This is a genomic window from Azospirillum sp. UENF 111221 (assembly GCF_058780625.1).
On record NZ_JBSNCH010000005.1, the window covers coordinates 2,560,242 to 2,617,432 of the forward strand.

46 protein-coding genes and 4 pseudogenes (2 of these 50 cut by a window edge) are annotated in these 57,191 nt (G+C 67.6%); 26 read left to right on the top strand and 24 right to left on the bottom strand.

Features of this window, described 5'->3' with window-relative positions; translation table 11 throughout:
- The 5 genes and pseudogenes from ACWPN3_RS26975 to ACWPN3_RS26995 all read left to right on the top strand — a co-directional run.
- Positions 1-208, top strand: the end of a protein-coding gene (locus tag ACWPN3_RS26975; protein WP_492261841.1) for a PAS domain-containing sensor histidine kinase. Its footprint begins 1,397 nt before the window's first position; 208 of the gene's 1,605 nt are visible here — the last part of the coding sequence; the start codon falls outside the window, past its left edge; the stop codon is at positions 206-208.
- Positions 209-492: 284 nt separating this feature from the next.
- Positions 493-1,848: a sn-glycerol-3-phosphate ABC transporter substrate-binding protein UgpB gene (ugpB, locus tag ACWPN3_RS26980; RefSeq protein WP_492240086.1), complete on the top strand. Its 1,356-nt coding sequence runs from the start codon at positions 493-495 to the stop codon at positions 1,846-1,848.
- A gap of 80 nt (positions 1,849-1,928) precedes the next feature.
- A pseudogene (gene ugpA / locus ACWPN3_RS26985) lies at positions 1,929-2,814 on the top strand (sn-glycerol-3-phosphate ABC transporter permease UgpA).
- A complete protein-coding gene (ugpE, locus tag ACWPN3_RS26990; protein WP_109096929.1) occupies positions 2,811-3,659 on the top strand; it encodes a sn-glycerol-3-phosphate ABC transporter permease UgpE in 849 nt (282 codons plus the stop codon). Before ugpA ends, ugpE begins: the two are co-directional and overlap by 4 nt.
- Before the next feature lie 25 nt (positions 3,660-3,684).
- On the top strand, positions 3,685-4,761 hold the full coding sequence (locus ACWPN3_RS26995) for a sn-glycerol-3-phosphate import ATP-binding protein UgpC (protein WP_492240087.1): 1,077 nt from the start codon (positions 3,685-3,687) through the stop codon (positions 4,759-4,761).
- Positions 4,762-4,782: 21 nt separating this feature from the next.
- On the opposite strand, the gene ACWPN3_RS27000 is transcribed toward ACWPN3_RS26995, so the two are convergent.
- Entirely contained in the window at positions 4,783-4,971 is a 189-nt protein-coding gene (locus tag ACWPN3_RS27000) for a DUF1674 domain-containing protein (RefSeq protein ID WP_492240088.1), read from the bottom strand.
- Between the two features lie 104 nt (positions 4,972-5,075).
- Here ACWPN3_RS27000 and htpX point away from each other — a divergent pair, with 104 nt between their 5' ends.
- From htpX to ACWPN3_RS27015, 3 genes are all read left to right on the top strand, one after another.
- Complete coding sequence (gene htpX, locus ACWPN3_RS27005) at positions 5,076-6,074, top strand: zinc metalloprotease HtpX (RefSeq protein WP_492240089.1); 999 nt, start codon at positions 5,076-5,078, stop codon at positions 6,072-6,074.
- A 101-nt stretch (positions 6,075-6,175) separates the two neighbouring features.
- Entirely contained in the window at positions 6,176-7,108 is a 933-nt protein-coding gene (locus tag ACWPN3_RS27010; RefSeq protein WP_109445303.1) for a DHH family phosphoesterase, read from the top strand.
- A gap of 19 nt (positions 7,109-7,127) precedes the next feature.
- Positions 7,128-7,853 (top strand): hypothetical protein, encoded by a 726-nt coding sequence (locus tag ACWPN3_RS27015; RefSeq protein WP_492240090.1) that lies wholly within the window; start codon positions 7,128-7,130, stop codon positions 7,851-7,853.
- A 9-nt stretch (positions 7,854-7,862) separates the two neighbouring features.
- Here ACWPN3_RS27015 and ACWPN3_RS27020 read toward each other — a convergent pair whose 3' ends face one another.
- The 3 genes from ACWPN3_RS27020 to ACWPN3_RS27030 all read right to left on the bottom strand — a co-directional run bounded on the left by ACWPN3_RS27020 (position 7,863) and on the right by ACWPN3_RS27030 (position 10,529).
- A complete protein-coding gene (locus tag ACWPN3_RS27020) occupies positions 7,863-8,807 on the bottom strand; it encodes a DMT family transporter (RefSeq protein ID WP_492240091.1) in 945 nt (314 codons plus the stop codon).
- Between the two features lie 119 nt (positions 8,808-8,926).
- The gene (locus ACWPN3_RS27025; RefSeq protein ID WP_492240092.1) at positions 8,927-9,910 is read right to left on the bottom strand and encodes a cobalamin biosynthesis protein; all 984 of its coding nucleotides are present in this window, start codon (positions 9,908-9,910) and stop codon (positions 8,927-8,929) included.
- A 43-nt stretch (positions 9,911-9,953) separates the two neighbouring features.
- Entirely contained in the window at positions 9,954-10,529 is a 576-nt protein-coding gene (locus tag ACWPN3_RS27030) for an ankyrin repeat domain-containing protein (protein WP_109445307.1), read from the bottom strand.
- Positions 10,530-10,650: 121 nt separating this feature from the next.
- On the opposite strand from ACWPN3_RS27030, the gene ACWPN3_RS27035 reads away from it, so the two are divergent.
- Both ACWPN3_RS27035 and ACWPN3_RS27040 read left to right on the top strand, forming a co-directional pair.
- Complete coding sequence (locus ACWPN3_RS27035) at positions 10,651-10,794, top strand: hypothetical protein (protein WP_199237544.1); 144 nt, start codon at positions 10,651-10,653, stop codon at positions 10,792-10,794.
- 96 nt (positions 10,795-10,890) lie between these two features.
- Positions 10,891-11,538, top strand: a complete 648-nt coding sequence (locus tag ACWPN3_RS27040; protein WP_109445308.1) for a hypothetical protein — start codon at positions 10,891-10,893, stop codon at positions 11,536-11,538.
- Positions 11,539-11,568: 30 nt separating this feature from the next.
- On the opposite strand, the gene ACWPN3_RS27045 is transcribed toward ACWPN3_RS27040, so the two are convergent.
- The 3 genes from ACWPN3_RS27045 to ACWPN3_RS27055 are packed head-to-tail and all read right to left on the bottom strand — an operon-like array spanning position 11,569 to position 18,004.
- Positions 11,569-12,954 (bottom strand): DUF1329 domain-containing protein, encoded by a 1,386-nt coding sequence (locus tag ACWPN3_RS27045; protein ID WP_492240093.1) that lies wholly within the window; start codon positions 12,952-12,954, stop codon positions 11,569-11,571.
- The gene (locus tag ACWPN3_RS27050; protein ID WP_492261842.1) at positions 12,951-15,605 is read right to left on the bottom strand and encodes a response regulator; all 2,655 of its coding nucleotides are present in this window, start codon (positions 15,603-15,605) and stop codon (positions 12,951-12,953) included. Before ACWPN3_RS27050 ends, ACWPN3_RS27045 begins: the two co-directional genes overlap by 4 nt.
- Complete coding sequence (locus ACWPN3_RS27055) at positions 15,602-18,004, bottom strand: ATP-binding protein (protein ID WP_492261843.1); 2,403 nt, start codon at positions 18,002-18,004, stop codon at positions 15,602-15,604. The genes ACWPN3_RS27050 and ACWPN3_RS27055 overlap by 4 nt, the downstream gene beginning before the upstream one ends.
- Positions 18,005-18,309: 305 nt before the next feature.
- On the opposite strand from ACWPN3_RS27055, the gene ACWPN3_RS27060 reads away from it, so the two are divergent.
- From ACWPN3_RS27060 to ACWPN3_RS27070, 3 genes are read left to right on the top strand one after another with little or no spacing between them, the layout of a single operon-like run.
- Complete coding sequence (locus ACWPN3_RS27060) at positions 18,310-18,615, top strand: STAS domain-containing protein (RefSeq protein WP_109445312.1); 306 nt, start codon at positions 18,310-18,312, stop codon at positions 18,613-18,615.
- 48 nt (positions 18,616-18,663) lie between these two features.
- Positions 18,664-19,467 (top strand): ATP-binding protein, encoded by an 804-nt coding sequence (locus ACWPN3_RS27065; protein WP_492240096.1) that lies wholly within the window; start codon positions 18,664-18,666, stop codon positions 19,465-19,467.
- A gap of 10 nt (positions 19,468-19,477) precedes the next feature.
- On the top strand, positions 19,478-20,665 hold the full coding sequence (locus ACWPN3_RS27070) for a PP2C family protein-serine/threonine phosphatase (protein WP_109445314.1): 1,188 nt from the start codon (positions 19,478-19,480) through the stop codon (positions 20,663-20,665).
- A 16-nt stretch (positions 20,666-20,681) separates the two neighbouring features.
- Here ACWPN3_RS27070 and ACWPN3_RS27075 read toward each other — a convergent pair whose 3' ends face one another.
- The 5 genes and pseudogenes from ACWPN3_RS27075 to ACWPN3_RS27095 form a co-directional block, all read right to left on the bottom strand.
- Entirely contained in the window at positions 20,682-21,548 is an 867-nt protein-coding gene (locus tag ACWPN3_RS27075; protein ID WP_492240097.1) for an NAD kinase, read from the bottom strand.
- Positions 21,549-21,719: 171 nt separating this feature from the next.
- A pseudogene (gene clpA / locus ACWPN3_RS27080) lies at positions 21,720-24,036 on the bottom strand (ATP-dependent Clp protease ATP-binding subunit ClpA).
- A gap of 8 nt (positions 24,037-24,044) precedes the next feature.
- On the bottom strand, positions 24,045-24,371 hold the full coding sequence (gene clpS, locus ACWPN3_RS27085) for an ATP-dependent Clp protease adapter ClpS (protein WP_014246998.1): 327 nt from the start codon (positions 24,369-24,371) through the stop codon (positions 24,045-24,047).
- 343 nt (positions 24,372-24,714) lie between these two features.
- On the bottom strand, positions 24,715-25,194 hold the full coding sequence (locus tag ACWPN3_RS27090; protein ID WP_109445316.1) for a phasin family protein: 480 nt from the start codon (positions 25,192-25,194) through the stop codon (positions 24,715-24,717).
- Between the two features lie 329 nt (positions 25,195-25,523).
- Entirely contained in the window at positions 25,524-26,048 is a 525-nt protein-coding gene (locus ACWPN3_RS27095) for a phasin family protein (protein ID WP_109445317.1), read from the bottom strand.
- A gap of 500 nt (positions 26,049-26,548) precedes the next feature.
- Between ACWPN3_RS27095 and ACWPN3_RS27100 the strand changes: the two genes are divergently transcribed.
- Positions 26,549-27,310 carry a proteasome-type protease gene (locus ACWPN3_RS27100; RefSeq protein WP_109445318.1) on the top strand — a complete coding sequence of 254 codons (762 nt, stop codon included), beginning with the start codon at positions 26,549-26,551 and terminating at the stop codon, positions 27,308-27,310.
- 39 nt (positions 27,311-27,349) lie between these two features.
- Here the strand turns inward: ACWPN3_RS27100 and ACWPN3_RS27105 are convergent, their stop codons facing one another.
- Entirely contained in the window at positions 27,350-28,111 is a 762-nt protein-coding gene (locus ACWPN3_RS27105) for a hypothetical protein (protein WP_492240099.1), read from the bottom strand.
- A gap of 476 nt (positions 28,112-28,587) precedes the next feature.
- Between ACWPN3_RS27105 and ACWPN3_RS27110 the strand changes: the two genes are divergently transcribed.
- Positions 28,588-29,856: a D-alanyl-D-alanine carboxypeptidase gene (locus tag ACWPN3_RS27110; protein WP_492240100.1), complete on the top strand. Its 1,269-nt coding sequence runs from the start codon at positions 28,588-28,590 to the stop codon at positions 29,854-29,856.
- 30 nt (positions 29,857-29,886) lie between these two features.
- Here the strand turns inward: ACWPN3_RS27110 and ACWPN3_RS27115 are convergent, their stop codons facing one another.
- The 3 genes from ACWPN3_RS27115 to ACWPN3_RS27125 form a co-directional block, all read right to left on the bottom strand.
- Complete coding sequence (locus tag ACWPN3_RS27115; protein WP_492240101.1) at positions 29,887-30,654, bottom strand: Hpt domain-containing response regulator; 768 nt, start codon at positions 30,652-30,654, stop codon at positions 29,887-29,889.
- Positions 30,655-30,739: 85 nt separating this feature from the next.
- Positions 30,740-31,231, bottom strand: a complete 492-nt coding sequence (locus ACWPN3_RS27120) for an MmcB family DNA repair protein (RefSeq protein ID WP_492240102.1) — start codon at positions 31,229-31,231, stop codon at positions 30,740-30,742.
- A 129-nt stretch (positions 31,232-31,360) separates the two neighbouring features.
- The gene (locus tag ACWPN3_RS27125) at positions 31,361-32,971 is read right to left on the bottom strand and encodes a PAS domain-containing sensor histidine kinase (RefSeq protein ID WP_247872901.1); all 1,611 of its coding nucleotides are present in this window, start codon (positions 32,969-32,971) and stop codon (positions 31,361-31,363) included.
- A 254-nt stretch (positions 32,972-33,225) separates the two neighbouring features.
- Between ACWPN3_RS27125 and ACWPN3_RS27130 the strand changes: the two genes are divergently transcribed.
- The 6 genes and pseudogenes from ACWPN3_RS27130 to ACWPN3_RS27155 all read left to right on the top strand — a co-directional run bounded on the left by ACWPN3_RS27130 (position 33,226) and on the right by ACWPN3_RS27155 (position 41,424).
- Entirely contained in the window at positions 33,226-34,695 is a 1,470-nt protein-coding gene (locus tag ACWPN3_RS27130; RefSeq protein WP_492240103.1) for a hybrid sensor histidine kinase/response regulator, read from the top strand.
- A 518-nt stretch (positions 34,696-35,213) separates the two neighbouring features.
- A pseudogene (locus ACWPN3_RS27135) lies at positions 35,214-35,714 on the top strand (CHASE domain-containing protein); the annotation flags it as partial.
- Between the two features lie 280 nt (positions 35,715-35,994).
- Complete coding sequence (locus ACWPN3_RS27140) at positions 35,995-37,284, top strand: sensor histidine kinase (RefSeq protein WP_492261844.1); 1,290 nt, start codon at positions 35,995-35,997, stop codon at positions 37,282-37,284.
- Between the two features lie 556 nt (positions 37,285-37,840).
- Positions 37,841-39,229 (top strand): bifunctional enoyl-CoA hydratase/phosphate acetyltransferase, encoded by a 1,389-nt coding sequence (locus tag ACWPN3_RS27145; protein WP_109452576.1) that lies wholly within the window; start codon positions 37,841-37,843, stop codon positions 39,227-39,229.
- Positions 39,230-39,243: 14 nt separating this feature from the next.
- Positions 39,244-40,428: an acetate/propionate family kinase gene (locus ACWPN3_RS27150; RefSeq protein ID WP_492240105.1), complete on the top strand. Its 1,185-nt coding sequence runs from the start codon at positions 39,244-39,246 to the stop codon at positions 40,426-40,428.
- Between the two features lie 105 nt (positions 40,429-40,533).
- Positions 40,534-41,424, top strand: a complete 891-nt coding sequence (locus ACWPN3_RS27155; RefSeq protein WP_492240106.1) for a LysR substrate-binding domain-containing protein — start codon at positions 40,534-40,536, stop codon at positions 41,422-41,424.
- 59 nt (positions 41,425-41,483) lie between these two features.
- On the opposite strand, the gene ACWPN3_RS27160 is transcribed toward ACWPN3_RS27155, so the two are convergent.
- On the bottom strand, positions 41,484-42,326 hold the full coding sequence (locus tag ACWPN3_RS27160) for a hypothetical protein (RefSeq protein ID WP_492240107.1): 843 nt from the start codon (positions 42,324-42,326) through the stop codon (positions 41,484-41,486).
- Here ACWPN3_RS27160 and ACWPN3_RS27165 point away from each other — a divergent pair.
- Positions 42,313-43,206 carry a calcium-binding protein gene (locus ACWPN3_RS27165; RefSeq protein ID WP_492240108.1) on the top strand — a complete coding sequence of 298 codons (894 nt, stop codon included), beginning with the start codon at positions 42,313-42,315 and terminating at the stop codon, positions 43,204-43,206. The two genes, ACWPN3_RS27160 and ACWPN3_RS27165, sit on opposite strands and share 14 nt — an antisense overlap.
- 148 nt (positions 43,207-43,354) lie before the next feature.
- Here ACWPN3_RS27165 and ACWPN3_RS27170 read toward each other — a convergent pair whose 3' ends face one another.
- Both ACWPN3_RS27170 and pgi read right to left on the bottom strand, forming a co-directional pair.
- Complete coding sequence (locus ACWPN3_RS27170) at positions 43,355-43,606, bottom strand: hypothetical protein (protein ID WP_109445327.1); 252 nt, start codon at positions 43,604-43,606, stop codon at positions 43,355-43,357.
- A gap of 151 nt (positions 43,607-43,757) precedes the next feature.
- On the bottom strand, positions 43,758-45,410 hold the full coding sequence (pgi, locus tag ACWPN3_RS27175) for a glucose-6-phosphate isomerase (protein ID WP_492240109.1): 1,653 nt from the start codon (positions 45,408-45,410) through the stop codon (positions 43,758-43,760).
- A gap of 206 nt (positions 45,411-45,616) precedes the next feature.
- On the opposite strand from pgi, the gene ACWPN3_RS27180 reads away from it, so the two are divergent.
- Positions 45,617-45,784 carry a hypothetical protein gene (locus ACWPN3_RS27180; RefSeq protein ID WP_199237545.1) on the top strand — a complete coding sequence of 56 codons (168 nt, stop codon included), beginning with the start codon at positions 45,617-45,619 and terminating at the stop codon, positions 45,782-45,784.
- Between the two features lie 57 nt (positions 45,785-45,841).
- Here the strand turns inward: ACWPN3_RS27180 and ACWPN3_RS27185 are convergent, their stop codons facing one another.
- The 5 genes and pseudogenes from ACWPN3_RS27185 to ileS all read right to left on the bottom strand — a co-directional run bounded on the left by ACWPN3_RS27185 (position 45,842) and on the right by ileS (position 52,988).
- A complete protein-coding gene (locus tag ACWPN3_RS27185) occupies positions 45,842-47,113 on the bottom strand; it encodes a M16 family metallopeptidase (protein ID WP_492261845.1) in 1,272 nt (423 codons plus the stop codon).
- A gap of 109 nt (positions 47,114-47,222) precedes the next feature.
- Complete coding sequence (locus ACWPN3_RS27190) at positions 47,223-48,620, bottom strand: M16 family metallopeptidase (protein ID WP_492240111.1); 1,398 nt, start codon at positions 48,618-48,620, stop codon at positions 47,223-47,225.
- A gap of 114 nt (positions 48,621-48,734) precedes the next feature.
- The gene (locus tag ACWPN3_RS27195) at positions 48,735-49,325 is read right to left on the bottom strand and encodes a DUF3035 domain-containing protein (protein WP_109445330.1); all 591 of its coding nucleotides are present in this window, start codon (positions 49,323-49,325) and stop codon (positions 48,735-48,737) included.
- Between the two features lie 107 nt (positions 49,326-49,432).
- A complete protein-coding gene (lspA, locus tag ACWPN3_RS27200) occupies positions 49,433-49,936 on the bottom strand; it encodes a signal peptidase II (protein ID WP_109452580.1) in 504 nt (167 codons plus the stop codon).
- Between the two features lie 207 nt (positions 49,937-50,143).
- Positions 50,144-52,988 (bottom strand): annotated as a pseudogene (gene ileS / locus ACWPN3_RS27205) (isoleucine--tRNA ligase).
- 377 nt (positions 52,989-53,365) lie between these two features.
- Between ileS and ACWPN3_RS27210 the strand changes: the two are divergent.
- The 3 genes from ACWPN3_RS27210 to ACWPN3_RS27220 form a co-directional block, all read left to right on the top strand.
- The gene (locus ACWPN3_RS27210; protein ID WP_492240113.1) at positions 53,366-54,343 is read left to right on the top strand and encodes a glycosyltransferase family 10 domain-containing protein; all 978 of its coding nucleotides are present in this window, start codon (positions 53,366-53,368) and stop codon (positions 54,341-54,343) included.
- Between the two features lie 31 nt (positions 54,344-54,374).
- Positions 54,375-55,097: a hypothetical protein gene (locus ACWPN3_RS27215; protein WP_492240114.1), complete on the top strand. Its 723-nt coding sequence runs from the start codon at positions 54,375-54,377 to the stop codon at positions 55,095-55,097.
- A gap of 67 nt (positions 55,098-55,164) precedes the next feature.
- Positions 55,165-57,191, top strand: partial view of a tetratricopeptide repeat protein gene (locus ACWPN3_RS27220; protein WP_492240115.1) — the 5' portion only. It continues 622 nt past the right edge of the window; the window shows 2,027 of its 2,649 coding nt (coding positions 1-2,027); the start codon lies at positions 55,165-55,167; its stop codon lies beyond the right edge, outside the window.

The window sequence follows — 57,191 nt, forward strand, 5'->3', positions numbered from 1 at the left end:
CCGCTGCGGCCGGCGGGTGCCGGGCGTCATCGTCACCGGCGACACCGACCCCGACCGGCTGCGCAGCGTCGACCGCAGCGGCTTTCCCCTGGTCCACAAGCCCTGCGATCCGGCCGCCCTGCGCCGCCTGTTGAGCCGCAGCCTGATGGCCGGACGGGCGGGGGCTCCGGCACCCATCCGCCGGACGGATGCCGCCTGCCCGCGTTAGCCGTTCCGCACTTGCGCGTTTTCGCTCTGCAACATTCCATCGCCGCGATTTTCACGTCACAAAACTGTAATGCGACGCCTTGACAGACCCTCGTGTGCGTGCGCAGTGTGACGGTTAGAGCAACCAAACAGTTTCGGAAGCGATCATCACGCTGCCGGTCTTTTTCGCAATCGCACACAGCAACGTTGGCGATTGCCACCAAAACTTCACGAAAGCGTCGCGGGACGGCAACCCGTTGCCCTCATGACAACCGCGAACCATACCGGGATAGGGAGACCCACCGCATGTTGACCCGCCGCAAGCTTGCCCTCCTGACGGGCGCCGCCTCCGCTTCCGCCCTGCTGTTCGCCGCGGCATTGCCGGGTTCGGCGCTCGCGCAGCAGAAGACCGTGGTCGATTTCTGGCACGGCCTGCCGCAGCCGCTGGGCGGCCAGCTGGAGCAGATTGCCAAGGACTTCAACGACAGCCAGCAGGCGGTCCAGGTCAACGCCTCCTACAAGGGCAGCTATCCGGAGACGATGCAGGCGGCCATCGCCGCCTTCCGCGCCGGCAACGCGCCGCACATCGTGCAGATGTTCGAGGTCGGGACCGCCACCATGATGGCCGCCGGTCCGGCGGTGAAGCCGGTCTACCAGCTGATGCAGGAGACGGGCGCGTCCTTCGACGCCGACGCCTACATCCCGGCGGTGAAGGGGTATTACTCGTCCAAGGACGGGAAGATGATGGCGTTGCCGTTCAACAGCTCCAGCACCATCATGTTCTACAACAAGGACGCCTTCCAGAAGGCCGGCCTCGATCCCAACAAGCCGCCGGCGACCTGGCCGGAGATGATCGAGGCGACGAAGAAGCTGAAGGCCTCGGGCTCCACCTGTCCGTTCACCACCGCCTGGCCGGTGTGGGCGCAGTTCGAACAGCTGGGCGCCATCCACAACACGCCCTTCGCCAGCCAGGCCAACGGCTTCGGCGGCCTGAACGCCGAGCTGAAGATCGACGCCCCGCTCTACGTCAAGCATGTCCAGACGCTGATCGACATGCAGAAGGACGGCCTGTTCAAGTATGGCGGCCGCGACAACAAGCCCGACGCCCTGTTCCCGTCGGGCGAATGCGCGATGATCCACGCCTCGTCGGGCCTGCGCAGCCGCATCCTGAAGGAGGCGACCTTCGCCTGGGGTGCCGCTCCGCTGCCCTACTGGCCGGAATTTGCCAAGGACGGCCCGAAGAACAGCATCATCGGCGGCGCCGCCTTCTGGGTGATGACCTCGCCCAAGCGCACGCCGGCCGAATACAAGGCGGTGTCGCAGTTCTTCACCTATCTCGCCCGGCCCGAGGTCGATGCCAAGTGGCACATGGACACCGGCTATGTCCCGGTGACGATGAAGGGCTTCGACCTCGCCAAGGCGCAGGGCTATTACGAGAAGAATCCCGGCGCCGACGTGCCGGCCGCCCAGCTGACCCGGACGCCGACCACCGAGAACAGCATGGGCCTGCGGCTGGGCAACCTGCCGGAAATCCGCAACATCATCCAGGAAGAGCTTGAGAAGGCCTTCCAGGGCCAGCAGGACGCCAAGCAGGCCTTGGACGCCTCGATCAAGCGCGGCAACACCGTGCTGCGCAACTTCGAGCGCGCCAACAAGGGCTGAGATCGCCTGCAACACCATCCCTCTCCCGCCCGGTGGCGGGGGAGGGATGGCGCCGTTTACCATTGACGAAAGACCATCCTTTGCAGCGTCGCGTCACCTTCGACAACCGGCTGTTGCCCTACCTGCTGCTGGCGCCGCAGGTGGCCGTGACGCTGGTGTTCTTCATCTGGCCGGCCGCCAACGCGATCTGGCAGTCGGTGCATCTGCAGGACGCCTTCGGCATCCGCAGCGAATTCGTTCTGGTTCGAGAACTTCACCAATGTGCTGGGCGACCCGAACTATCTCGACACGCTGAAGGTCACGGTCGTCTTCAGCCTGGCGGTGACCGTGCTGGCGATGGGGCTGGCGCTGCTGTTGGCGGTGCTGGCCGATTCCAAGATCAAGGGTGCGCGGGCCTACAAGACGCTGCTGATCTGGCCCTATGCGCTGGCCCCGGCCGTCGCGGCGGTGCTGTGGATGTTCATCTTCAACCCCGACATCGGGTCCTTCGGCCGGGCGCTGCGGGCGCTGGGTTATGATTGGGATTACCGGCTGAACGGCGGGCAGGCGCTGACGATGGTGATCATGGCCGCCAGCTGGAAGCAGGTGTCCTACAATTTCATCTTCTTCCTGGCCGGATTGCAGGCGATCCCGCGGTCGGTGATGGAGGCGGCCAGCATCGACGGCGCCGGTCCGGTGCGGCGGTTCTGGACCATCACCTTCCCGCTGCTGTCGCCGACCACCTTCTTCCTGCTGGTGGTCGACATGGTCTACGCCTTCTTCGAAACCTTCGGCACCATCCATGCCCTGACCCAGGGCGGGCCGGGCAAGGCGACGGAGACGCTGATCTTCCGCGTCTATCAGGACGGCGTCGTCAACAACGACCTCGGCGGATCGTCGGCCCAGTCGGTAATCCTGATGGTGATCGTCATCGCGCTGACCGCGGTGCAGTTCCGCTTCGTCGAGCGCAAGGTCCACTACTCATGAAGCCGACCCGTTTCATCGATCTGCTGCCGCACATCGTCCTGATCGTCGGCGTCCTGATCTTCGCCTATCCGATCTATGTGACGCTGATCGGCTCCACCTGGGATTCCGGCACCATCGGCCGCGGCGGCCTGCCGCTGTGGCCGGGCGGGCAGGGGCTGACCAACTACGCCCAGGCCTGGGTGGGCGAGGCCGGCGACCGCGCCATGTACACGCCCGTCCGCACCATGATGCTGAACAGCCTGGTGATGGCGCTGTCCATCGCGCTGGGCAAGATCGCCATCTCAATCCTGTCGGCCTATGCGGTGGCCTTCTTCCGCTTTCCGCTGCGCATGGCCTTCTTCTGGCTGATCTTCATCACGCTGATGCTGCCGGTTGAGGTGCGGATCATCCCGACCTACAAGGTCGTCGCCGATCTGGGCCTGATCAACAGCTATGCCGGGCTCGCAATCCCGCTGATCGCCTCGGCCACCGCGACGCTGCTGTTCCGCCAGTTCTTCCTGACCATTCCGGACGAACTGCTGGAGGCGGCGAAGATCGACGGCGCCGGGCCGGTGCGCTTCTTCATCGACGTGGTGCTGCCGCTGTCGCGCACCAACATCGCCGCACTCTTCGTCATCCTCTTCATCTATGGCTGGAACCAGTATCTCTGGCCGCTCCTGGTCACCAGCAGCGGCGATATGGAGACCATCGTGACCGGCATCACCAAGATGATCGGCACCGGCGAATCGGCCAACGACTGGCACATCATCATGGCGACCACGGTGCTGGCGATGCTGCCGCCGGTGGCGGTGGTGGTGTTCATGCAGCGCTGGTTCGTCAAAGGTCTTGTGGACAGCGAAAAGTAAGCGCGGGCGAAGGGAAAGAAAAACAATGGCAACCGTTGAAATCCGCAACGTCCGCAAGTCCTACGGCCCGGTCGAAGCGATCAAGGGCATCGACATCGCGATCCAGGACGGGGAATTCCTCGTCCTGCTGGGGCCGTCGGGCTGCGGCAAGTCCACCCTGCTGCGCATGGTCGCCGGGCTGGAAGGCATCACCGGCGGCGAGATCGCCATCGGCGGGCGCGTGGTCAACCATCTGGACCCCAAGGACCGCGACATCGCGATGGTGTTCCAGAACTACGCGCTCTATCCGCACATGACGGTCTTCGACAACATGGCCTACGGCCTGAAGATCCGCGGAATTCCGAAGGCGGAAATCCGGGCGCGCGTCGACAAGGCGGCGACCATCCTCGAACTCGGCCGCTTCCTCGACCGCCGGCCGAGCCAACTGTCGGGCGGCCAGCGCCAGCGCGTCGCCATGGGGCGCGCCATCGTGCGCGAACCGGCCGCCTTCCTGTTCGACGAGCCGCTGTCTAACCTCGACGCCAAGCTGCGCACCCAGATGCGGGTGGAGATTAAGCGGCTTCAGGACCGGCTCGGCATCACCAGCCTCTACGTCACCCACGATCAGGTGGAGGCGATGACTCTGGCCGACCGCATCCTGGTGATGAACCATGGTGTCGCCGAACAGATCGGCACGCCGCTGGAGGTCTATCAGCGCCCGGCCAGCCTGTTCGTCGCCGGCTTCATCGGTTCGCCGCCGATGAATGTGCTGGACGGCCGCATCGACGACCGTGGCGAGGCGGTGCTGCTGCCCGGCGGCCAGCGCCTGGCCCTGCCGCAGCCGCGCCCGACCGACGCAGGCCGCCCGGTGAAGCTGGGCATCCGGCCGGAGCACATGGCCGTCGCCGCGGAGGGGCTCTCAGGCGGTTTCTCCATCGAGGTCGAGCTGGTCGAGGCGCTGGGCGCCGACACCGTGGTCTATGGCCGCCTGCCGGACGGCGAGAGCCTGCTGGTCCGCATGGCGGGCATCCCCACCGTGCGCGAGCGCGACCGGCTGACGGTCACCCCGCAGGACGGCGCCCTGCACCTGTTCGACGCGGTGACCGGCCGGCGGGTGGAGTGACCGGGTGCGGTCGCTCTCCGATCAGAAGTCCGAACAGCGTCCCTTGAACTCCCAGTCGCCGTAGCGGGTCGGCTCCGGCCCCTTCGGGCCGCCGATCTCGCCGGGCTTCTGTTCCGGTCCCTTGGTTTCCGTGGTGTCCGGAGTTGTCTGGTCGGACACCGCCTCGGCGGCGTCCTGCTGCGGCTTGGTCGGTTCGGTCATCATGTCCATCGCGATACTGCGGGTATCTTGAACGCGGGCGCGGCCCGGCCCCATATCTTTGCCATGTCCGGGATCGGAGCGGGTTACCCCGCTTCGGCCCATCCTGAACCGATATGGCGATCATGACCAGCTATCTGAAGACCACCATCCTCCTTGCCGGCCTGACGGCGATCTTCATGGCGGTCGGCTTCCTGCTGGGCGGCAAGACCGGCCTGATCATCGCCTTCGTCATGGCGCTGGGCATGAATTTGTTCAGCTACTGGAATTCGGGCGACATGGTGCTGTCGATGTACGGCGCCCGCGAGGTCGACGCCTATTCCGCCCCCGAATTCCATGGCATCGTCGCCCGGCTGGCGGAACGAGCCGGCCTGCCGATGCCGCGCGTCTACATCATCCAGAACGACCAGCCCAACGCCTTCGCCACCGGCCGCGATCCGGACCATGCGGCGGTCGCCGCCACCACCGGCCTGTTGCAGCGCCTGACGCCGGAGGAGATCGCCGGCGTGATGGCGCATGAGTTGGCCCATGTGAAGAACCGCGACACCCTGATCATGACGATCACCGCGACCATCGCCGGTGCGGTGTCGATGCTCGCCAACTTCGGCCTGTTCTTCGGCGGCTCCAGCAACGACGAGCGTGGCGGCAACCCGCTGGGCATGGTGGGCGCGATCCTGGCCGCCATCCTTGCTCCCATCGCCGCGACGCTGGTGCAGATGGCGATCAGCCGCACCCGCGAGTTCGAGGCCGACCGCATCGGCGCGGAGATCTGCGGCCGCCCCAACTGGCTGGCCGATGCCCTGACCAACATCCACAACAGCGCCAACCACATCCCCAATTATCAGGCGGAGGCGCATCCGGCGACCGCCCACCTGTTCATCGCCAATCCGCTCAGCGGCGCCAGCATGGCCAGCCTGTTCTCCACCCACCCCGACATGGGCGAGCGGGTGGCGCGGCTGCGCGCGATGGCCGCCCAGACTGGCGGCTTTACCGGCGGGTTCGGTGGGGGTGGCCGTGCGGCTCCGCCGCGTGACGGGCGCTCGCCCTGGGGCGCGCCGCCGCAAAGCAGCCAAGGCGGCTTCATGCCGCAGAACCGCCGCGGCCCCTGGGGCTGATCTCTCAGGCGGGCCTCTGGTAAAGCATTGCGCGCCGAAGGGGTAGGCGACTACCCTTCCGGCACGCGCTCAACCATGATGGTCGCCAGGGGATTTCTTGCATGTCCGACGCCGCGAAGTACCGCCTTGTCACCCGGTCCGATTTCGACGGGCTCGTCTGCGCCGTCCTGTTGAAGGAGCTGGGCATCCTCGACGAGATCAAGTTCGTCCATCCCAAGGACATGCAGGACGGCAAGATCGAGATCACCGACCGCGACATCACCACCAACCTGCCCTATGTCGACGGCGCCCATCTGGTGTTCGACCATCACCTGTCGGAAACCATGCGCGTCGGCGAGAAGCCCAACCACATCATCGACCCCAAGGCGCCGTCGGCCGCCCGCGTCGTCTATGACTACTATGGCGGGAAGGAGCGCTTTCCCACCATCTCCGACGAGATGATGGAAGCGGTCGATCAGGCCGACTCGGCGCAGTACCAGCGCGAGGACATCCTGAACCCGACCGGCTGGACCCTGCTGAACTTCATCATGGACGCGCGCACCGGCCTCGGCCGCTTCCGCGAGTTCCGGGTGTCGAACTACCAGCTGATGATGGATCTGATCGACTACTGCCGCAGCCACTCCATCGAGCAGATCCTGGACCTGCCCGACGTGAAGGAACGGGTGGAGCTTTACACCCAGCATGCCGAGCTGTTCGTCGATCAGCTGAAGCGCTGCGCCACCGTGCGCGGCAACGTCGTCGTACTCGACCTCCGCAAGGAGGAGACGATCTATGCCGGCAACCGCTTCATGATCTATGCGCTGTTCCCCGACACCAACGTGTCGATCCATGTCCTGTGGGGCCTGAAGCAGCAGAACACCGTGCTGGCCTGCGGCAAGTCGATCCTGGACCGCAGTTCCAAGACCGACATCGGCCCGCTGATGCTGGAGTATGGCGGCGGCGGCCATCAGGCGGCCGGCACCTGCCAGGTCGACAACGACCGGGCGGAAGAGGTACTGGAGGCGGTGGTCGCCCGCATGCGCGCGGACGGCTGAGCGTCACCGACCGGGTTTTGTGCGATTGAGCGCCTTTCTTCCTTTCTCCGACGACACTCTGTTCGATGCCGGCTGGCTGTCTGCCCTGTCCGACGAGGTGCCGAGGGCGGAGGCGCTCGACCGCGCCCGGCCGGTTGTCGCCGATGCCATCGCCCGCACCGGTGCGGCAGGGGCGGCGGCGCTGGCCGGCATCGAGGCGCTGGTGGCGGCAGCGGCGCTCGACGCCATCCCGGCCTTGCTGGCGGCGGAGACGGTGGAGTTGCCGGATGCCGCCGCGGCGAGCGAGCGCTCGATTCATGAGCTGATGAGCCGGGTCGCCTACAAGCGCCGCGAGCTGATGCCGCTGTTCCCCGAGCTGATCGAGCGGGTGGCCGCCGTCCATGCCGCCGCGATCCGGGCCTGTGGCACTGCCCGCTGGCGGCTGATGGCGGCGCGGGCGCGGATGCAGCCCGGCCGTCCGTCCAGCCCGATCCAGGGCGCCGGCACCCGCTATGTGAAGAGCGACCGCTTCGACGCCCGCGCCGCCGAGAGCCTTCCCGGCATCGACCGCACCCGCGCCGACCGCATCCTGAAGCGGCTGGGCGAGACGCCGGTTCCGGACGAGCTGGAGCTTCGCCCGCTGGACGGCGGCGGCGATCTCTGGACCATCAAGGCCGGTGGGGTCAGCCGCTTCATCCTGCGGGTCGAGCGCGACCGGCGGGGGCCGTTCTACATGGTGGAGGATGTCGGGCCGCAAGCGGCCTGACGCGTTTCCTTACGACTGCTGCCGCGACCGCATCTGTTCGCGATAGAAGATGTAGACGCCGCTGCCGACGATGACGGCGGTGCCGAGGATCGTCGACAGGCGCAGCTCCTCGCCGAACAGCATCAGCGAATAGACCGCCGCCCACACCAGCGTGGTGTAGCCGAAGGGCGCCACGGTGGCGGCCGGGGCGGCGCTGTAGGCGCGGATCAGGCAGAAATGGCTGATGCCGCCCAGCGTCCCCAGCAGGATCATCAGCGCCGCCCCCGTCAGGTCGGGCGTCACCCAGTTGAAGGGCAGGGCCAGCGTACAGGCGACCGTCCCGGCCATGCCGGTGTAGAAGATGGTGGTCGTCGGCGAATCCGCGCCCCGCAGCTTGCGGGTGGCGATCTGGTACAGCGCGTTGCTGAAGGCCGCGGCCAGCGGCAGGGCCAGCGCCCATTGGAAGGTGCCGCCCACCGGCCCGACGATGATCAGGGCGCCGGCCATCCCGACCAGCACGCCAACCCAGCGCCGCCAGCCGACCTTCTCGCCCAGCAAGGGCACCGACAGCGCCGTGATCAGGACCGGCACGGCGGCAGCGATTGCCTGCACCTCGGCGAAGGGGATGCTGCGCAAGGCCAGAACGGCGAACAGCGTGGTCGCCAGCAGCAGGCAGGAGCGGACGAGTTGCAGCGGCAGCCGGTGCGACACCATCAGATGCGGGCTGCGCCATGCGACGACCGTACCCACCAGCAGCATGTGCACGGCGAAGCGCGCCCACGCGACCTCCACCACCGGATAGCTTTTGGTCAGGACCCGGATGGTGGCGTCCTGGGTGACGAACAGCAGGGTCGTCAGCATCATCCAGAAAATACCGGCCCGGCCCGACCGCCGTTCCGCCAGGGCACGCTCGGCCAAAATTGCTTCCGCCTGCGCGCCCTCCGCCGCAGCCGGCGCACTCTCTCCCGTACTCATCGCCCCCGCTTTCCCTGCCTCGTCATACTAGTATATGGACAGGGCGCGGGCGATGGCCTGACAAGGGCGGGACATTGCCGTGTCCGGGGCGCAGGGCTGGAGCGCGAGGTTGCGGCAACTCAGATGCCGGCGACGCCCCACAGCAGCAGCGCCACCAGCCCGACCAACAGCAGGGAGGCGACGGCGGACAGAGCGAGTGCCCGCCCGATGTCGGCCGGAGTGACGCGGGCGCGGCCGTCGCCGATCCAGTTCTCGGTGATGACGACGCCGCCGTCGCGGTGCGGGCCGCCCAGCGCCAGCCCCAGCGCGCCGGCCATCGCGGCGATGGGCCAGCCCATGTTCAGCGACGGGTGCTTGCGCGCGTCGCGGCCGAGAGCGCGCAGAGCGCTGCCGGCTTTGGCGGTGCCGATGAAGGGAGCGGCCAGCGCCAGCAGCAGACCGGCCAGACGGGCGGGCAGGGCGTTCAGCGCGTCGTCCAGCGTCGCCGCGGTCGATCCGAATCGGCCATGGCGGACGCCGGGGCTGCCCAGCGCGGCGTCGGCGCCGTCCATCACGGTCCAGACGAACAGGCCCGGCACGCCGAGCAGGGCATAGCCGAAGGCCGGCGCCACCAGCTTGCGGTCGAAGGCGCGGGCGGCGGCCTCCACCGCCGCGCGGGCGATGCCATGCTCGTCCAGCCCATAGACATGGCGGCGGGTCAACGACTGGATCGCCTCCTGCCCGGCAACGACTCCGCCGCTTTCCAGCGCACGCCGCACCGCCCGGACGCGGGTCCAGGCTGCCCGGCCGCGCAGGCCGCAGAGCAGGGCCAGCAGTTCCACCATCCAGCCGCGGCCGATGGAGCCGATCCACTCCACCAGCAGCCCGGCGGCGGCGGCGATCAGCACCAGCGCCAGCACCACCAGCGCCCCGCGGAACACCTGCGCCGACTTGCCCCGTTCCGCCCGGTTCAGCCGGGCATCGGCGGCGTTGCAGAAGCGCCGCGCCAGACCCGCCGGGTCGGGCAGGATGCGATCCAGCCAGTCGCCGAACAGCGCGTCGATCCCCAGCGCCAGCAGCAGGAGCAGCAGCGGGCCGGGACCGCCGAAGGCCGAACCGAACATGGAGTCTCCGGGGCAGAGGATCAGCGGGCGTGGGGCAGGGGGATCAGCGGGCGCCGGCCTGGCGCAGCAAGGTTCCTACGCGGGGGTTGCGGCTTTCCTGCGCCCAGTTCAGCGCGGTCCGTCCGGTGAAGTCGGAACGGTCGACCTTGGCCCCGGCCTTCAGCAGCTTGTCCACCACGTCGGCCCGGCCGTTGCGGGCGGCGACCATCAGCGGGGTCATGCCCTCGCGGTTCTCCATGTCGACCTTGGCGCCCTTCTTCAGCAGCAGGTCGATCAGTTCCGGATTGCCGTTCTCGGCCGCGGCCAGCAGCGGGGTGATGCCTGCCTTGTCGGCGCGGTTCACGTTGGCACCGCTGTCCAGCAGCAGGGCGGCGATGGCCGGGCTGGAGCGGTCGACCGCAGCCAGCAGGGCGGTCTTGCCATGGATGTCCGCCTGGTTGGGGTTCTCGCCCCGCAACAGGGCACCCTTCGTCTTGGTGACGTCGCCGTCATTGACCGCCTGCATCAGACCGGTGTCCTGGAACAGGCTGATCTGGGCGAGGGCAGGGGCGGCGGAGCCGGCGGTCAGGCCGGCCACAAGCAGAGGGGCGAACAGGGTGGCGATCAGGAGCCGCTTCATGGCGGGTATCCTTCCTTGACAGCATGGGTGCCGGATACTAGCCAGAACACCGGTGCTTTTGCCAGATCGGCCTTCATCGCCAGCCCCTCCGCCGGCGGGTCCGCATCGACAGGTTGAACCCATGGTCCGCAATCCGCTCGCCCGCCACATCGCGCTGTTCCTGCTGGTGAAGGCCGTGCTGATCGGGCTGGGCCTGTGGTGGTTCCTGGGGACCATGCCGGAGCCGCGCGGCGCGGTGCCTCCGCCAGCTGCATCGCGGCCCTGATCGAAGTCCGCATCGCGACCCTGAACGGAACCTTGCCTCCGCTTTCCGGTTGGATTCGGATTGTTCGGACTTCCTGTCAAGCGAAGGGGTGGAGGCATGATCGAGAGCCGCGACCAGAACCCGACCACGATCGATTCCAGTGCCTGGACGGGAGACAGCGGAACCGCCGGCACCGATGCCGGCAGCACCGATGCGACGGTGCGCGAGGCCGTGGCGGTCTTCGACAGCCGCGATGCCCTGCAGAACGCCATCGACGACCTGACGCTCGCCGGCTTCCAGCGACATGAGCTGAGCCTGCTGGCCAATGACGAGACGATCCGCGAGCGGCTGGGCGATGTGCCGGGCGACGTCGGCAGCCTCGCCCACGATCCCGACGCGCCGCGGCAGGCCTACATCTCGCCGGAGGATGTCGGCAGCGGCAAGGGGGCCGCGGTCGGCTTCCCCGCCTATGTCGGCGCCATCATCGCCACCGGTGCCGTGCTCGCCACCGGCGGCACCGCACTGGCCGCCGCAGCCGCTGCCGCAGCGGCGGGTGTCGGCAGCGGGGCGGCGGGGTCTTTCCTGTCGCAATGGATCACCGACAAGCGCAACGAGCCGATGCTGCAACACCTCGACAAGGGCGGCATCCTGCTGTGGGTCAATGTCGGCGATGCCGCGCGCGAACGCATCGCGCTGGAGATCCTGAACCGCCATACCACCCGGCCGGCCGAGGTTCACGACGTGCGGCAGACCGGATCGATGTGACGGTCCGCCGCCGCTTCACCCCCGCCCCGGCTACCCCCGCCGTCCGCGGCGGACCAGCGCCTCGGGGGTGAAGTCCTCCGGCTTCAGTGGGGCGTCGTATCGCGGCGGAGGCAGCCCGTTCTCGACGCCGCGGGCGGCATAGCGGTCGGCCGTCAGGTCGAAGGCGAACTCCATCGTCGGCACCAGGGCCGGCACCTGCCAGTCCGGCAGCGGGTGCGCTTCGGCGTAGCGCAGAAGCTCCCCCTTGCCGTTGTAATGCTCCGACGCCAGGATCTGCCAGCTGTCCTCATCCAGGTAAAAGGTGCGGTCGGGCAGCGAATGCTTGAAGTTCGGCTTCAGCCGGGCGTCGACCACCCAGACCCGGTGCATCTCATAGCGCAGGAACTGCGGGTTGGGATGGTGCGGCCACAGGATGTCCCGCATCGTCAGGCTGGGGTTGGTCAGCCGGTGGGCGTTGTACGGCATGTACATCTCGCGCCGAGTCACCAGCGTGTAGTCGAAGCGGTCGAGCGCGCCGCTGAACATGTCCAGCATGTCGGCGGTGCAGATCCCGCCGGTCACCGGGTCGGGCGTGTCATAGGCGAAGTCGGAGGCCGGAACCACGCGCCCGCGCTCGCCCTCCCGCACCCAGGCGCGGGTGCGGGCGGCGATGGGGTCGAGCGTCCCCTGGACGATCAGGCTGCTGCCCGCCTGTTCCTTGGGATCCATGATCGTGCGGCGATAGAGCAGGGGCGGGGCGGCGGCATCCCCGGCGGCATAGGGCGAGGCGATATCCTCGCGCAGCCGGGTCAGCGACCGGGTTCCGTCGCCGGACTGCACCACCGTCAGGCTGGTGCGCGACAGGGTACCGCCACGCCAGCGCAGCTTGTGGTTCCACATCGCCTGCACGCCGTTCGCCGGAATCGGGAAGGGCACGCCGACCGCCGCATCGCGCAAGGCCAGCCCGTTCTCGCCCAGCCTGGCGCGGTCGGCATTGGCGAGCGAGGCGTCATAGATGCGCTGCGGTGCCGCGGCGCTGCGGCGGCTGGGAAACAGCGCCAGTTCAAAGCTGTCCGGAAACTTCTCCAGCAGGGCCTGCTGCCCGGCGGTCAGCCGGACCTTGTAGCGCTCGACATCGGCGGCGCCGACGGTGAACCAGCGCACGTCCTCGATATAGGGATCGGGCGACGGGCGGTCCGGCACATAGCCGCGCGGCGCCTCGGTCAGCCCGCCGGTCCAGGGTGGAATCGCCCGCGTGCGGTTGCCGGCGCGCACCGCCCCGAAGGCCGTCAGTTCCTCGCCCAGCCGCGGCACGCCGACATCGGCCGGGGCGCTTTGAGCGAGAGTGCCGGAAGGGGCGGCGGCAGAAGCGGCGGCCCCCAGCAGCAGGCCAAGGGCTTGGCGCCGGTCGGGGTGGAAATCCGTCGGGTCGTTCATGCCGTCGACCGCTCCACGAGAGCCAGTTCCCGTTCGATGGCGGTGCAGGTCGCGGCGAAGCTGTCGCGCAGCCGGCTGGCCTCCTCCTTGAGCCGGGAGAGGGGCGCGCCTTCGGTGGCCGACTGCTCCAGCATGCGGGCGGCCTCGGCCAGCGGCTTGGCGCCGGCATTGCGGGAGGAGCCCTTCAGATTGTGGGCGCAAGCCCGCATCCGGTCGCGGTCGCCCATGTCGAGAGCCTTGTCCAGATCGGCGATCACCCCGCGGCCGATGGCGATGAAATCGCCCAGCAGTTCCGCCAGCATTGCCGCATCGCCGCCGCACAGCGCGCGCAGGCCGGCGAGTTCAACCCACCCTCCGGGTTGCGCCTCGGGCAGCGCCTGTGCCGGAACCCCCGCTGGCTCGGCGGGGATCGGCGGCAGCCAGCGTGCGAGCGTCGCTCCCAACTGCGACAGTTCCAGCGGCTTGCTCAGTACATCGTCCATGCCGGCGGCGCGGTAGCGTTCGATGTCGGCCGGGGCGGCATTGGCGGTGATGGCGACAATCGGGAGGCGGTCCGCCGACGGTTCGTCGTTGCGGATCCGGCGGGTCAGCTCGAATCCGTCGATCTCCGGCATCTGGACGTCGGTCAGCAGCAGGGCGAAACGCCGCCGGCCCTGCCGCATGGCGTCGAGCGCTTCCAGCGCCTCGGCCCCGCCGGGCGCCATCTCCGCGGCATAGCCCAGCGCCTGCAACTGCATCAGCAGAACCTTGCGGTTCACCGGGTTGTCTTCGGCCACCAGGATCAGGCGCCCCTGGGCTTCCGCCTCCTCCACGCCGGGGACGCCGGCGGTGGGGCCTGCCGCGGTCCTGGCGGTGGCGGGCGAGGGCAGGGCAGAGGACTGGGGCTGGGAATGGGGGGGAACCGGCTGGAGATGCAGCCGCCCGGCGGCGACGGCCACCGCGCGCAGCAGGACCAGCCGGCGCAGCGGGCGGCTCAGCACCACCGTGCCGGCTTCCGCCCCGCGCGTCGCGGGGTGGGAGGCCGGGCCGGGCATGCCGCCCGTCTCATGGCAGAGCAGGACCACCGGTGGCCGGGCCTCGCCGCTGCGGCGGCCAAGCTCCTCCGGCGCGCAGGCGGCGGCGGGCACGTGCAGCGCCTTGTCGATGGTGACGACGCCGACGGCGCAGCCGGCTTCGCGGGCGATGCGGGCCTGCGCCGCCAGTTCGGGCGGGGAGGCGGCGGGCAGCACGCGGGCGCCGGCCTGCTCCAGATAGCGGGCGAGGAAACCGCGCTCCGTGTCGTCGGGCACGCCCAGCAGGACGGTCAGCCCGTCCAGATCGACGGCATCGGGACCGTCCTCCGCCGCATCCGGCGCGGCGGTGCCGGTCAGGGGCAGGCGCAGCCAGAAGGTGGAGCCGAGGCCGGGCTCGCTCTCCACCCCGATCTCGCCGCCCATCAGCGCCGCCAGCCGGCGGCTGATCGACAGGCCGAGCCCGGTGCCGCCGAAGCGCCGGGTGGTGGAGCTTTCCGCCTGGGTGAAGGGCTGGAACAGGCGCTGGCGCGTCGCCTCGGCGATGCCGATGCCGGTGTCGCAGACGGCGATGCGCAGCAGAGTCTCCGTCCCTGCCGGGGGCGATTCCAGCTCGGCGCGCAGCACGACGCGGCCGGCCTCGGTGAATTTGATGGCGTTGCCGGCCAGATTGAACAGGATCTGGCGCAGCCGCACCGGATCGCCCAGCAAAGCCTGCGGGATCGCCGGGTCGACATAGGTCAGCAGCGCCAGCCCCTTGGCCCCGGCGGCGGGGGCCAGCGTTTCCGCCACCCCCTCCACCAGCGCCGGGACCGACAGCGCCACCCGTTCCAAATCCATCTTCCCGGCTTCGATCTTCGAGAAGTCCAGGATGTCGTCGATGATCCGCAGCAGCGCGTTGGCCGACTCGCGCATGGTGCCGACGGTGTCGCGCTGGTGCTCGTCCAGCTCCGTCCGTTCCAGCAGGCCCAGCATGCCCAGCACCCCGTTCATCGGCGTGCGGATCTCGTGGCTCATGGTGGCGAGGAAGGCGGATTTGGCCTTGGTCGCCTCCTCCGCCTGCTCGCGGCTTTCGCGCAGCTCGCGCGTGCGTTCCGCCACTCGGGTTTCGATCGATTGGATCTGGTCGAAGGCGCGCAGCGCCGCGATCACCGCGGTGAACAGGCTTTCCGCCGACAGGTCGGCCTTTGGCTTGTAATCGTTGATGTCGTAATCGACGATCACGTCGCGCTGCGGCGCCTGACCCGGCTGGCCGGTGCGCAGGATGATGCGGACATCGCGGTTGCCCAGCCCGTCCCTGATCCAGCGCACCAGCTTCAGGCCGGAATCATCCTCCTCCATCACCACGTCGAGCAGGACCACGGCGATGTCGTGCCGGCTTTCCAGCACGGTGCGGGCGTCCGCCGCGGTGAAGCAACTGACGAGGTCCAGCCGCCGCCGCTGGAAGGCGACGTCGGCCAGCAGCAGCCCGGTCATGGAATGGACGTCGGATTCGTCGTCAACCACCAGGATCACCCAGGGTGGGGCCGCCGGGTCGACCGGCTCCGCACCGGTGGCCGCCTCGCCGGGATCGGGTGCAGCGCCGTCCGCCTCCTCGTCGGCGAACAGGATTTCGTCGTCGTCGTAGGCGCCGGTGCTCATGCGGGTTCGGTCTCCAGCGGTACGGGCGGCGGCGAAGGCGTGGCGGCGGCAGGACTGCCGGGGGGGATGACGGTCTTCGGAATGCGCAGGGTGAAGGTAGTTCCATCGCCGGGAACGCTGTCAACCGAGATCCGCCCGCCCAGCGACTGGGTGACCAGATTGAACACGATGTGCAGCCCCAGGCCGCTGCCGCCCGACCCGCGCCGGGTGGTGAAGAAGGGCTCGAACACCTTGGGCAGGTTTTCCGCGGCGATGCCGACTCCGTCGTCGGCGAAGCGGATCTCCACCTCGCCCTCGGCCACCTCGTCCACGTCGATGACCATGTGCCCCCTGCTGTCCGCCGGGAAGGCGTGGGTCAGCGCGTTCATCACCAGATTGGTCACCACCTGGCTCAGCGCACCGGGGAAGCTGTCCATCAGGATGCCGGGCGAGCAGGCGATGGCAACCCGGTGGCGGCTCTTGCGCAGGGTGGGGCCGAGCGAGGTCACCACCTCCTCCAGATAGGCCAGCAGGTCGAAGCGGCGGCGCTCCTCGCTGGTCTGGTCGACGGCGACCCGTTTGAAGCTCTGGATCAGCTCCGCGGCACGGGTCAGGTTCTGTTCGATCAGGCGGGAGGATTCGCTGGCGGTGGCGACATAGGCGGCAAGCTCCGACTTCTTCATCGTCCCGCGCTCGAACCCCTCGGCCAGCATGCCGGTCCGGCCCGACAGATGGGTGGCGCAGCCGAAGGCGATGCCGATCGGAGTGTTGATCTCATGCGCGACGCCGGCGACCAGCAGGGCGAGCGAGGCCATCTTCTCGGCCTGGACCAGATTGGCCTGCGTCTCCTTCAAATCGGCATAGGCGCGTTCCAACTCCTGCATTGCATTGAAGATTTCCTCGGCCGACCGGGCTTCCACCGTCACGTCGGTCAGGGTGCGGACGAATCCGCCCTCCGGCAGCGGGTTGGTGCGCACCTCGACGATGCGGCCGTCGGGCCGGCGGCGCTTGAAGGTGAAGGGCTGGTCGATCATCCCCGCCGGCTCGCCCGGCTGCATCCCGAAGCCGCCATCCGTGCCGGTGTCGGAGCCGCGTCCGCTGCCCTCCGTGCCGATGCCGTAGCTGAGATAGAGGTCGGGATCGTCGCCCATCTCGCCGAACTCGCCCTGGCGGCGCTGGAGCGCCACGACGTCGGCGAAGCGCGGGTTGCCGGCCAGCACCTCGGGCGGGATGTTCAGCAGCTCCGCGGCGCGGCGGTTCGCCGTCACCACCCGCCCGTTGCCGTCGACCTTGATGATGCCCTGGTCGGTGTTGTTCAGCGTGACCTGCAGCACGTTGCGCTCATGGGCCAGATCCAGTTCGGCCCGCACCCGTTCGGTGACGTCGGACATGGTTCCGGTCAGGCGGCGGGCGCGGCCGTCGGGATCGCGCTGGGCGGTGGCGCGGTCTTCGATCCAGGCCCACCGGCCGTCACGCCGGCGCATGCGGTAGACGGCGGTGTAGGCCATGGCGCGGTCGCGCACCCGGCGCCGCAACTCCTGCATCACCCGCTCCGCCTCGTCCGGATGCAGCAGCGAGGACCAGGTCGCCGCCGTCATCGGCAGCTCGCTCGGGCCATAGCCGAGCAGGGCGGGGAATTCCTTCGACCACCAATATTGCCCGCTGCGCAGGTCGTAATCCCAGACGGAGGACCGGGTGGCGGTGATGGCCAGCGCCAGCCGCTGCTCGCTCTTGCGCAGGGCGGCCTCCTCCTGTCCCAGCCGGGCGAGCATGGCGTTGTGGGCCTGGATCACCCGCCCAAGCTCGTCGGCGGCGCGCCAGTCCACCGGCTGGTGCCCGCCGCCCCGTTCCGATTCGAGGATGGAGGCGATCAGCCGCCCCAGCGGCCGGCCCACCGTCAGCCGCAGCGCCGCCAGCGCCGCCGCTATGGTGCCGGCCAGCATCAGCAGAAGCAGCACCGCGGTGTTCACCACCTCCTGCCGCAGCTGCTCGCGGACGACGTCGTGGCTGTAATGCAGGGTGATGGTGCCGACCTGGAGGTTCTGGACCCGGACCGGCCGCCGTTCGATGTTGGCGTCGCTGCTCAAGGGACAGCTCGGCCCCGGCCAGGCGAACAGCCCGTCGGCCAGATCGTCGCTCACCTCGACGCAGACAAGCTCCCGGTTGGCGCCGATGGCCTGGATGACGTTGCGGATGGCCTGGACGTCGAAGGTCCACAGATTGTTGGACAGCGCCGCCGCGTTGATGTCGGCGATGGTCGCCACCTTCTCCCGCAACGCCGCCTGCAAATCCTTGTAGCGGTCATAGAAGAACAGGGCCGAGAACAGCGAAACCGCGACCACGAGGCTGGGCACCAGGATCAGCAGGAACTTGGCCGATACGGTCGGTATGCGCCGCCATGCCTCAACGATCCTGGTCATGCCTTGCCGTTCCGGAGGTTCGTCGATAGGGCGGCTGGCGGCGGCGCGGCACGCGGAGCGCGCACCTCCCCAGGGACGTTCTACCCCGTCGTCCGCCGCCCGTCCATGCGGGTTGCGTCCCGGCGGCGGGAAGCGGAGGAAAAGTGTCGCGCCCGGGGAGGGCGTTTATCCGATTACGGTATCGGGACTTGAGGCCGGATGAGTGCTTGCACTACTGTGCATAGGCGGATTGCCTTGGTTTCGCGCGCATTTGTATGGGTGCGGCCAGGGCTGCGGACCGGGTAAAGAGGATTTTGAGAGGACCTATGGATTTCAAGACGACCATTACAGTCGATGCGACCGAGGTCTGGCTGACGGGCCGCCTCGAATTCACCGACCATGACCGGCTCAGGGACATCGTCGAACTGGTGGAGCAGTCCCGTGCACGGCGCTTCGTCATCGACATGTCGAAGCTGGACTTCATCGACTCCGCCGGGCTCGGGATGTTGCTGATCCTCCAGGAGGAGACCGAGAGCCGTAACATCAAGATGATCGTCCGCCATCCGCTGGGTGACGTGAAGCGGTCGATCGATCTGGCGCGGCTGGGCGAGATCATCACCATCGAATCGTAAACCGCCGAGTCCTGGCCCGCCGGTCCTTGTCCCAGGGGAGTTTGCCGCATGGACGCCGCTCATCACGACTGCCCGACCGAACCGGCACTCCGCGGCTTCAGCCTGTTGCGCGACCGGGTGCCTGCCGACATGGCCGCCCGCGTCGCGTCGCGCTTCGCCGGGACGGTTCAGGACCAGCAGGACGACGCCATGGCAACCGGGCGGCGGCTGCCGGACCGGGCGGTCGAAACGCTGCTGATGGAGCGGGCCGACCGCGACCGTCTGCGCGCCGCCTTCGACCGCAGCCCCTTTCTGACGGTCGAGTTGGGAGAGGGCGCCGACGAGGCGGCGGCCCCGCTCGACGACTGGTCGGGGGCACCGGCGGCGGACGATCCCGAGTGTCCCGGATTCTACCTGTCGCTGACCACCGGCACCGCCTATGGCCTGCAATGCCCGGTGCTGGTCTGCGACGAGCTGGTGCGGCGCGGCGTTCTGGATCCGCAGCGCCGGTCCAATGTGGAGCTTTGCCTCCACGAGGCCGTCGCCAACGCCATCGTCCACGGCAATCTGGGCCTGTCCAGCGCGGTGAAGGGAGAGCCGGGCGGCTATCGCCGGTTCAGCGAGATGATGCGCGACCGGCTGGACGATCCCGCCGTGACGCGGCGGCGGTTGGACATCTTCTGCCGCTGGAACGGGCGCTGCATCGCCATTGCGGTGGTGGACCAGGGCGGCGGCTTCGACACCGCGCTGGCCCCGGCGACCACCGGTAACAAGGCGCGGTCGGGCCGCGGCTTCGTCTTCATGCGGACGCTGGCCTCGCGGGTGACGGTGACCGACGGCGGGCGGTGCACCGTCCTGCAGTTCGACCGCTGACGGAGCGTCCATGGCCGCGCCCGCCCTGTCGCTGTCGGACTGCCGCGTCCTGATCGTCGACGACAACGAATTCAACCGCAAATCGCTGGCCCTGGTGATCCGCCGCGCTGGCATCGCCGAGATCGCCTTCGCCGAGAACGGCCGGGAAGGGCTGGCGGCGGTCGACCGCTTCCGCCCCGACCTTGTCCTGCTGGACGTCGACATGCCGGTGATGAACGGCTGGGAGATGTGCGAGGCGCTGCGCCGCAACGCGACGCACGAGCAGCTTCCCGTGCTGTTCCAGACCGCGCTGGACAGCGACGAGGAGCAGGTGCGCTGTTTCGAGGCCGGTGGCAGCGATTTCATCTCCAAGCCGATCAAGCCCGGCGAATGCGTGGCGCGTGTCCGTCACCAGCTGGAAAAGCGCAAGCTGTTCAACGATCTCGCCGCGTTCCACGAACGGGTCCAGCGCGAGCTGTCGCATGCCCGCGCCATGCAGACCTCGCTTCTGCCGGAGACCCGCAAGCTTGCCGAGGTGGCGGACCGCTACGGGCTGACGCTGGACGCCCATTTCGAGACCTCGTCGGAGCTGGGCGGCGATTTCTGGGGCCTCTATCCGCTGGGCGACCGCCGGCTGGGGCTGCTGATGATCGATTTCGCCGGGCACGGCATCACCGCGGCGATCAACACCTTCCGCCTGCACACGCTGATCGACCGCTTTCCGATGCAGCATATGGCGCCGTCGCAATGGCTGACCCAATTGAACGGCGCACTGAAGGACGTGCTGCCGACGGGGCAGTTCGCCACCGCCTTCTTCGGCATCCTCGACCTCGCCATCGACACGCTGACCTTCGCCGCGGCGGGCTCGCCCAACCCGGTGCTGGGGACGCCGGTGGGCGCGAAGGGAAACGGACCCGACATCCGCCTGCTCGACTCGGCCGGGCTGGTGCTCGGCGCCTCGCGCCGGGCGCAGTATGTCGACCAGAGCCACCGCCTGCCGCGCGGCGGCTTCCTGTTCCTGTACAGCGATGCGCTGATCGAATGCGGCGGCGACGGGCATGCCCCGCTGGGGCAGGGCGCCGTGCCCGATTTCGTCCGCGACGCGCTGGCCCGCGACCGCCAGCACCCGCTGCGGCCGATGATGGACAGCTTCTATGCCCGCACCAGCCTGCCGCTGCGCGACGACCTGACCGCCGTGTGGGTTGCGCGGCGGGCGTGACGTAGGGATGCGAGCCTTACGGCGCGAACTGTTCCTTCAGGATGCGCTCTTCAAAGTTCAGTTCCGGGTCGAACAGCAGGGTCAGGCCGACCTCGCGGCATTCCTGGACCTCGACCCGCAGAACCTCGCGCACCTCGGTGAAGTCGGCGACGGCGCTGACCGGGCGCTTGCCTTCCTCCAGCACGTCGAAGGTGATCTTGGCAGTGTGCGGCAGCAGCGCGCCACGCCAGCGCCGCGGGCGGAAGGCGCTGATCGGGGTCAGCGCCAGAACGCCGGCATTCAGCGGCACGATGGGGCCGTGGGCCGACAGGTTGTAAGCGGTGCTGCCCGCCGGCGTCGCCACCAGCGCGCCGTCGCAGATCAGCTCCGGCAGCCGGATGACACCGTCGATGGTGATGCGCAGCTTGGCTGCCTGCCGCGTCTCGCGCAGAAGGGAAACCTCGTTGATGCCGAGCGCCTCGACCCGCTCGCCATTCACCCGCGTCGCCACCATGCGCAGCGGATGCAGTCGGACATGCTGGGACGCCACGATCCGCTCCGCCAGATCCTCCTCGCGGTAGGCGTTCAGCAGGAAGCCGACCGAGCCGCGGTTCATGCCATAGACCGGAGTCGGCCGTTCGCGGTTGCGGGTTAGCGCCCGGTGCAGGGTTTCCAGCAGGAATCCGTCGCCGCCCAGCGCCACGATCACGTCGGCTTCGTCCGCCATGGCATTGCCGTAGCGATGGACCAGCCGGGTGCGGGCGGAGCGCGCCTCGTCCGTGTCGGCGCAGGAAAATGCGATGCGCAGCGCATCGGGGGCCGGCATCAGCGGCGCCTGCGCATCTGCGGACTGGACAAGGCCGGATTGATCGACGGCGGGCGGCGTGGCGGCGGATTCGGTCATGGCGCGACCATACCGCAGTCGGGCCTTCGCGCAAAAGTATCACGCGGTGACGACCCGATGCAAAAGAGCGCATCCGTCGGCCGTACCCATTGGCCGCACAACGAAAAAGGGGACCGCGGACGGTCCCCTTTTTTGCCATGCGGAACGGGTCGGTGGACCGATGGGCCGACCTTACTCGACCATCTCCGACACCATCTCCTCGTCATCGTCACCGGAGGTGCGCTTCGGCCGGTTGCCTTCGGTATAATCGAAGGCCGGCTTGTCGTCCTTGACGGTGACCTTGACCAGACCGCCCTTGCTGAGCTTGCCGAACAGCAGCTCTTCCGCCAGCGGCTTCTTGATGTACTCCTGGATCACGCGGCCGAGCGGGCGGGCGCCGTAGAGCGGGTCGTAGCCCTTCTTGCCCAGCCACTCGCGGGCCTCCTCGTTCAGCTCGATGGACACGCCGCGGTCTTCCAGCTGCGCTTCCATCTGCATGATGAACTTGTCGACGACGCGGTTGATGACCTCCTGCGTCAGCGGCGCGAACGGGATGATCGCGTCGAGACGGTTGCGGAACTCCGGCGTGAACATCTTCTCGACCGCTTCGATGTCCTCGCCGACCCGGCGGTCACGCTCGAAGCCGATGGCGGGCTTCGCCATGTCGGCGGCCCCGGCGTTCGAGGTCATGATCAGGATGACGTTGCGGAAATCGACGATCTTGCCGTTGTGATCGGTCAGCTTGCCGTGGTCCATGATCTGCAACAAGATGTTGAACAGATCCGGATGGGCCTTCTCGATCTCGTCCAGCAGCAGGACGCAGTGCGGGTGCTGGTCGATGGCGTCGGTCAGCATGCCGCCCTGGTCGAAGCCGACATAGCCCGGAGGGGCGCCGATCAGGCGCGACACCGTGTGCCGCTCCATGTACTCGGACATGTCGAAACGGGTCAGCTCGATGCCCAGCGTCATGGCGAGCTGGCGGGCCACCTCGGTCTTGCCGACACCGGTCGGGCCGGTGAACAGGTAGTTGCCGATGGGCTTCTCCGGCTCGCGCAGGCCGGCTCTCGCCAGCTTGATCGCGGAGACCAGCGCGTCGATCGCCTTGTTCTGGCCGAAGACCATGGTCTTCAGGTCGCGTTCAAGGTTCAGCAGCGTTTCCTTGTCGTCGCGGCTGACCGACTTCGGCGGGATGCGGGCGATTTTGGCGACCACCGCCTCCACGTCCTTCACGCCGATCTTCTTGCGGCGCTTGTTCTCCGGCAGCAGCATCTGCGCCGCACCGACCTCGTCGATGATGTCGATGGCCTTGTCGGGCAGCTTGCGGTCGCCGATGTACTTGGCCGACAGCTCCACCGCGACGCGAATGGCGTCGTTGGTGTAGGTGACCTTGTGGTGCTTCTCGTAATAAGGCTTCAGGCCCTGGAGGATCTTGATCGCATCCTCGACCGACGGCTCGTTGACGTCGATCTTCTGGAAGCGGCGGACCAGCGCCCGGTCCTTCTCGAAGTAGCTGCGGTATTCCTTGTAGGTGGTCGAGCCGATGCAGCGCAGCGAACCCGACGCCAGCGCCGGCTTCAGCAGGTTCGAGGCATCCATCGCACCGCCCGAGGTGGCGCCGGCGCCGATCACCGTGTGGATCTCGTCGATGAAGAGGATCGCCCCCTCCGTCGCCTCGAGTTCGGACACGACGGCCTTCAGACGCTCCTCGAAATCGCCGCGGTAGCGCGTGCCGGCCAGCAGCGAGCCCATGTCGAGCGCGAAGATGGTGGCGTTGCGCAGCACCTCCGGCACTTCCTGCTGCACGATGCGGCGGGCGAGGCCCTCTGCGATGGCGGTCTTGCCGACACCGGGGTCGCCGACGTAGAGCGGGTTGTTCTTCGACCGCCGGCACAGGATTCTGGATGGTCCGTTCGACCTCCTGCTCCCGGCCGATCAGCGGATCGATCTTCCCGCCGGACGCCTTCTTGTTCAGGTTGACGCAATATGCGTCTAGCGCTTCGCTGCCTTTTTTCACGACCTTCTCCGCCGCCGCCTCGTCGTCAGCGCCCGAGACACGCTTTGTTTCCGAGCGGCCCGGAGCCTTCGCGATTCCGTGAGAGATGTAGTTGACCGCATCGAACCTGGTCATCTCCTGCTCCTGCAGGAAGTAAACCGCGTGGCTCTCGCGTTCAGAGAACAAGGCAACGAGCACATTTGCTCCCGTCACCTCCTCACGTCCCGACGACTGGACGTGGATGGCCGCACGCTGCAGAACCCGCTGGAAACCAGCCGTCGGCTTGGCATCATCGGGCCTGTTCGTGATAAGGTTCGCCAATTCATTGTCGAGGTAATCCGACAGTTCCGCGCGCAGTCGGTCGAGATCGATCCCGCAAGCGCGCAAGACGGCGGTAGCATCGGAGTCTTCGGTCAACGCGAGAAGCAGATGTTCGAGCGTCGCGTATTCATGCCTGCGCTCGTTCGCGTGGGCCAGGGCTCGGTGCAGCGTCTGTTCCAGGTTACGCGACAGCATGTGTGGGTCTAATCCTTTTCTAACGTGCATTGCAGCGGGTGCTGGTTCTGGCGCGCAAAGTCCATCACCTGCGTGACTTTCGTCTCCGCCACCTCGTAGGTGAACACGCCGCACAACCCCACACCCCGCCGGTGCACATGCAGCATGATCTGTGTCGCTTCCTCCCGCGATTTGCTGAAGAAGCGTTCGAGAACGAGAACGACGAACTCCATGGGAGTGTAATCGTCGTTCAGCATCAACACCTTGTACATCGACGGCTTCTTGGTCTTCGGCTTGGCCTTGACGACCACGCCGCTGTTAGTGCCGTCGTTGCCCTGCTTGTCAGAGTCGGCCATGGTCCCAGTCGAATGTCATCGCGATGCACTTTCACTGGGAATGATATGGTCATTTCGGGCGCGGTGGGAAGGGGCCGTTTTCAGCTGACCTCCATTTGGCAGACCCTCCTTTGGACCACAGGCCCTTCCGCTACTCCGTAATAGGAGACACCGCTTCGGAAATGGCCGCAATCGGCGGAAAACCCTACCCCGATCAAGGGGCCTTCCGACCGTTGGAGGAGGGCCGCGGCCGGAAACGCAAAACGGCCCGGCATCCCAAGGCGGGATGTCGGGCCGCTGCGATGCGGTCCTTCAGGTGGGCATTGCCTGCCCACCGGTCAAGAAAGCAGGAGAGTCGGACCGGTCAGGCGGCGACCGGCTTCTTCGACAGGACCTCGACCGTGGCGTTGACGCGCGCGTTCAGCGGGGCCAGCGCCTCGTTGGCGACCTTGACGGTCAGCTCCTGCAGCTTGGTGCTCTCCGACACGAATGCATCGAGGCTGGCCTTGGTGAAGGCGCTCTGCAGCTCGACCAGTTCCTGGATCGTCTTCACCGCCAGCACGGCCTTGGCGTTCGACACGCTCTTCTCCAGCGAGGACTGGGTAAAGGCGGCGACCTGCTTGCCGGCCTCTTCCGCGCCCTTGGCGACGACGGTGCCGGACTTCACGAGCGCATCGACATTCTCCTTGGTGAGAACGGTCAGCTCGTCATAGCCCTTCAGCACCTTGGCGGAGGCCTTCTCGATCTGCTCCTGCTGGGCCTTCACCAGGCCTTCCAGATTCTGCTTGGCAGTGGCGATGGCGTCTTCGACGGACTTGGTGACGGCGGCGATCTGGTCGGACATGGCTATGCTCCTCGCGCTCTATAAGGGGTCAACCGCGCGGCCCCGACGGTGCGGCGGCCGATTGCGGAATGGGTTGAAACCCTCGGACCCCGACAGGGCGGGCGCCCGAAGTATGCTGCACTGCAACATAAGCTGAAGATAAGGAAAGCGGCGCAGGGAGTCAATGGGCATTGTGCGCTGCACAAAAAACTTCCGCGCGAACATCCGGCGGGAGCGTAGGGGGGCTTAACGCAGAACGGCCCGGCAACCGCGTGGAGGTTGCCGGGCCGTTTGCGATGACGGGATCCATAGCTGGATCCCGGCCGTCACGTGCCATCCGATGGGGCCGCTCAGGCGGCGATCGGCTTGACGATCGGCTTGGAGAAGGTTTCGACCGTCGCGGTGACGCGGGCGTTCAGCGGGGCCAGCGCCTCGTTGGTGACCTTGGTCGACAGCTCCTGCAGGCGGGTGGTCTCGGCCAGCAGCGAGTCGAAGCTGGTCTTCAGGAAATCGTTCTGCAGCTCCACCACCTCCTGGATGGTGCGGGCAGTCAGCAGCGCCTTGCCGGTGGTGATGGACTTGTCCAGCGCCGACTGGCCGTAGGCGACGACCTCGCGGCCCAGATCCTCGGCGCCCTTGGCGGCGATGGTGCTGCTGGCGATCAGCGCCTCGACATTGGCCTTGCCGGTGGCCTGAAGGTCCTCATAGCTCTTCAGCAGCTGGGCGGCGGTCTTCTCGAACTGCTCCTTGGCGGCGGTCGCGGTCTGCTCGAACTGCTTGACCGTCTGTTCCTGGCCGGCCTTCACCAGACCCTCATACTGCTCCTTGGCCTGGGCGGCGACGTTCTCGATCGACTTCGGCGTGAACTGGTTCATGGCGTGCGTTCCTTCCTGGCTGATGCCGGCGTTTGGTTGATGAGACCCGTCCGCCGCAAAGCGTGGCGAGGAGCCTGCCGGCAGCGGTGTGCGTTTGAGTTTTTTACGTTGTGCAGCCCTCGACCGCCGTCTTTCCACACAAGGGAAGGGCGCCAGAATGCTGCATTGCAATATAAGAATTTTATGGGCTAAGCATGGGGCGGTGTCAACTGTCCGTTCGGGGGTGCCCGGCCTAGTCTCTTGCGCCGCAGCATACCCCTATGGCGTGACGCTTCGATGACGACCGCGCCTTTCCCGTTGCCGGACCGGGCGGAACCCGCCTCAAGTCCTTGAAAGCGGCCCTGATGGCGGATGTCCTTAACGAAGGCTTTACCGACGCTGGGACAAGTGTAGCTTGGCCGCGGGCGGGATTCGCCTCGGCCATAGGTCAGGTGCGGCGCTTGGACGCGGCGTGCCGGACCATCCGCTCTTCAGGCCGCATCTTCGGGACCATTTCGATCATGACCTACTGCCTTGGCATCAAGACCCGCGACGGCCTGATCGGTCTGTCGGACGGCCGGATCACCAGCGGATCGCAGCTTTCGTCGGCCCGCAAGGTGACGATGATGGGCAGCGGCGGCGACCGCTTCTTCATCATGAACTCCGGCCTGCGCAGCGTGCGCGACAAGACGCTGGCCTATCTGCGCCGCGACATGCAGAAGCGCCGGGGCGAGTCCTATTCGACCATGCTGGACGCGGTTTCGGCCTTCACCGCCTGCCTGCGGCAAGTCGCCGCGGAGGACAGGGAGTCGCTGGAGGCGTCGAAGCTGCACTTCAACCTGCACGCCATCATCGGCGGCCAGCTGGCCGAAGACCGCGAACCCTACATGTTCCTGGTCTATCCGGAGGGCAACTGGATCGAGGTCGACGAGCGCACCCCCTATCTTTCGATCGGCGCCACCGCCTATGGCAAGCCGATCCTGGACCGGGCGCTGACCTACGGCACCGACATGCAGACGGCGCTGAAGCTGGCCTACCTGTCCTTCGACAGCACGCGTTTCTCCAGCAACGATGTCGGCTTCCCCATCGACATGGTGTCCTACCATGCCGACTCGCGCAGCTGGCGCCAGTCGAACTACGACTATGACGACCTTGCCGAACAGCGCCAGTGGTGGAACCGCAACCTGACCGAACTGGCCCGGCGCATGCCGGACGGTCCCTGGGTCGAGACGCTGGTGCCGGAAGACATGCGCCCGCGCCAGCCGGCCGAAGAGGCCGTCTGAACCCCGGCGGTCACCCGTGACCGCCACCGTCGGTTTTGCTCATTTCCCCGGAAGGGCGCTCAGCAGCAGCGCCCCGAAGGGGGCGGTCGGGCCCACCAGCCCATAGTGGCCCAGCCCGTCGCGCCCGATCTGCACCTCGAAGAACACGCCTCCGTCCGCCAGCTGGCCGGAGGAGGGCAGGGTGCGCGGAGCCTCGTCGGGAGCCGGCAGGCCGGGATAGGCGATGCCGGTCGGGTCGATGCTGCGCAGCAGCTCCGGGAACCGGGCGTCGGTGAAGCGGCTGGACGGGTAGGGGTAGGCGGTGAAGAACCACTGCCCGGCCCGGCAGCCGTTGATCAGCCAATAAAAGCCGTTGGACGGCAAGCGCAAGCCCTGGGGCGGCGGGTCGAACACCCCGTCCTCGCGCAGGCGGCCGACGAAGCTGTCGAACTGGGCGGCGCTCAGTTGCAGGGTCGCCGTGTTGCCGCGCGCGGCGGAGAACGGATCGGCCAGCGTCAGGCGGGCGAGGTCGGTCGCCTCGATCACGTGGGCTTCGACCGCGGCGCCGCCGCGGTCCATGTCGCCGACGATGTCGTAGGTGCGGACATGCCGGTTGTAGTCGGCATTGAAGATCAGCCGGTAGCGGTCGGCGCTGTCCTTGCCGCAGCGGGACCGCAGGTCGTCGCCGTTGAGGTAGCTGAACCAGGTCAGCTTGCGCGCCACCGGGTTGTCGGTCGGCCCGACGGAGCTGCAACCGGCCAGCGCGAGCAGCGTCACCGCCATGGCGGCAACTCCCGTCATCCTGGCGGTTGCGCGGACCATGGCCCGGCGGTCACCCCCGCGGGAAAAAAAGGCGGCCGGAACGGTTCTTTGATGACCACGGCTCATTGTCGCTTGCCTCGCGTCGGCGGCCCCTGGTAGGTGGAGAACGAAGGACGTGGCGGCAAGACCCGATCTCCGGACACCGGTGGGCTTTGGCCTGTCTGGGGACGCCGGTAATCCGTTTGCCCCTTCCGTTTGCGCCGTGCCGCAACCCTTCCGCCGTGCCGTCCCCGCCGTTCCTTCCCTCTACATGCAGGACCCGCGATTTTGGCCACAGAAACTGCGAAAAGCCAAAGCAGTAAATTAACGAATTCATGCTAGACACTGATTTCGCACGAATTTACCATTGAACCAAGCACCAAGATCTAGCGGTTGGCGGGGCCATCATGAGTGTAACGCGCAACACCGTTCGTAACGGATTGTTTCCGTTCGCCTTTCGCGCGGCGGATACGGCCGGCGGGCGGAGTTCGGCGGGTATGGGGCGCCATCTGCTCGCGGCGGCCGCGCTGCTGGGGATGGTTGCCGTCGGGTCCGGCCTGTCCGCCGCCGAGGCGCTGGCGGCCAAGGCCGCCGCCATCGTCGTCGATGCCCGCACCGGGCAGGTGCTGATCGACCAGGACGCCGACGCGATCACCCATCCGGCGTCGCTGACCAAGATGATGACGCTCTATTTGACCTTCGATGCGCTGGAGGACGGTCGCCTGACCCTCGATCAGCAGTTGCCGGTCTCGTCCTGGGCGGAGAGCATGACGCCGACCAAGCTCGGCCTGCGCGCCGGCCAGACGCTGAAGGTTGAGACGGCGATCCTCGGGCTGGTCACCAAGTCGGCCAACGATGCCGCCGTGGTGCTGGCGGAGGCGCTGGGCGGCACCGAGTCGCGCTTCGCCGAGATGATGACGCGCAAGGCGCGCGAACTGGGCATGCGCCACACCGTTTACCGCAACGCCTCGGGCCTGCCGAACATGGAGCAGGTGACGACCGCCCGCGACTATTCCTATCTGTCCCGCGCGCTGATGCGCGACCATGCAAAGTATTACCCCTATTTCAGCCGCCGCAACTTCGTCTATGGCGGCCGCACCCTGGCCAACCACAACCACCTGATGTCCCGCTACGAGGGCATGGACGGCATCAAGACCGGCTATACCGTGGCGTCCGGCTTCAACCTCGCCGCCTCGGCGGTGCGGGACGGGCGGCGTCTGGTCGGCGTTGTGCTGGGCGGCAAGTCTGCGGTGTCGCGCGACAACAGGATGGCGGCGCTGCTCGATCAGGCCTTCGGCCGGCCCAACCGTGGCCGCGACGACGCGCCGGTGATGGCGAGCCTCGACACCACCCGGTCCGACGCCATCGACGGCGAAGGGGACGATGACGACGAGGAGGTCGAGGTCAAGACTAAGCCGGTCGTCCGCGCCTCGCTGCAGACCGCGGCGGTTCCGGCGGCGATCCCCGCCGCGCCGGCCCGAGAGGAGAAGTCCACCCGTGGCGGCAACGCCTCGCATTGGGGTGTCCAGGTCGGCGCCTTCTCCAGCAAGGCGGCGGGCAACAAGGCGGTGTCGCAGGCCGTCAAGCAGGCACCCTTCCTGCTGCGCACCGCCAAGGCCAGCGTGGTCGAGGCCAAGACCGGCAAGGACACCGTCTATCGTGCCCGTCTGACCGGCATGGACGAGAAGGGTGCCCGCAAGGCCTGCGCGGTCCTGACCAAGCACGGTCACCACTGCGTCGCCGTTTCGCCCGGCGAGCGGGGCTGAAGAACAGGCTGACTGCCGCCGGCCGGGGGGTTATCCCCGTGCCGCGGCAGCGCAGCGTTCCAGGAATTCAAGCGCCGGCGTCAGCATGCCGGCCAATTCACCGGCCTGGCCGCCCGTATCGGCGCCCGGTTCCTCCAGTTCCTTCTCCAGAGCGCGTGCGGCCCGGCGCAGGGCGACGCAGCCATATTGCCCGGACACACCAGCGATCTTGTGGGCCATCGCCCCGGCGGTCGTCCGGTCGCCGTTTTTCAGCGCCTCGTCCAGCGTCTGCCCATGCTGGCGCAGCACCGCCACCGTCTTGTCGATCAGTTCGGCGACGCGGGTGGCGGGCAACATCTCCTGCATCGTCCCGATGGCGCGCTCGTCGAACGCCGCCTCGGAAGCCGGCTCGGCTGCCGGCGTCCTGGCCTGCGCTCCGCGGCTCAGCGCCACCAGCAGGGCGTCGAGCCGCAGCGGCTTGATCAGCGTGCCATCGGCGCCGCAGCCGTCACAGCGGTCCTGGCCTTCGCTGGTGGCGCTGGCGGTCAGCATCAGGATACGGGGGGTGCCGCCGCCGGACTGGCGGCGGATGGCGCGGACGGCCTCGTCGCCCGGCAGGCCGGGCAGGCCGAGATCCATCAGGATCAGGTCGAAGGCATCGGCCGCCGCGGCGGCGACGGCGGCCGGTCCGTCTTCCACCGCCAGCACCCGATGGCCGGCGCGCTCCAGCAGGACGCGGGCGGCAAGGCGGGTGACCGTTTCGTCCTCCGCCAGCAGGATGTGCAAGGGGTGTGCTGCGCCCATCTGGTCCGCCGGCATGCCGGTCCGCTCTCCCAGGTTGATGTGGTGGCCGCAGTCTAGCCGGTTCCGCGCCCCTCCGCATCCCCGCGGTCGGGTGGCCGGGTCACACGGTCGGCGAGGATTGGGTAAACATTGGATCCTCGATCCGGTGCAGCCGCCCGGCGCCCGTCATCGCGGCGCGCAGCAGCAGGGTCTTGCGGCGGGCGGCCGCCAGCTTGGCGACTGGAGCCTCGCGCAGGACTTCGGCGCCGTAGGCATCGGCGACGATCAAGCCGCAATCCTCAGGGATCAGTTCGGTCGGGAAGCCGTCATCGACCGCGAAATAGAAAGCGTCGCACCATTCCCGATATTCCTGCCATTTCTGGTCGGAGCGGAAATCGGGCACACCGCTCTTCACCTCGACGATCAGGATGTTGCCGGCCTCGTCGATGGCGAGCACATCGGCCCGCCGGCCGCTCGCCAAACGGAATTCGGTCAGGCTGGCATAGCCGCGTGTCGCCAGCGCCCGCCGGACGCCGCGGAAGATCGGCGGCGCACCCACAGCCGGGAAGCTGGCCTCGGTGTCGGAAATCGGAACGGCAATGTCGTCGCTCATGACGCGGTGCCACCATCGAAACGGGAACGTGTAGGGAACATGATGCCCACAATGACCTGTCGTCCCGTCCCCGCCAAGGGGCAAAAGGTGGATGCGGGCAATCGGCGCGCCGAATTTAGCCCGACAGAATCAGCCGGGCAGAATGACCGGAGGCAGGGGCGCCGGCCGGCAGCGGTCGCGCGGCAGGCTGCGGTCGGCGGGGAAGACGAGCACGACCGCGGTGCCGACGCCGGGCTGGCTGGTCAGTTCCATCCGTCCGCCATGCATCTCGACCAGCCGCTTGACGATGGGCAGCCCCAGCCCGGTCCCGCGAGAGTTGCGGGCGATGGTGGAATCCGGCGGTTCGAACGGGTGGAGGATGCGCGGAAGCTCGGCGCTCGGGATGCCCACGCCGGTGTCGGCCACCATCAGCCCGATCCCGCCGTCCGGCATCAGATGGGCCGTCAGCATCACCTCGCCGCCGGGACGGGTGTGGGTGACGGCGTTCGATAGCAGATTGGTCAGCATCTGGGTCAACGCCTGGGCGTCGCCCTGCAGAAGCGGCAGGTCGGCGGGCACCTCGCGGCGCAATTGGACGTCGCCTTCCTTCGCCACCTCCTGCAGGGCGGAGACGACGCGCAGCGACAGCATGTCGAGGTCCACGCCCTCCTCGGCCATCGGCATGCCGCCGCCATCCAGGCGCGACAGTTCCAGGATGTCGTCGATCAGCGCCAGCAGATGGGTTCCCGCATCGCGGATGTCGCCGGCATAGCTGCGGTAGCGGGGATTGCCCAGCGGCCCGAACGCCTCGGACAGCAGCATCTCCGAAAAGCCGAGCACGGCGTTCAGCGGGGTCCGCAACTCGTGGCTCATCTGGGCCAGGAAGGCGCTTTTGGCGCGGCTGGCGCTTTCCGCCTCGGCGCGGGCGGTTCTGGCCTCCGCCTCGCGGATGCGCAGCCGCTCCTCGTTCAGCTTCAGCGTGGTGACGTCGGTGTAGTGGACCAGTACGCCGCCCGGCACCGCATGTTCGCGGCTGAGCAGCCAGCGTCCGTCGGGCAACGGCACCACCATCGGCGGTTCCAGGCGGCGATGGCGCTCCAGCCGCGCCGCCACCCAGGCGCGGCGCTCCTCCTCGGTGGTCAGGCGCGGGTCGGTCAGGGCGAAGCGGTGGGCCAGCTCCGAGAACGCAACGCCGGGAACCAGCCGGTCGGCCACATCGGGCAGATCCCTCTTCAGCCGGCCGTTGGCATGGACCAGCCGGTCCTCATGGTCGAACAGGGCGAAGCTCTCTGCGCTGTGCTCGAGCGCTGCGGTCAGGCTTTCGGCCAGCGCTTCGGCCACCGTCGGCGTTTCGGGGCCAAGGTCGGTCAACACGGCGCACAACCCGACGGGTGCAGGACCGGCCGATACCCGCCAGCGCACCGGCGTCGTGCCGCGCCGCGCCGCGACGGTGCGCTCCACCGGGCCGTGCAGGGCATCGGCCAGAGCCGCGAACAGGCCGGGGCAGGCGGCATCGATGCCGCCGCCGCGCAGCCGCCGGCCTGTCAGCGGGGCGATGCCCATCAGCCGCTCCGCCGCCGGGTTGGCGGACAGCCATTCCAGGTCGGTCAGCGCACCTGTGCAGTCGTGGTGCGCCTTGAGCACTGCAACCGCATCGGGCAGATGCAGCATGGCGAGCAGCAGAGGATCGGCAGGCGGGAGTTCCTCGGCCGCGGTCCCGCCCCGCCCGGCATCGGCACAAGTCTGCGTGTCGCAATCCATCCGGCGATCATTGCGGCCTATTCCTAAGAAACGCTGAAGGCCGAATCAAATATGTTGCCGAATATTTGTCGAATTGTAACAAATCAGATGAGGAGCCCCTTCAATGCATGGGGTTTACCGAAAAAGCAACGAAAGGTTTGATTGAGGTGACCGTTATGATCTTCGCGTTCCATCTGCCCAATGGCGGGCTTTGCAACGGGCTGTGCCTTCCATAGTCTCTAGTCTTATCGGAGCGTGAGGGTTGGGACGCAGGTGTGACGGTGAAGGGCAGCCACGACGATGCCGGCAGTGCGGGGCCGGCCCTTCTGGTGTTCGGGACCGACGGACGGCTCGCCGACTGGACGCCGGCGGCCGCAGCCCTTCCGCTGCTGGCCGGACGCCTGACCGCCGGCATGCCGGCCGACGAGCTGGAGGCCAGCCTGTTCCCGTCCGCCGGACCGCACATGATGCCCGACCGCCAGGTGCTGCGGCTTGCCGGCGGGGGGGCGGTGTGGCGGTTCGACGCGTCGCTTTCGTCCGTCTCTTTGAATGCCGGTTCCCCTGCGGTCCGGCGGATGCCCGATCCGGCCGACAGGCTGTTCGCGGCGGCGAGCCATGACCTGCGCCAGCCTCTGGCCGCGCTCTCGCTGCTGATCGGCACGCTGGATGGCCGCCTGGATGCCGGAGTGGCGGAAAGCAGGGTGGCTGAAAGCCGGCTTGGCGAGGGGCGCGACCTGCTGCACTCGATGGCCCAGGCGGTGGAATCGATGCGCAGCATGGTCGATGGCCATTTCGACCTCGTCCGCCTGGAAAGCGGCCTGATGGAGCCGGACATCCGCACCCACGCGGTGAACGGCGTCCTGATGCGCCTGGCGCTGGAGGTGGCGCCGCGCTTTGCCGACCGCGGTCTGCGCTTCTCCGTGATGCCCTGTTCGGCGATGGTGCGGACCGACTCCGCATTGTTGGAGCGCCTGCTGCACGGGCTGGTCGCCAATGCCTTGCGCGGCACGGTGCGGGGCCGCGTGCTGCTGGGCTGCCGCCTGCGCGGCGACCGCCTGCGCGTCGAGGTGTGGGACAGCGGCCGTGGCCTGTCGTCGCAGCGGCTGGCGGCCCTGCGGACTGAGCTGGCGAAGCCGGTCGGGGAAGGGGGAGGGGCGCTCGGCCTGGACCTGACCCTCGTTCGTGGCCTTGCCCGCAAGCTCGGCCTCGGGCTGGAGGTCTGCGCGGAGGAGGGGCGGGGCACCGTCTTCGCCGTCCTTGTCCCCATATCCGTCGAACATGCCGCCGAAGGGGCGGACGCGTCCGCGCAGGCGGAGAGCGCGGCAGCCGGGGCACCGGCGTCGGACGGCGGCACCACCGACATCAGCTGCACCCGCATCCTGGTGATCGAGGACGACCCCATGGTGCTGGCGGCGCTGGAAGCGCTGCTCGGGCAATGGGGATGCAGCGTGGTCGGCGCGGACTCCTACGACATGGCTGTCGAGCGGCTCGGCCCGGCGCCCGAGCACTTTCACCTCGTCATATCCGATCTGCGGCTGAAGGGAGCCGCCAACGGCATCGTCGCGATCCGGCAGATCGTCAAGCTGTTCGACCGTCCGGTTCCGGGAATGATCCTGACCGGCGACACCGACCCCAAGCGGCTGCGCGAGGCGCGGCTGTCCGGTTATCCGCTGCTGCACAAGCCGGTGGCCCCGCTTGCCCTGCGTGCCGCCGTGGTCCGTCTGCTCGGGCATGATCCACTCTGATAACAAACAATAGAATGCCAGTTGAATGGATTCGGGGTAAGTAAGCAAAAGATGGAGAGTCGAAACCATTGAGGTTTTGTGCAGCGCAATGACATTTCTGAAACAGAGACCGAAGGATACGGCGAAGTGCAACAAACTTTCGTCCGTTTCCCTCAACGCAACAGTTCTTTTATCCACCAATGGTTAGGCCGCTATCCTCCTTTCGTTTGAGCTTCAAGTTTCGCATACCATTTTATGTCTTGCCTTCGCTATGATCGGTTCGGGCACTCGCTGTTCGAACGGGTTGGGTGGAGGGCGTTCGGATGAACCGGCGTTATCGGGAGGGGGGACGGGCCGGGAAACTGGTGGTGATCATTATCGCCGGGATGTTCCTGTCCTTTTCGGCCTTCCTGATGATCAGGAGTGCCACCCGCGGAGCTGAGCTTGCTCTGGCGGACCGCCAGGCCATCCAGCTCCATGACCAGTTGAAGTCTGATTTCGAGGACCAGAGCGTGCTTTTGCGCGCGCTCAGCGGTCCGATGGCCGGCCCGGCTCCAGTCACGGAGGTGAGCTTCGCATCGGCCGTCGAGCCGCTGCTGCCGCTCTACCCCAATTTGCATGCCGTCGCCTGGGCGCGCCGGATCGCCGAACGGGACGTCCCGTTGTTGGAGCGTGCGATGCGCGCGGCGGGCCACAGTTCCTTCGCCGTCCGCACCGCCGGTGGCGGGGGAAGCGCGGAGTCCGACGGCGGCGCCAGCGATTCTTCCGCCGGGCAGCTTGCCGCCGCCCGGTTCGTCACTGTGCTGGCCGAACCGCGGTCTGCCGCCGGGCTGGTCGGATTGGACATGGCCACCCTGCCCGGCCAGCGCGACGTGCTGGCCCGCTCCTGCACCGCCAACCGCATCGTCGCGGCCGGCGGCGAGCCGCTGAGGTCGGAGCAGGGCAGGAAGTCCGTGCTGATCTATCTGCCGGTCTATTCCCGCGAGGTCGATCCCGACGACGGCCGTCCCTATGCCGGTGGACGCCTCGTCTGCGATGCGCTGACCGGCTTCCTGTGGACCAGCTTCGATGTCGGGCAGCTGCTGCGCAATTCGGTCCGCCGGGTCGGGCTGACCGTCGGCGATGCCTATCTGCTGGAGCCGCCGGGCCAGACGACCTCCGGAACACCGCGGCTGCTGGCCGCCGAAGGGGCGATCGGCCGTCCCGGCGAACTGCCGCACCCACCGGTCGATGCCCTCACCGTGGAGCAGCTGACCGGCCCGGCGGCGCCGTACGCCATCGTCCGCGACATCGCCTATGGCGGCCGGGTGTGGCGGCTCTATGTGGTTCCGAGTTCCGGCGCGGCTGTTCAGCGTGGAAGACCGGCTGGCCTGGACGATGCTGATCGGCGGCCTTCTGCTGACTGCCGGCAGCACTGCCTATGTCCTGCGCGAGGGGAGGACCCGGCGTTTGCTCCAGACGGAGGCACGCGCCCGCGCCGCCATGGCCCGTGCCCTGCGCGAGAGCGAGGAGCGGTTCCGGATGGCTCTGCGCTATTCCAAGGTGACGCTGTTCAGCCAGGACCGGGATCTGCGGCACCTCTGGATCTACTGTCCGCGGATGGACCTGCATCCGGAGCGCATGATCGGCCGGACAGACGGCGACCTGTTTCCGGCGGAGGAAGCGGCACGGACGGTCGAACTCAAACGGGCGGTGATGGACAGCGGCGTCGGGACGCGGTGCGAACTGGAGCTGACCTGTTTCGGCTTCCGACGGGTGCTCGACCTGTCGGTCGAGCCGATGCGGGACGAGACGGGTGCGGTGGCCGGCGTCATCTGCGCCGCCATCGACGTGACGGAATCGGCCGACATCCGCGAGGCGCTGGCGCGCGCCCATGCCGAGGCGGAGCGGGCCAACCAGGCCAAGAGCCGCTTTCTGGCCGCCGCCAGCCACGACCTGCGCCAACCCTTCCAGGCGATGAGCCTGTTCCACCACATCCTGATGTCAAAGCTGGACGATCCCCATCAGGTGGAGGTGGCGAACAAGCTGGGAGAGGCGCTGACCGCCGGCAACACGCTGCTGTCCACCCTGCTCGACACCTCCGCGCTGGAGGTCGGCAACGTCAAGCCGCGGGTCGTCGAATTTGACGTGCAGGACATCCTGAGCCGTCTGGCGGTGGAGATCGGCGATCAGGCCATCGACCGCGGGCTTCTGCTGCGGATGGTCCCCTGTTCCCTCCGCGTGAAGAGCGATCCGATCCTGCTGGAGCGGATGGTGCGCAACCTGCTGGTCAACGCCCTGCGCTACACCACCGAAGGGCGGATCCTGCTGGGCTGCCGGCGCCGGTCCACCGCCGATGGCGGGATGCGCCTGTCCATCGAGGTGTGGGACACCGGTCCCGGGATCGCCGAGGCGGAAATGGCCGCGATCTTCGAGGATTTCTACCGCTGCGGCACCGACCAGCGCGACAGCGGACGCGGGCTCGGCCTGGGACTGTCGATCGTCCGCCGCATGGCCGAGATGCTGGACCATCCCGTCACCGTGCGGTCGCGGGTGGGGCACGGCACCATGTTCGCCGTCAGCATTCCGGTCGTGGCACAGCAATGCTCCTGCTGTGCCGCCGCCGACTGAGCGGTCCGCCGTCTGCCAGCATTCCGCAGCGCGCAATGGGGGCAGTTCCGCAGGCTGGTCCGCTTTTCCCGTCATGGTCTGCGCAAGTTTCGGTTATGCTGCGTCTGCTCACTGAGCCGAAACGATCCCAGTAACCCAACTGCAACAATGGCTTGGCAACTTTATTGATGTAGGTCATTGGGCGCCTTCGCCATAGGGGCTATTGCTTGCGCACAAGCACAGTCCTTTGGAAAAGCTTGGAAAGCGAAGGTTCCGTTTCTAAGGAACCCAACAAGACGGAGTTCGGCCGGTCGCCATGGCCTGCCCGGCAAGGGCGCCGGCGGCGACGGGAACCGGACTTGGGAGGATACGGCCTGCCGCCGCGACGGATGCCCCGGTTAACGGGCATCCGGTCCGGTCACCGGCATTCGGATCTTCGCCATTCCGGCGGGGTCCGTTGGTCGGGCGCCGCGATCCTTTTCAGGAGCATTCTAGTATGGACACCGCCATCGCCGCCCCCTCCGCCGCCCCGGCGGGTCGCAGCGGCATCGTTCCGACCGGCAAGAACGGCAGCCCCATGATCGAAAACGTCACGTTCGAGGAAATCCGCATCGGCCAGCAGGCGAGCCTGTCGCGCCGTCTGACCATGTCCGACATCGAGCTGTTCGCGACGGTGTCCGGCGACCTCAACCCGTCCCATGTGGACGAGGATTACGCCGTCGACCACAAGGTGGTCGGCCATGGCATGTGGTCGGGCTCGTTGATCTCCGCTGTCCTCGGCACCCTGCTGCCCGGCCCCGGCACCGTCTATGTCGGCCAGGATTTGCGCTTTGAACGTCCGGTCCTGCTGGGCGACATCGTCACCGTGACCGTCACCGCCAAGTCGAAGGACGCGACGCGCAAGACGGTGGTGTTCGACTGCCTGTGCATCAACCAGGACGGCCGGACGGTTGCGACCGGCGTGGCCGAGGTGATCGCCCCGACCGAGAAGGTGTGCCGCGCCCAGGCGGAACTGCCGCAGGTGCAGGTGATCCGCCATGACGGCCACGAGCTGATGCTGAAGAAGTGCGAGTCGCTGCCACCGGTGCCGACCGCCGTCGTCCATCCCTGCGACGAAAGCTCGCTGCGCGGCGCCGTCGAGGCTGCCGAAGCGAACCTGATCGACCCGGTGCTGGTCGGTCCGGAATCGAAGATCCGGTCGGTCGCCGACGCCTGTGGCCTCGACATCTCGCGCTACCGCATCGTCGACGTCGCCCACAGCCATGCCTCCGCCGAGACCGGCGTGCGGCTTGCCCGCACCGGCGAGTGCGAGGCGGTGATGAAGGGCAGCCTGCACACCGACGAGCTGATGGGCGAGGTGGTGAGGAAGGAGACCGGCCTGCGCACCGGCCGCCGCCTCAGCCACGTCTTCGTGATGAACGTCCCGACCTACCCGCGGCCGCTGCTGATCACCGATGCGGCGATCAACATCTACCCGACGCTGGAGGACAAGGTCAGCATCGTGCAGAACGCCATCGACCTCGCCAAGGTGCTGGGGGTCGAGGTGCCGCGCGTCGCCATCCTGTCGGCGGTGGAGACCATCAACACCAAGATCCCCTCGACGCTGGAGGCGGCGGCACTCTGCAAGATGGCCGACCGCGGCCAGATCACCGGCGGCATCCTCGACGGCCCGCTGGCCTTCGACAACGCCATCAGCCGCGAGGCGGCCATCACCAAGGGCATCAAGTCCGAGGTGGCCGGTCAGGCCGACATCCTGCTGGTTCCCGACCTGGAGGCCGGCAACATGCTGGCCAAGCAGCTGTCCTTCCTGGCCCATGCCGACGCCGCCGGCATCGTGCTCGGTGCCCGCGTGCCGATCATCCTGACCAGCCGCGCCGACAATGTGCGCACCCGTCTGGCCTCCTGCGCCGTGGCCGTCCTGTCTGCCGCCGCGCGCCGCCGCGGTGCCGCCGCCGCGGCCGAGTAAGGAGGGCAGGGGCAATGTCCAACGCGATCCTCGTCATCAATGCCGGCTCCTCCAGCCTGAAATTCTCGGTCTTCCGGGATCATGGCGGCGGGGATCCGGTGGTCACCATCAACGGCCAGATCTCGGGCATCGGCACCCAGCCGGTGTTCGAGGCCAAGGACGCCCAGCGCCGCCCTCTCGCGGAAAAGAGCTGGGGTGCCGGCGAGGCCAGCGACCGCACCGCTCTGCTGTCCTACCTGCTCGACTGGATCGAGGAGCGGCTGGAGGGGGCGACGCTGATCGCCGCCGGCCACCGGGTGGTGCATGGCGGCGTCCGCCATGCCGCCCCGGTGCTGCTGACCCCCGCCGTGCTGGACGAGTTGGACGGTCTGGTCCCGCTCGCCCCGCTGCACCAGCCGCACAACCTCGCCGCCATCCGCGCGTTGGCCGAGGCACACCCGGAGCTGCCGCAGGTCGCCTGCTTCGACACCGCCTTCCACCGCAACCAGCCCTGGCAGGCCCAGACCTTCGCCATTCCGCGGGAACTGACCGAGGAGGGCGTGCGGCGCTACGGCTTCCACGGCCTGTCCTACGAGTATATCGCCCGCCGCCTGCCGGAGATCGCGCCGGAGTTGGGTGATTCGCGGGTCGTCGTCGCCCATCTCGGCAGCGGCGCCAGCATGTGCGCCATCCATGGCGGGCGCAGCGTCGACAGCACCATGGGCTTCACCGCGCTGGACGGCCTGCCGATGGGCACCCGCTGCGGCACCATCGACCCCGGCGTGCTGATCTACCTGATGCGCAAGGGCATGGACGCCGGCGCCATCGAGAAGATGCTGTACAACAAGTCCGGCCTGCTCGGCGTGTCCGGCATCTCCAACGACATGCGTGCCCTGCTGGACAGCAGCGACCCGCATGCGCAGGAGGCGGTCGAGCTGTTCTGCTTCCGCATCGCCAAGGAGACCGGCGCGCTGTCCGCCTCGATGGGTGGTGTGGACGCGCTGGTGTTCACCGCCGGCATCGGCGAGCGCTCCGCTCCGGTGCGGGCGCGGGTCGGAGACAAGCTGGCCTGGATGGGGGTGGACATCGATGCCGCGGCCAACGAGGCGAACGCGACGAAGATCTCGGCCCCCGGCAGCCGCCTGCCGGTCTATGTCATCCCGACCGACGAGGAACGGATGATCGCTCTGCACACCCGCAAGGTGCTGACGGGGCGGTGAGCGATTTGTGGGGAGCGTCGGCTGACGCTCCCCACATCCCCCTGGAGCCAGTCCCCATTCGGTGCTAGCACCCCCTCCGGCATCACGCATCGTCCGGGGGAAATTTTGGTCCGCCCCTATCTGCCGCTGAACGCCCTGCGTGCCTTCGAGGCGTCGGCGCGGCATCTCAGCTTCACCCGCGCGGCCATCGAGCTGTGCGTGACCCAGGCCGCCGTCAGCCATCAGGTCAAGCTGCTGGAGGAGCGGCTGGGCGCCAGCCTGTTCCATCGCCTGCCGCGCGGCCTCGCCCTGACCGACGAGGGGAGGGCGCTGCTGCCGACGCTGGAGGAGGCGTTCGACCGCATCGGCGGTCTGCTCGACCAGTTCGAGGGCGGGCGGTTCCGCGAGGTTCTGACGGTCGGTGCCGTCGGCACTTTCGCCGTCGGCTGGCTGCTGCCGCGGCTGACGCGCTTCCGCGAGGCGCATCCCTTCGTCGATCTGCGCCTGTCCACCAACAACAACCGCGTCGACATCGCGGCGGAGGGGCTGGACTTCGCCATCCGCTTCGGTGACGGCGCGTGGCACGGCACCGAGGCTGTCCATCTGTTCGATGCGCCGCTGTCGGTGCTGTGCGCGCCGGAGATTTCCCGGCGGCTGCGCGAACCCGCCGATGTCGGGCACGAGACCCTGCTGCGCTCCTACCGGTCTGACGAATGGCCGGGCTGGTTCGCCGCCGCCGGGGTGGAACCGGCGGCGATGCCGCCGGTCAAGGGGCCGGTCTTCGACTCCTCCTCCCTGATGGTGGAGGCGGCGATCCAGGGGGCCGGGGTGGCACTGGCTCCGGTGGCGATGTTCCGCCGACCGCTCGCCGTGGGGCTGATCGAACAGCCCTTCGCCGTCACCGTCTGCAAGGGCGCCTATTGGCTGACCTCGTTGAAGTCGCGGCCGGAGACGCCGACCATGCGCGCTTTCCGCGACTGGCTGTTCGCCATGGTCGCGGAAGAGGCGGCGACCTGAATGGGCGGGCTGGAGACAGGAGATGGAACTCCTGTCGTCGTTGGTTCCAGAACTTCCCTTTATTGGCTGCCGGTGCCGTCACCGGTCGAGCCGGGTAAGTAACGGCCGACCGCCTTGATGATTGCAAGCGCGGAAGTCGCCGCATCGTCCATGCCGACGGAACGGATCGCCGCCGCAACCTTTGCATTCGGCCCTGAGCCGCCATCGGTAACCGCAAACATGCTGGTATCATCTCCACCGTCGGATGGCAGCAGCTTGGCCAGTGGTCCGGTACGCATGGTCAGGGCCAGCGCGCCGGCGCCCTGCCGATCATCCAACCGCACCAGCCTCATCGCCTCCGATGCGATCCCGGTGCTGCGATTGAACGCGATATCAAGCTTCTGGCCAAACCGCGAATCCTGCCGATCGGTGATGCTCAACCCGATGTAGCCTGTGCCGGCCTTGCGGTCTTCTGCAGTCGCTCCAACCTCGCTCTCACCCGCTTCAGCCAGTATGGATGGCGGTTTGGGCTTGGCGATCCCCTTGCTGGCGGCAATGGCGTCCATCATGGCCGTTCCAGCACCGCCAGTGGCGATCGAGACACTGTCGGACAAGCCGAACGCAGCGCGAAATGCGTCGGCAGCCTTTCCCATATAGTCGCTTGTCGCATTGGCCCAGTCGGTCATTGCCGGAATCGCGGCGCCGACCCGCCGGATCTCCTGATCTCGTTCGGCCGACAGGGCCGTCGGCATCTCACGCCCCATTTTCAGGCGCGCAGCATCGGACAACTCCACAATATCCGTAAGAGGCGGGCGTGGTGCCTGGGAGGCAATGGCGGTCGAGGGGCGTGCGGATGCACCGGTGGGTTTGACCATGCCAGTGGTTGCGTCGAGCAGAATTTGAGACCCAGTGATCGTCGTCATCTCACAGCCTCTCGGTGCATTCTTTCCCGATAGTACGCACGAAAAACTGGCGCATCAAGAGGATTGCCAATGCTTAAGGTGTAAAGTATTCAATAACTTACCTTTCCAATTTTATTTTCTATTTGACAATATCGTTAATAAATTGAAGATTTTTGCATCTCACAGCTTTAAAAGCTGGGTGTCGGCCATGCCCTTCTCGATGGCTTTGAACGAAAAAGACAATTCCTTTCAGGTGCCTACGTCCGGCTCGCAAGTCGGCGACTGGTTTGTTGATGCAAAAGCTGGAAACGACACCGTCGTCGGATGGACCGGGGCAGATACCCTGCTTGGAGGCGACGGCAATGATCGTCTGAACGGTCATTTGGGAAATGACAGATTATACGGTCAATATGGTGATGACTGGCTTTGGGGCGATCTGGGTAACGATAGTTTGGATGGCGGCCCTGGACGCGACGCTCTTTATGGTGGAGATGGAGACGATACGCTGATTGGCGGAGGTACTGACCCCGGCTTCGGTTTCGCCGATGCTTTACAGGGAGGGGCAGGGAATGATCTCTATTACCATGATTTTTCTGCTCCAGGGATTACACTTATAAATGATGCAACGAGTTCTGATATAAATAATCAGGATATAATGTATTTTGCAAATGTGACGACAAATCTGCAATTAACATTTGGGGATGACAGGTCCACGCTTTACATTTACAAGCCGGGGGAGTTGGACGACGGGAGCTTCGATAACGGAGTCATCATCCAATCCCAGACAACAAATACTGGATACAATGGGGTGGGAACTGTTGAGTATGCGTTCGTGAATGGGACGCAGTATACTGGGTGGATGGCCAGTGTTTATAACACTTGGGATTCTCTATTCGCCTGACAGCTGTTTTAACCGTCAGGGTGGAGAGTCTTTGAGATAATTGAGAGCCTGCGCGGAGGCGCTGCTCCATGCGATGCCTCCGCCAACACGCGATTCTTCCGCGACTGGCTGTTCGCCATGGTCGCGGAAGAAGCGGCAGGCTGAGCGGTCAGGACAGGGTGACGCGGCGCGGGGCCTGTTGCCGTTCCCGTTGCTGCCAGAAACGCAGCCGCAGACGAGGCGCCATGAACCAGGCGATGGGAGCGGCAAGGATGACGCTGAGGATCACCACGGTCGGCATCAGCGTCATCGCCTGTTCGGAAAAGCTGGGTATGCCCAGGACCAGGACGGTGCCGATGCCGAAGACCACACCCTGGATCATGCCGTAGATCAGGATGGCGAGGCGTAAGCGGGTGGACATGGGGCTGCTCCGGTTGCGAGGGTTGGTGCAAAGACCATTTCCCTCCTCAACCAAAACGCTGCCACAATGTTCCGAACGCCATCGGGGGAAGGTTATCCCGCCCGATTGCGTTCGCACACATACAATTATTCAGCGTAAGCCGGGCCGTGCCTCACCGATGCGCCCGCCACCACGCCATCAGTCCTGTGGTGGAGCTGTCATGCGCTCCATCGGCCGGACCGGTCTCCATCTCCGGCAGGATGGAGTTGGCCAACTGCTTGCCCAACTCCACGCCCCACTGGTCGAAGCTGTTGATGTCCCAGACGATGCCCTGGACGAACACCTTGTGCTCGTACAGCGCGATCAGGGCGCCCAGCGTCGCCGGGGTCAGGCTTTCCATCAGGATGGTGTTGGACGGGCGGTTGCCGGGGAAGACGCGGTGGGGGACCAGGGCCTCGACCTCATCCGCCGGCTTGCCGGCCTTGGCCATCTCCGCCCGCACCTCGTCGGCGGTCTTGCCGCGCATCAACGCCTCGGCCTGGGCGAAGACGTTGGACAGCAGGATGCGGTGATGGGCGCCGGCCTCGGCCCCGATGGGATTGTGGCTGGTCGCCGCCGCCACGAAGTCGCAGGGGATCAGCGAGGTGCCCTGGTGGATCAGCTGGTAGAAGGCGTGCTGGCCGTTGGTGCCGGGCTCGCCGAACAGCACCGGGCCGGTCTGGTAGTCCACCGGCTCGCCGCCGCGGGTCACCGACTTGCCGTTGCTCTCCATGTCCAGCTGCTGGAGATAGGCGGGGAACCGGTGCAGATACTGGTCGTAGGGCAGCACCGCGTAGGACGAGGCGTCCCAGAAATTGCGGTACCAGACGCCCAGCAGGGCCATCAGCACCGGCATGTTGCGTTCGAGCGGCGCGGTCTGGAAATGCTCGTCCATCGCATGGGCGCCGGCCAGCATCTCGGCGAAGCGCTCCGGGCCGATGGCGATCATGATCGGCAGGCCGATGGCCGACCACAGCGAATAGCGGCCGCCGACCCAGTCCCAGAAGCCGAACATGTTGGCCGGGTCGATGCCGAACTTGCGCACCTCCGCCTCGTTGGTGGAGACGGCGACGAAATGCTTGGCGACATGCGCCTCGTCCTGCGCGGTCTCCAGGAACCAGCGGCGGGCGGAATGCGCGTTGGTCAGCGTCTCCTGCGTCGTGAAGGTCTTGGAGGCGATGACGAACAGGGTCGTCTCAGGATCCAGCCACTTCAACTGCTCGGCCAGATGGGTGCCGTCGACGTTGGAGACGTAATGCAGCGCCACATGGGCGTGGGCGAAGGGCTTCAGCGCCTCCGTCGCCATGACGGGGCCGAGGTCGGAGCCGCCGATGCCGATGTTCACCACGTCGGTGATCGGCTGGCCGGTGTAGCCGCGCCACTCGCCGTCGCGCACCGAGTTGGCGAAGGCGTCCATCCGCTCCAGCACCGCACGCACACCCGGCATCACGTCGCGGCCATCGACGGTTACGGCGCGGTCGGAGCGGTTGCGCAGGGCGGTGTGCAGGACCGCGCGCTTTTCCGTCAGGTTGATCGGCTCACCGCCGAACATGCGGGCACGCGCGCCCTCGACATCCTGCTGGCGGGCGAGGTCGAGCAGCAGGCGGACCGTGTCCTGGGTGATGCGGTTCTTCGAATAGTCGAGGAACAGCCCCGCGGCTTCCATGGAGAAGGCTTTGAACCGGCCGGGATCGGCGGCGAACAGGTCACGCATGTGCGTGCCGGCCATGTCCTGGCGGTGGTGGGCGAGAGCCGCCCAGGCGGGGGAACGGGTCAGCGCGGTCATGATGCTTTGGACTCCTTGACGTCAGCGGTCCTTTGACGCGGCCCATCTTGCGGGGCGTGCGGAGCCTAACACCGACCGCCAGCCACGGCCACGGGCCAAAACGCGGCGGTCGGCGCTGCTTATCGGCCTATGCGGGGCGGCCAGGGGTGCAACCCGGCGGGGCGGTCGGGTGTTGTCGATCAGGGACGTTTCAACAGGAGGACAGCATGTCGGACAAGCCCGTTGCCCCGCCTTTGGAAGAGCGTGAGGAACAGCGCGACCGCGACGATGCCGCGCGGCCCGATCAGGTCGGGATCATTCCCGGCAAGGTGCCGGGCAGCCCGGTCGATCCGAGCGATCCGCGTTTTCCGGGGAGCCAGCCGGATTTGGCGTGAGGGGAGGGGAAGCTGGGGGCGTCGTCAGCCGACGCCCCCAGGTCACTCGGAGGTCGCTCAGCTTCCGCCTTCGATGGTCCGCGTCGGCGTCACGCCCTCCGGCTTGCCGACCAGCACGGTCAGCAGCTTGGCCGGGTCGAGCAGGCGTTGGGCGACGCGCTTGATGTCGGCCTGCGACACCGCGTTTATGTAGCGGTCGCGCTGGTTCAGGTAGTCGATGCCGAGATTGTCGCGCTTCACCTGCAACAGGATGCGGGCGATGGCCTGGGTCGAGCCGAGCTGCAGCGGGAAGGAGCCGGTCAGGTAGGTCTTGGCGTCGGCCATCTCCTGGTCGCTCAACCCATCCTTGGCCATGCGCGCCCACTCCTGGCGCATGATGTCCAGCGCCTGACCCGCCTTGGCGTTGACGGTGGAACCGCCGGCCATCACCAGCGCGGTGTGGTCCATCGGGATCAGGTAGCTGTAGACGCCATAGCTGAGCCCGCGCTTCTCGCGCACCTCTTCCATCAGGCGCGAACCGAAGCCGCCGCCGCCCAGCACATAGTTCATCACCGTGGCGGCGTACCAGTCGGGATCGTCGCGCTTCACCCCGGGCTGACCCATCAGCATCACTGTTTGCGCCGTCGGGCGCGGCAGCAGGATGGTCTGGCCCAGCCCGGACATCGTCACTTCGGGGATCGGCTTCGCCTCGGTCTTGGCCGGCAGCCCGCCGAACACCGTGTCCAGCGCCTTGCCGAGGTCCTCCGGCGAGATGTCGCCGGTCGCCGCCACCACCAGCCGGTCGCGGCCGAACTGGCTCTTCACGAAGGCGCGCAGGTCGTCGGGCGTGATGGCCGGCAGGCTGTCCAGGCTGCCGCGAGTCTCGCCGCCATAGGGGTGGTCGGGGAAGGCGGTGGCGTAGAACTGCCGCCGCGCGACGTAATTGGGATCGGCGAGGTCGCGCTTCAGGCTGGCCATCACGGAGGCGCGCATGCGGTCGAGCGCCTCGGGCGCGAAATGCGGCTCGGTCAGGGCAAGCCGGGTCAGTTCCAGCGCCTCGTCGCGGTTGTCGGCCAGGGTGCGCATGGACCCGCTGAAGCCATCGCGCCCGGACTCGAAGCCGAGTGCGATGGCCTTGTCCTGTAGACGCGCCTGGAAGGTCTGCGAATCGTAGGGACCGGCGCCTTCGTCCAGCATGGCGGAGGCGAGATACGCCAGCCCGTCCTTGCCCTTGGGGTCGGAGCCGCCGGCCCCGTCGAAGACCCATTCCAGCGCCACGACCGGCACCTTATGGTCCTCGACCAGCCAAGCCTCGATCCCGCCGGGGCTGACCACCCGCTTGATGTCCATGGCCTGGGCGGGGAGAGAAGGGCGGTGGCCGTCAGGAAGAACGCCACGACCGCCAGGCGGACGGAGGGAAGTCCGCGGGCGGATGAAACATCGTGAAACACGCTCATCCTCAACTGTCCTTTCCGGTCGGGGGCAGCAGCAGGCCGGTGACGTGGTTGGTCTGGCTCAGCACGGCGCGGGCGGCGGCGTTGACCTGATCGGCGGTGACGGCGTCGATGCGCACCGGCCAGCTTTCCACGTCGTCGATGCTCTGGCCGGTGGCGAGCGCCGCACCCAGCGTCTGGGCCGGCCCGGTCAGGCTGTCGCGGGCATAGGCCGCCGAGGCCAGCATGCGCTTGCGCGCGGTGGCGACCTCCTCCTCCGTCACGCCGGTTTTCAGCAGCTTGTCGACCTCGGACCACAGAGCCGATTCGAGCTTGTCCATCGGCACGCCGGCGGCCGGGCTGGCGCCGACGCTCAGCGTCGCCATGTCCCAGGCGGTCGGTCCATAGCCGAGCCAGGCCGAGGTCGCCACCTTCTGATCCACCACCAGGCTGCGGTAGAGGCGCGAGGTGGTGCCGCCGCTCATGATCTCGGCCAGCACCTGCAAGGCATAGGCCTGGCCGGTCTGGTCGAGGCGGTAGGACGGTGCGGTCCAGATGCGGCGGACCGAGGGCTGCCGCACCTCGTCGTCACGCAGGACCACCTGGCGGGAGGAGGTCAGCGGCGGCTCGGTGACCCGCTTGCGCTCCGGCACCGGCCGGGCGGCGATGGCGCCGTAATAGCGCTCGGCCAGCGGCTTCAGCTCCGCCGCGGTGACGTCGCCGGACACCACCAGGATGGCGTTGTTGGGCGTGTACCACGTCTTGTAGAAGCGCTCGGCCATCTCCCGCGTCAGCGCCGACATCTCCTGCGGCCAGCCGATCACCGGGGTGCCGTAGGGGTGGTGGACGAAGAGGGTGGCGTTGATCTGCTCACCGATGCGGTCGGCCGGCTCGTTCTCGATGCGCTGGCGCCGCTCTTCGATGATGACGTTGCGTTCGGGATAGACCACCGCGTCGGTCAGCTTCAGGTTGGCCATGCGGTCCGACTCCATCCGCATCACCATCTCCAGCCGGTCGCGGGCGACGTTCTGGTAATAGGCGGTGTAGTCGTAGCTGGTGAAGGCGTTGTCGCGCCCGCCATTCTTGGCGACGATCCGGCTGAACTCGCCGGGCTGGATCGCATCGGTCCCCTTGAACATCAAATGTTCGAGGAAATGGGCGATGCCGGACTGGCCGCGCTCCTCGTCGGCGGCGCCCACCTTGTACCAGACCATATGGGTCACGACCGGCACGCGGTGGTTCGGGATCACCACCACCTGCATGCCGTTGGACAGGGTGAAGCTCTCGGGGAAGAACACCCCTTTTTCCGCCGCATGGGCGGGCTGGAGCCCGAGCGGACTCGGCGCCAGGGGGGCCGCGACGGTCATCGTCAGGGCGAGGAGACCTGCCGCGGCGAGGCGGCGGGCTGGAATGCAGGCGGGCATGAGGGCTCCCGGATCAGGAGGACCGAATCGAAAGGGCGCCCTTCGCTGGGAAGGACGCCCCCGGAAACTGGTGTGATGTCGCGTCTTGGACAAGACCGGAGGAACGGGCCGGGCTTAGAACAGGCCTTCCAGCGGCGCCTTGCGCTTGCGCTCGATCGTCGGGGTGGCGGCGCCGTCCAGCGCCTTGCCCTGGGCCTGGGCCTCACGCAGGCGCTGCTGCTCCTTGCCCGGGTCGACGACGGAGAAGGGCTGCTGCTGGGTCTGCCAGAACAGGAGCGAATCGATCCAGCTCTTGTCGGCGACGATCAGCTGGGTGGTTTCCTGATCGACCTTGGCGCGGATGTTCGGGTCGATGCCGTCGCGGGCCGAAGCCTGGGCGACCAGCGACTTCTCGCCCGCCGTCGCGCCGGCCGCAGCCTTGGCGCCGCGCGAGGAGCCGCCGAACACGGCGCCGGCGGCCATCTGGGTCGGGGTGCTGTCCTGCGGACGGGCGGCACCCGGACGCGGCTTCGGCAGGTCCTGCATGCTGGGCGGCAGGGTCAGCGGAGCGCGGGAAACGACGGAGAATTCGTCGGGGCTCTGGCGGTCGAGACCGATGGACCGGCGCACATCCGAGCAGCCGGCGAGCGTCAACGCCGCAAGCGCCAGCCCGATGAGCGGGAGCCGAGTCCGGGGGAAGGAGAGGGCGGAGGAGATGCTGGTCACGTTCGGAGGATCCCGTCGTCTGTCACGTCGTAGCGACCCGGCCCGAAGGTCGAGGCCGCTTGGGTCAGCGCTCGCCGGTGGTTATAGCGCCACCGGCGACGGAACTCTTACGACTTTTCGCGGCCCGCGAACAGTCCGTCGATCAGCAGCAGCACGACGCCGACGCTGATTCCGCTGTCGGCGACGTTGAAGGCCCAGAAATGCCAGCCGCCGACATGGAAATCGAGGAAATCGACCACCGCCCCGTGCAGCATCCGGTCGGCCACGTTGCCGACCGCCCCGCCGATGATGAAGCCCAGCGCCAGGGCGATCAGGCGTCGTTCCGCCTGCCGCAGCCAGAAGACCAGGCAGACGGCGATCACCGCCGCGATGGCGCTCAGGATGTAGGGCATCAGCGCCCCGCCGCTGGCGAAGGTGCCGAAGCTGACGCCGTAGTTCCACACCAGCACGAGGTTGAAGAAGGGGGTCACCTCGATGACATGCGGCACCGGCTGCATGACCTGCTCGAGGATCCACCACTTGCTGCCCTGGTCGAGGACCACCACCAGGACGGCGACGATCAGCCCGAACAGCCAGTAGGACCGGGATTGGTTGGCGACGAAGGCGTTCATGCGGCCATACATCCTTCCTCTCCCCTCCGGGGAGAGAGTCGGGGGGAGGGGGAGGCGCGGCGAGGAGCGTCCGGCAGGCGGACCCCCCTCACCCTAACCCTCTCCCCGCTTTCGGCGGACCGGAGGTCCGCTTGTCGCGTCAGCGCAAACGAAGTTTGCGCGAGAGCGGGGGGAGAGGGGATAGAGCCGCGATTGTGACGACGTTCCTCATGCCACCGCGTCGGAGCAGCGGATGCAGAGCGTCGGATGGTCGTGGACCGTGCCGACCTCCTCCAACACCTTCCAGCAGCGTTCGCACTTTTCACCTTCGGCCAGAGCCGGGGCGACGGCGATGCCGGGGACGTCGGGCAGGGTGAAGGCCCCCTCCGGCGCCGCGGCGTCCGTCACCTCGATGGCCGAGGTGATGCAGACGTCCTGGAAATCGACATCGGCCAGCAGGGCCTTGGTCGCGGCGTCAACGAAGACCGTCGGATCGGCCTGGAGGGACGAGCCGATGGTCTTGTTGGCGCGCTCAAGCTCCAGGGCGCCGGTGACGACGCGGCGGACGGTGCGCACCGCCTCCCACTTGGCGGCCAGATCGTCGTTGCGCCATTCCGCCGGCACCTCCGGGAAGCCGCGCAGATGCACGCTCTCGTCGGTCCAGCCCGATCCCTCCGTCAAGCCGGCCGGCCGGGCCAGCCACGCCTCTTCCGCGGTGAAGCAGAGGATGGGCGCGAGCCAGGCGGTCAGGTTGGAGAACAGATGCTCCATCACCGTCCGCACCGACCGGCGGCGCACCGAATCGACCGGATCGCAATAGAGGCTGTCCTTGCGGACGTCGAAATAGAAGGCCGACAGCTCCACCGCACAGAAGTTGTGCAGGGCGACGAACAGGGCGTGGAAGTCGTAGGCCTCGACCTTCTCGCGGACCAGCGTGTCCAGCTCCGACAGGCGGTGCAGGACCCAGCGCTCCAGCTCCGGCATCTCGGCGGCGTCGATCCGCTCGGCCGGGCTGTAGTCGGCCAGCGCGCCCAGCAGGTAGCGCAGCGTGTTGCGCAGGCGGCGGTATAGGTCTGCCTGGGTCTTGATGATCTCCTTGCCGATGCGGAAGATCCTCCGAATAGTCGGAGTTGATGATCCACAGGCGCAGGATGTCGGCGCCATACTGGTCGCAGACCTCCTGCGGGGCCACCACGTTGCCCAGCGACTTGGACATCTTGCGGCCCTGCTCGTCGAGCACGAAGCCGTGGGTCAGCACCGCGTTGTAGGGCGCCCGGCCGCGGGTTCCGCAGCTTTCCAGCAGCGAGGAGTGGAACCAGCCGCGATGCTGGTCGGAGCCCTCCAGATAGAGGTCGGCCGGCCAGGCCAGCTCCTCCAGCCGCTGTTCCAGCACGAAGGCGTGCGAGGATCCCGACTCGAACCAGACGTCGACGATGTCCCGGACCTGCTCGAACTCGTCGGCGGAATAGCTGTTGCCGAGGAAGTCCTGCGGGTCGCGGGCGAACCAGGCGTCGGCGCCCTCCTGCTGGAAGATGTCGGCGATGCGGGCGAACACCGCCTCGTCGCGCAGGATCTCGCCGGTCGACTTGCGGACGAACAGCGCGATCGGCACGCCCCAGGCGCGCTGGCGGCTGATGCACCAGTCAGGCCGGCTCTCGATCATCGAGCGGATGCGGTTCTCGCCCTGCGACGGGACCCAGCGGGTGTCGGAGATCGCCTGCAGCGCCACCTTGCGCAGGTCGTTCGTCTCCATCGAGATGAACCATTGCGGCGTGGTGCGGAAGATCAGCGGCGCCTTGGAGCGCCAGCTGTGCGGATAGCTGTGCTTGATGCGGTTGCTGGCCAGCAGCGACCCGGCTTCCTCGAACGCCTCCAGCACCGCCTTGTTGGCCGGGCCGGTCTTGCCCTGGTCGGTGTAGACGGCCAGCCCGGCGAACAGCGGCACATGGGCGTAGTAGCGCCCGTCCTCGCCCACCGTCTGCGGCACCTCGATGCCGTTGGCCTGGCCCAGGCGGAAGTCGTCCTCGCCATGGCCGGGGGCGATGTGGACGAAGCCCGAACCGGCGTCGGTCGTCACGAAGTCGCCGGCCAGCAGCGGCACCTTGAAGTCGTAGCCCTTGCCGTTCAGCGGGTGGCGGCAATAGGTGCCGGCGAGCCGTGAGCCGGGGAAGCGGTGCAACTGCTTCCACTCGGTGATGCCGGTCTCCTTCAGCACGCTTTCGGCAAGCGCGGTGGCGAGCACGAGGCGCTCGCCGACCACGGCCTTGCTGCCCTCGGCGACCGCCGTGACCTTGAAGGTCGCGTATTCGATCTCGTCGCCATAGGCGATGGCGCGGTTGCCCGGCAGGGTCCAGGGGGTGGTCGTCCAGATGACGATGCTGGCCTCGTCCACCTCCGGCGCCGACGATCCCCAGACGGGGAAGCGGGCGAAGACGGTGGTGGATGTGTGGTCGTGGTATTCGACCTCGGCATCGGCCAGCGCGGTCTTCTCGACCACCGACCACATCACCGGCTTGAAGCCCTTGTACAGGCTGCCGTTCACCGCGAACTTGTGGATCTCGCGGACGATCTGCGCCTCGGCCGGGAAGGTCATGGTGGCGTAGGGCTGCTTCCAGTCGCCCTCCACGCCCAGGCGGCGGAACTCGGCGGCCTGGATGCCGACCCATTCCTCGGCGAACTGGCGGCATTCGGCGCGGAACTGGATGAGTGGCACGTCATCCTTGTTCTTGCCGGCCTTGCGGTACTTCTCCTCGATCTTCCACTCGATGGGCAGGCCGTGGCAGTCCCACCCGGGGACATAGTCGGCGTCGAAGCCCTGCATCTGGCGGAAGCGGACGATGACGTCCTTCAGGATCTTGTTGACGGCGTGGCCGATGTGGATGTTGCCGTTGGCATAGGGCGGGCCGTCATGCAGCACGAACTTCTTGCGGCCCTTGGCGCCGGCGCGCAGCTTGCCGAACAGGTCCATCTCGGCCCAGCGCTTCAGCAGCTCGGGCTCCTTGGTCGGCAGGCCGCCGCGCATGGGGAAGTCGGTGCGGGGCAGGAAGACGGTCGATTTGTAATCGCGGGTCATATCGGATCCCTGGGGGAAAGCATCACCGTCGGGCGGCGATGAGGCCACCCGGAACACAGCAGGTCTCTATCCCGGCCCTCCTCAGAGAGCCGGGCCGGTAATTCGCGCGCGATGCGCAGGAGCGCGCATCATCATCGGGATCCGCAAGGAGACGTCCATGGCGCCGGATATTAGCGGCGCGGGCCGTGCGGTCAAGGACCGCTCACATGCGCCGTGTGCAACCGCGAACCGGCTTCGCCGGGCGGAAGTCCCCTCGGCATCGCCTTCCGAAATTACCGCTGGCAACCCGGCGGCGGCAAAATTACGGTGTGTCCGCCGAGCTTGTCCGCGGCGCGGGCCGCTCGCGGCACTCAAGAACGCGCGGGAGCGTCTTCGGCATGATCGACCAGCGGACCGGCGTCTTCCTGTCGGAGTTCCTCGACACCCGCAACAGGGATCCGGCGGTTCTGGACCGCTTCCTTCTGCAGGGGCCGGACGGCGGACGACGGGGTGCCAAGCCGAACCTGAAGGTCGCCTTCTTCGATTTCTGGCCCGAGTTCGATCCATCGGCGAACTTCTTCGTCGAAATCCTGTCCGCCCGCTTCCAGGTGTCCGTGGTCGAGAACGACAGCGACCTCGCCATCGTCTCGGTGTTCGGCACCGGTCCCCGGGAGATACGGACGGCCCGGTCGATGTTCTTCACCGGGGAGAATGTGCGGCCGCCGCTCGACGGCATCGACATGTCGGTGTCGTTCGACCGCATCGACGATCCCCGGCATTTCCGCCTGCCGCTTTACGTCGTGCATGCCTACGACCATCTGCGCGAAGGGGCGGCGCCGTATTTCTGCCAGCCCGTGCTGCCGCCCGTGCCGCCGACGCGGGAGGACGCCGCAGAGCGGAAATTCTGCGCCTTCCTCTACAAGAACCCCAACTGCGCCCGCCGCAACGACTTCTTCCACATGCTCGGCGCCCGGCGCCATGTCGACTCGGTGGGCTGGCTGCTGAACAACACCGGCAGCGTGGTGAAGATGGGGTGGCTGCCGAAGATCCGGGTGTTCTCCCGCTACCGCTTCGCCTTCGCCTTCGAGAACGCAAGCCATCCCGGCTATCTGACCGAGAAGATCCTGGACGCTTTCCAGGCCGGAGCGGTGCCGCTCTATTGGGGCGATCCCGGCGTCCTGCGCGATGTCGCGGCCGGCAGCTTCATCGACGTGTCGCGATACTCCTCCGACGAGGAGGCCATCGACGCCATCCTGGCCATCGACGACGATTACGGCGCCTACCGCCGCTACCGCAGCACGCCGCCTTTCCTCGGCACGGAGGATTTCCACTTCGATGCCTACCGTCTGGCCGAATGGATCGAAAGCCGTCTTTGACTGTGGCTTTGACTGTGGGGGAGGTGGACCGATGAGACGGGTGCTGTTGAATTATGCCGACGGGGCCTTCACGACGGCGCAGAAATACAATGGCAGGACCGGCCTGGAGACCGGCGGTTTCGACGGCGTCGCGATGATGGGGCGCCAGCGCATCGATGCCGCTTTCGCCTCGCGGAACCGGCATGTGCTGGACCAGCCGCGCGGGGCCGGCTATTGGCTGTGGAAGCCCTACTTCATCGACCGCTTGCTGCGCGAGGATCTGAAGGACGGCGACATCCTGTTCTACAGCGACAGCGGCGCCCATTTCGTCCACAGCGTCGATCCGTTGATCGACATTTGCCGGCAGCGGCGCGATCTGCCGATCCTGCTGTTCACGCTGGGCGATGACCACCGCAACGGTGCCTGGACCAAGCGCGACTGTTTCCACTTCATGGGGCTGGACCGGCCCGATGTCGTCGAGGCGCCGCAGATCATGGGCAGTTTCATCCTGTGCGAACGCGGGCCTGAAACCATGGATTTCGTCGCGCAATGGCTGCGGCTTTGCCAGGATGCCCGGCTGATCACCGACGCGCCCAACGAATGCGGCCTGCCGAACTATCCGGAGTTCCGCGACCACCGCCACGACCAGAGCATCCTCAGCCTGCTCGGCCGCCGCCATCGCGTGAGAACCATTCCCGACATCTCGCAATGGGGGGACGGGAGCCGTCCGGCCGGGATTCCCCGTATCATGGAACACACGCGCTGGCGCGACTAGGGCCGGTTGTGGCAGACAGAAGCCCGGTCCATTCCCGTCAACCGCCAGCGGCGATCGGCAGAAGCGCATGACCAGTTTTGCCCGTGCCGTGGCGGCGGAAAACGCCGGCAGGCTGGAGGAGGCCAGGGCCGGCTATCTCGACGCCCTGCGGACCGAGCCGCAGAACCCGGCGGTTCTGCACCGGCTGGGGGTGGTGGAGTTGCGGCTGGGCAACCCGCGCGACGCGGTGAGCCTGTTCCAGAAGTCACTGGCCATCGCCAAGGACCTGGAGGTCTATCTCGATTTCGGAGCGGCCATGGCCGGCATGGCCCGCTGGGATGCGGCGGCGACGGTCTATGCCGCCGCTCTGCGGGTCGCCCCGGCATCGGCCGATGCCCATTACGGTCTGGCGATGGCCCTGCACCGGCAGGGGCGCCCGCAGGATGCCGAGCCCCATTACCGCGAGGTGCTGGCGAGCTTTTCCCATCTGGGAGAGGTCCACAACAACCTCGGCGTCGCCCTTCAGGACCTCGGCCGCTTCGCGGAGGCCGCCGCCGCGCATCGCGAGGCGGCGCGGATCGATCCCGCCGATGCGGCGTCCTGGTCCAAGCTGGGCGTGGCCCTCCATGCCATCGGACAGGGAGCCGAGGCGGAAGCGGCCTTCCGCAAGGCGCTTGGCCTTGCGCCGCAGGATGCCGACTGCTGGCACAACCTGAGCGGCCTGCTCGACGCCGGCGGGCGCCCGGCGGAGGCGCTTGCCGCCGGCCGTCTTGCGGTTGCGCTCGATCCGGGGAGCGCCCGCAACTGGCTGGCCCTGGGCAATGCCGCCGGTGCCGCGCGGCGCCTGGAGGAGGCATGGCGCGCCACCTCGGCCGCGGCCCGGCTGGAGCCGTCGAACCCGGCGGCTCGCAACAATGTCGCCAGTGCCTTGCAGGAACTCGGGCGCTGGCACGACGCGGTGGCCGAATACCGTGCGGCGCTGGCGCTGCAACCGGACTTTCCGGTGGCCGAGATCAATCTGGCCCAGGCCCTGTCGGGACTGCGCGAGGCGGACGGGGCGCTTGCGGTCCTGCGGGCCCTGCTGGCCAGGCAGCCGGCGAACGGCGAGGCCTGGCGGCGGTTGGGCAGTGTGTTGGCGGAGGCCGTCAGACCCGATGCCGCGGTTGCCGTTCTGCGCAAGGCGGTGGCGCTGGCCCCCGGCGAGCCGGATGCCCTGGCCGATCTGGCGATGGCCGCCGCGATGGCCGGCTGGAGCATGCAGTCGGCGGATGCCTGCCGGCGGGTCCTCCGGCTGGTTCCCGGCCACGCCGCTGCCCTCGGCCAGCTCGTGCATCAGCAGAGGCTACTGTGCGACTGGCGCGATCTGGACGGGCTTGAGGCGGAGCTTCTGCGGCAGGTGCGCGCCGGGGCGGAGGGGGTGTCGCCTTTCGACGTCCTGTCCTGCGCCTCGACCCTCGCCGACCAGCAGTCCGCCGCGGCCCGCTGGGCGGTGGCGAAGGCCCGCGGCGCCGGGACCGTCATCCGGCCGGCGGTGACGACGGTGGCGATGGCGGCCGCAGGCGATGGGCGGTTGCGGATCGGCTATCTGTCGTCGGATTTCCGTGAGCATGCCATGGGCCACCTGATGGTCGATGCGCTGGAAAGCCATGACCGGTCCCGCTTCGCCGTCACCGCCTATTCGACCGGCCTCGACGACGGCAGCGCGCTGCGCCAGCGGTTCCAACGCGGGATCGAGCGCTTCGTCGACCTGCGCCGCCACACCGACGCCGATGCGGCGCGGACAATCGCGGCGGACGGCATCGACATCCTGGTCGATCTGACCGGCTTCACCTCCTTCTCGCGCACCTCGATCCTGGCGGCCCGTCCCGCCCCGGTGCAGGTCAATTGGCTGGGCTATCCCGGAACGCTGGGGGCGGGCTACGTCGACTACATCGTCGCCGATTCCAAGGTGATCGCGCCGGGCGAGGACGGCTTCTTCAGCGAGCGGGTGGTGCGGCTGCCGGATTGCTATCAGCCCAACGACCGCCGGCGCGCCATCGCCGAGGCCACGCCGACGCGCCGGGACTGCGGCTTGCCCGAGGAGGGTTTCGTCTTCTGCTGCTTCAACAGCGCCTA

Excerpts from the sequence above, each read along its gene's own strand:
- ugpB (WP_492240086.1), top strand. The coding sequence starts at position 493 with ATGTTGACCCGCCGCAAGCTTGCCCTCCTGACGGGCGCCGCCTCCGCT.
- ugpE (WP_109096929.1), top strand. The coding sequence starts at position 2,811 with ATGAAGCCGACCCGTTTCATCGATCTGCTGCCGCACATCGTCCTGATC.
- ACWPN3_RS26995 (WP_492240087.1), top strand. The coding sequence starts at position 3,685 with ATGGCAACCGTTGAAATCCGCAACGTCCGCAAGTCCTACGGCCCGGTC.
- ACWPN3_RS27000 (WP_492240088.1), bottom strand. The coding sequence starts at position 4,971 with ATGGACATGATGACCGAACCGACCAAGCCGCAGCAGGACGCCGCCGAG.
- htpX (WP_492240089.1), top strand. The coding sequence starts at position 5,076 with ATGGCGATCATGACCAGCTATCTGAAGACCACCATCCTCCTTGCCGGC.
- ACWPN3_RS27010 (WP_109445303.1), top strand. The coding sequence starts at position 6,176 with ATGTCCGACGCCGCGAAGTACCGCCTTGTCACCCGGTCCGATTTCGAC.
- ACWPN3_RS27020 (WP_492240091.1), bottom strand. The coding sequence starts at position 8,807 with ATGAGTACGGGAGAGAGTGCGCCGGCTGCGGCGGAGGGCGCGCAGGCG.
- ACWPN3_RS27025 (WP_492240092.1), bottom strand. The coding sequence starts at position 9,910 with ATGTTCGGTTCGGCCTTCGGCGGTCCCGGCCCGCTGCTGCTCCTGCTG.
- ACWPN3_RS27030 (WP_109445307.1), bottom strand. The coding sequence starts at position 10,529 with ATGAAGCGGCTCCTGATCGCCACCCTGTTCGCCCCTCTGCTTGTGGCC.
- ACWPN3_RS27035 (WP_199237544.1), top strand. The coding sequence starts at position 10,651 with ATGGTCCGCAATCCGCTCGCCCGCCACATCGCGCTGTTCCTGCTGGTG.
- ACWPN3_RS27040 (WP_109445308.1), top strand. The coding sequence starts at position 10,891 with ATGATCGAGAGCCGCGACCAGAACCCGACCACGATCGATTCCAGTGCC.
- ACWPN3_RS27045 (WP_492240093.1), bottom strand. The coding sequence starts at position 12,954 with ATGAACGACCCGACGGATTTCCACCCCGACCGGCGCCAAGCCCTTGGC.
- ACWPN3_RS27050 (WP_492261842.1), bottom strand. The coding sequence starts at position 15,605 with ATGAGCACCGGCGCCTACGACGACGACGAAATCCTGTTCGCCGACGAG.
- ACWPN3_RS27055 (WP_492261843.1), bottom strand. The coding sequence starts at position 18,004 with ATGACCAGGATCGTTGAGGCATGGCGGCGCATACCGACCGTATCGGCC.
- ACWPN3_RS27060 (WP_109445312.1), top strand. The coding sequence starts at position 18,310 with ATGGATTTCAAGACGACCATTACAGTCGATGCGACCGAGGTCTGGCTG.
- ACWPN3_RS27065 (WP_492240096.1), top strand. The coding sequence starts at position 18,664 with ATGGACGCCGCTCATCACGACTGCCCGACCGAACCGGCACTCCGCGGC.
- ACWPN3_RS27070 (WP_109445314.1), top strand. The coding sequence starts at position 19,478 with ATGGCCGCGCCCGCCCTGTCGCTGTCGGACTGCCGCGTCCTGATCGTC.
- ACWPN3_RS27075 (WP_492240097.1), bottom strand. The coding sequence starts at position 21,548 with ATGACCGAATCCGCCGCCACGCCGCCCGCCGTCGATCAATCCGGCCTT.
- clpS (WP_014246998.1), bottom strand. The coding sequence starts at position 24,371 with ATGGCCGACTCTGACAAGCAGGGCAACGACGGCACTAACAGCGGCGTG.
- ACWPN3_RS27090 (WP_109445316.1), bottom strand. The coding sequence starts at position 25,194 with ATGTCCGACCAGATCGCCGCCGTCACCAAGTCCGTCGAAGACGCCATC.
- ACWPN3_RS27095 (WP_109445317.1), bottom strand. The coding sequence starts at position 26,048 with ATGAACCAGTTCACGCCGAAGTCGATCGAGAACGTCGCCGCCCAGGCC.
- ACWPN3_RS27100 (WP_109445318.1), top strand. The coding sequence starts at position 26,549 with ATGACCTACTGCCTTGGCATCAAGACCCGCGACGGCCTGATCGGTCTG.
- ACWPN3_RS27105 (WP_492240099.1), bottom strand. The coding sequence starts at position 28,111 with ATGGTCCGCGCAACCGCCAGGATGACGGGAGTTGCCGCCATGGCGGTG.
- ACWPN3_RS27110 (WP_492240100.1), top strand. The coding sequence starts at position 28,588 with ATGGGGCGCCATCTGCTCGCGGCGGCCGCGCTGCTGGGGATGGTTGCC.
- ACWPN3_RS27115 (WP_492240101.1), bottom strand. The coding sequence starts at position 30,654 with ATGCCGGCGGACCAGATGGGCGCAGCACACCCCTTGCACATCCTGCTG.
- ACWPN3_RS27120 (WP_492240102.1), bottom strand. The coding sequence starts at position 31,231 with ATGAGCGACGACATTGCCGTTCCGATTTCCGACACCGAGGCCAGCTTC.
- ACWPN3_RS27125 (WP_247872901.1), bottom strand. The coding sequence starts at position 32,971 with ATGGATTGCGACACGCAGACTTGTGCCGATGCCGGGCGGGGCGGGACC.
- ACWPN3_RS27140 (WP_492261844.1), top strand. The coding sequence starts at position 35,995 with ATGTGGTTCCGAGTTCCGGCGCGGCTGTTCAGCGTGGAAGACCGGCTG.
- ACWPN3_RS27145 (WP_109452576.1), top strand. The coding sequence starts at position 37,841 with ATGATCGAAAACGTCACGTTCGAGGAAATCCGCATCGGCCAGCAGGCG.
- ACWPN3_RS27150 (WP_492240105.1), top strand. The coding sequence starts at position 39,244 with ATGTCCAACGCGATCCTCGTCATCAATGCCGGCTCCTCCAGCCTGAAA.
- ACWPN3_RS27160 (WP_492240107.1), bottom strand. The coding sequence starts at position 42,326 with ATGACGACGATCACTGGGTCTCAAATTCTGCTCGACGCAACCACTGGC.
- ACWPN3_RS27170 (WP_109445327.1), bottom strand. The coding sequence starts at position 43,606 with ATGTCCACCCGCTTACGCCTCGCCATCCTGATCTACGGCATGATCCAG.
- pgi (WP_492240109.1), bottom strand. The coding sequence starts at position 45,410 with ATGACCGCGCTGACCCGTTCCCCCGCCTGGGCGGCTCTCGCCCACCAC.
- ACWPN3_RS27180 (WP_199237545.1), top strand. The coding sequence starts at position 45,617 with ATGTCGGACAAGCCCGTTGCCCCGCCTTTGGAAGAGCGTGAGGAACAG.
- ACWPN3_RS27185 (WP_492261845.1), bottom strand. The coding sequence starts at position 47,113 with ATGGACATCAAGCGGGTGGTCAGCCCCGGCGGGATCGAGGCTTGGCTG.
- ACWPN3_RS27190 (WP_492240111.1), bottom strand. The coding sequence starts at position 48,620 with ATGCCCGCCTGCATTCCAGCCCGCCGCCTCGCCGCGGCAGGTCTCCTC.
- lspA (WP_109452580.1), bottom strand. The coding sequence starts at position 49,936 with ATGAACGCCTTCGTCGCCAACCAATCCCGGTCCTACTGGCTGTTCGGG.
- ACWPN3_RS27210 (WP_492240113.1), top strand. The coding sequence starts at position 53,366 with ATGATCGACCAGCGGACCGGCGTCTTCCTGTCGGAGTTCCTCGACACC.
- ACWPN3_RS27215 (WP_492240114.1), top strand. The coding sequence starts at position 54,375 with ATGAGACGGGTGCTGTTGAATTATGCCGACGGGGCCTTCACGACGGCG.